Source organism: Streptomyces sp. T028, from assembly GCF_048159505.1.
Classification (GTDB): domain Bacteria; phylum Actinomycetota; class Actinomycetes; order Streptomycetales; family Streptomycetaceae; genus Streptomyces.
Map to the genome: position 1 here is coordinate 57,672 of NZ_JBLRVZ010000028.1, position 54,120 is coordinate 111,791.

General features: G+C 71.9%; 48 protein-coding genes (1 of these 48 cut by a window edge). 34 read left to right on the top strand and 14 right to left on the bottom strand.

Going from position 1 to position 54,120, the window contains the following annotated elements; genetic code table 11:
- From ACLZN2_RS26485 to ACLZN2_RS26560, 16 genes are all read left to right on the top strand, one after another.
- On the top strand, positions 1 to 1,933 hold the final stretch of the coding sequence (locus ACLZN2_RS26485; protein ID WP_416981583.1) for a type I polyketide synthase. It extends 2,009 nt beyond the left edge of the window; only the last 1,933 of its 3,942 coding nucleotides appear in the window; the start codon falls outside the window, past its left edge; it ends in the stop codon at positions 1,931 to 1,933.
- The gene (locus tag ACLZN2_RS26490; RefSeq protein WP_416981584.1) at positions 1,926 to 3,230 is read left to right on the top strand and encodes an MFS transporter; all 1,305 of its coding nucleotides are present in this window, start codon (positions 1,926 to 1,928) and stop codon (positions 3,228 to 3,230) included. The genes ACLZN2_RS26485 and ACLZN2_RS26490 overlap by 8 nt, the downstream gene beginning before the upstream one ends.
- The gene (locus ACLZN2_RS26495) at positions 3,230 to 4,639 is read left to right on the top strand and encodes a cytochrome P450 family protein (protein WP_416981585.1); all 1,410 of its coding nucleotides are present in this window, start codon (positions 3,230 to 3,232) and stop codon (positions 4,637 to 4,639) included. Before ACLZN2_RS26490 ends, ACLZN2_RS26495 begins: the two co-directional genes overlap by 1 nt.
- Positions 4,636 to 5,352, top strand: coding sequence for a thioesterase II family protein (locus ACLZN2_RS26500; protein ID WP_416981586.1), 717 nt, complete (start codon positions 4,636 to 4,638; stop codon positions 5,350 to 5,352). The genes ACLZN2_RS26495 and ACLZN2_RS26500 overlap by 4 nt, the downstream gene beginning before the upstream one ends.
- A 118-nt stretch (positions 5,353 to 5,470) precedes the next feature.
- The gene (locus ACLZN2_RS26505; RefSeq protein ID WP_416981587.1) at positions 5,471 to 6,295 is read left to right on the top strand and encodes an SDR family oxidoreductase; all 825 of its coding nucleotides are present in this window, start codon (positions 5,471 to 5,473) and stop codon (positions 6,293 to 6,295) included.
- A 60-nt stretch (positions 6,296 to 6,355) separates the two neighbouring features.
- Positions 6,356 to 9,484, top strand: coding sequence for an amino acid adenylation domain-containing protein (locus ACLZN2_RS26510; protein ID WP_416981588.1), 3,129 nt, complete (start codon positions 6,356 to 6,358; stop codon positions 9,482 to 9,484).
- Positions 9,485 to 9,596: 112 nt separating this feature from the next.
- Positions 9,597 to 10,562, top strand: a complete 966-nt coding sequence (locus ACLZN2_RS26515) for a Rossmann-like and DUF2520 domain-containing protein (protein ID WP_416981589.1) — start codon at positions 9,597 to 9,599, stop codon at positions 10,560 to 10,562.
- On the top strand, positions 10,559 to 11,569 hold the full coding sequence (gene panC / locus ACLZN2_RS26520) for a pantoate--beta-alanine ligase (RefSeq protein ID WP_416981591.1): 1,011 nt from the start codon (positions 10,559 to 10,561) through the stop codon (positions 11,567 to 11,569). Before ACLZN2_RS26515 ends, panC begins: the two co-directional genes overlap by 4 nt.
- Positions 11,566 to 13,278 (top strand): L-aspartate oxidase, encoded by a 1,713-nt coding sequence (locus ACLZN2_RS26525; protein WP_416981592.1) that lies wholly within the window; start codon positions 11,566 to 11,568, stop codon positions 13,276 to 13,278. The genes panC and ACLZN2_RS26525 overlap by 4 nt, the downstream gene beginning before the upstream one ends.
- Positions 13,279 to 13,283: 5 nt before the next feature.
- Positions 13,284 to 14,270, top strand: coding sequence for a carboxylating nicotinate-nucleotide diphosphorylase (gene nadC / locus ACLZN2_RS26530; protein ID WP_416981594.1), 987 nt, complete (start codon positions 13,284 to 13,286; stop codon positions 14,268 to 14,270).
- A gap of 16 nt (positions 14,271 to 14,286) precedes the next feature.
- Positions 14,287 to 15,084 (top strand): type III pantothenate kinase, encoded by a 798-nt coding sequence (locus ACLZN2_RS26535; RefSeq protein ID WP_416981595.1) that lies wholly within the window; start codon positions 14,287 to 14,289, stop codon positions 15,082 to 15,084.
- A gap of 128 nt (positions 15,085 to 15,212) precedes the next feature.
- Positions 15,213 to 15,944, top strand: a complete 732-nt coding sequence (locus tag ACLZN2_RS26540; RefSeq protein WP_416981642.1) for a hypothetical protein — start codon at positions 15,213 to 15,215, stop codon at positions 15,942 to 15,944.
- Positions 15,945 to 16,038: 94 nt separating this feature from the next.
- Positions 16,039 to 16,218 (top strand): hypothetical protein, encoded by a 180-nt coding sequence (locus tag ACLZN2_RS26545; protein WP_416981596.1) that lies wholly within the window; start codon positions 16,039 to 16,041, stop codon positions 16,216 to 16,218.
- Between the two features lie 149 nt (positions 16,219 to 16,367).
- Complete coding sequence (locus ACLZN2_RS26550; RefSeq protein WP_416981597.1) at positions 16,368 to 16,790, top strand: BlaI/MecI/CopY family transcriptional regulator; 423 nt, start codon at positions 16,368 to 16,370, stop codon at positions 16,788 to 16,790.
- A gap of 9 nt (positions 16,791 to 16,799) precedes the next feature.
- Positions 16,800 to 17,357, top strand: coding sequence for an amino-acid N-acetyltransferase (locus ACLZN2_RS26555; protein ID WP_416981598.1), 558 nt, complete (start codon positions 16,800 to 16,802; stop codon positions 17,355 to 17,357).
- Positions 17,358 to 17,582: 225 nt separating this feature from the next.
- On the top strand, positions 17,583 to 17,918 hold the full coding sequence (locus tag ACLZN2_RS26560; RefSeq protein ID WP_416981599.1) for a histone-like nucleoid-structuring protein Lsr2: 336 nt from the start codon (positions 17,583 to 17,585) through the stop codon (positions 17,916 to 17,918).
- On the opposite strand, the gene ACLZN2_RS26565 is transcribed toward ACLZN2_RS26560, so the two are convergent.
- Positions 17,897 to 18,538 (bottom strand): SCO3374 family protein, encoded by a 642-nt coding sequence (locus tag ACLZN2_RS26565; protein ID WP_416981600.1) that lies wholly within the window; start codon positions 18,536 to 18,538, stop codon positions 17,897 to 17,899. The genes ACLZN2_RS26560 and ACLZN2_RS26565 overlap by 22 nt on opposite strands.
- Before the next feature lie 430 nt (positions 18,539 to 18,968).
- Here ACLZN2_RS26565 and ACLZN2_RS26570 point away from each other — a divergent pair, with 430 nt between their 5' ends.
- Complete coding sequence (locus ACLZN2_RS26570; protein WP_416981601.1) at positions 18,969 to 21,494, top strand: ATP-dependent Clp protease ATP-binding subunit; 2,526 nt, start codon at positions 18,969 to 18,971, stop codon at positions 21,492 to 21,494.
- A 78-nt stretch (positions 21,495 to 21,572) separates the two neighbouring features.
- Here the strand turns inward: ACLZN2_RS26570 and ACLZN2_RS26575 are convergent, their stop codons facing one another.
- Positions 21,573 to 22,205, bottom strand: coding sequence for an HAD family acid phosphatase (locus ACLZN2_RS26575; protein ID WP_416981603.1), 633 nt, complete (start codon positions 22,203 to 22,205; stop codon positions 21,573 to 21,575).
- Between the two features lie 533 nt (positions 22,206 to 22,738).
- On the opposite strand from ACLZN2_RS26575, the gene ACLZN2_RS26580 reads away from it, so the two are divergent.
- The gene (locus ACLZN2_RS26580; RefSeq protein ID WP_416981605.1) at positions 22,739 to 23,335 is read left to right on the top strand and encodes a M23 family metallopeptidase; all 597 of its coding nucleotides are present in this window, start codon (positions 22,739 to 22,741) and stop codon (positions 23,333 to 23,335) included.
- A gap of 13 nt (positions 23,336 to 23,348) precedes the next feature.
- Here ACLZN2_RS26580 and ACLZN2_RS26585 read toward each other — a convergent pair whose 3' ends face one another.
- Positions 23,349 to 23,936 carry a TetR/AcrR family transcriptional regulator gene (locus ACLZN2_RS26585; RefSeq protein WP_416981606.1) on the bottom strand — a complete coding sequence of 196 codons (588 nt, stop codon included), beginning with the start codon at positions 23,934 to 23,936 and terminating at the stop codon, positions 23,349 to 23,351.
- 134 nt (positions 23,937 to 24,070) lie between these two features.
- Here ACLZN2_RS26585 and ACLZN2_RS26590 point away from each other — a divergent pair, with 134 nt between their 5' ends.
- The 4 genes from ACLZN2_RS26590 (at position 24,071) to ACLZN2_RS26605 (ending at position 27,591) form a co-directional block, all read left to right on the top strand.
- Positions 24,071 to 25,645, top strand: a complete 1,575-nt coding sequence (locus ACLZN2_RS26590) for an MDR family MFS transporter (RefSeq protein WP_416981607.1) — start codon at positions 24,071 to 24,073, stop codon at positions 25,643 to 25,645.
- Between the two features lie 94 nt (positions 25,646 to 25,739).
- Complete coding sequence (locus ACLZN2_RS26595; protein ID WP_416981610.1) at positions 25,740 to 26,267, top strand: helix-turn-helix transcriptional regulator; 528 nt, start codon at positions 25,740 to 25,742, stop codon at positions 26,265 to 26,267.
- On the top strand, positions 26,264 to 26,698 hold the full coding sequence (locus ACLZN2_RS26600; RefSeq protein WP_416981611.1) for a VOC family protein: 435 nt from the start codon (positions 26,264 to 26,266) through the stop codon (positions 26,696 to 26,698). The genes ACLZN2_RS26595 and ACLZN2_RS26600 overlap by 4 nt, the downstream gene beginning before the upstream one ends.
- The gene (locus ACLZN2_RS26605; protein WP_416981613.1) at positions 26,695 to 27,591 is read left to right on the top strand and encodes a class I SAM-dependent methyltransferase; all 897 of its coding nucleotides are present in this window, start codon (positions 26,695 to 26,697) and stop codon (positions 27,589 to 27,591) included. The genes ACLZN2_RS26600 and ACLZN2_RS26605 overlap by 4 nt, the downstream gene beginning before the upstream one ends.
- A gap of 10 nt (positions 27,592 to 27,601) precedes the next feature.
- Here ACLZN2_RS26605 and cseC read toward each other — a convergent pair whose 3' ends face one another.
- The 5 genes from cseC to ACLZN2_RS26630 form a co-directional block, all read right to left on the bottom strand.
- Positions 27,602 to 28,936, bottom strand: coding sequence for a two-component system sensor histidine kinase CseC (gene cseC / locus ACLZN2_RS26610; RefSeq protein WP_416981615.1), 1,335 nt, complete (start codon positions 28,934 to 28,936; stop codon positions 27,602 to 27,604).
- Between the two features lie 20 nt (positions 28,937 to 28,956).
- On the bottom strand, positions 28,957 to 29,655 hold the full coding sequence (gene cseB, locus ACLZN2_RS26615) for a two-component system response regulator CseB (protein WP_055631906.1): 699 nt from the start codon (positions 29,653 to 29,655) through the stop codon (positions 28,957 to 28,959).
- Between the two features lie 211 nt (positions 29,656 to 29,866).
- Complete coding sequence (locus ACLZN2_RS26620; protein WP_416981616.1) at positions 29,867 to 30,577, bottom strand: hypothetical protein; 711 nt, start codon at positions 30,575 to 30,577, stop codon at positions 29,867 to 29,869.
- A complete protein-coding gene (locus ACLZN2_RS26625; RefSeq protein WP_067256344.1) occupies positions 30,562 to 31,104 on the bottom strand; it encodes a SigE family RNA polymerase sigma factor in 543 nt (180 codons plus the stop codon). The genes ACLZN2_RS26620 and ACLZN2_RS26625 overlap by 16 nt, the downstream gene beginning before the upstream one ends.
- Before the next feature lie 301 nt (positions 31,105 to 31,405).
- The gene (locus tag ACLZN2_RS26630; RefSeq protein WP_416981617.1) at positions 31,406 to 32,329 is read right to left on the bottom strand and encodes an A/G-specific adenine glycosylase; all 924 of its coding nucleotides are present in this window, start codon (positions 32,327 to 32,329) and stop codon (positions 31,406 to 31,408) included.
- A 264-nt stretch (positions 32,330 to 32,593) separates the two neighbouring features.
- Here ACLZN2_RS26630 and ACLZN2_RS26635 point away from each other — a divergent pair, with 264 nt between their 5' ends.
- Positions 32,594 to 33,412, top strand: coding sequence for a hypothetical protein (locus ACLZN2_RS26635; RefSeq protein ID WP_416981618.1), 819 nt, complete (start codon positions 32,594 to 32,596; stop codon positions 33,410 to 33,412).
- 210 nt (positions 33,413 to 33,622) lie between these two features.
- Here the strand turns inward: ACLZN2_RS26635 and disA are convergent, their stop codons facing one another.
- Together disA and radA are read right to left on the bottom strand one after the other, a co-directional pair.
- The gene (disA, locus tag ACLZN2_RS26640) at positions 33,623 to 34,747 is read right to left on the bottom strand and encodes a DNA integrity scanning diadenylate cyclase DisA (protein WP_416981619.1); all 1,125 of its coding nucleotides are present in this window, start codon (positions 34,745 to 34,747) and stop codon (positions 33,623 to 33,625) included.
- Positions 34,748 to 34,828: 81 nt separating this feature from the next.
- The gene (gene radA / locus ACLZN2_RS26645; RefSeq protein ID WP_416981620.1) at positions 34,829 to 36,238 is read right to left on the bottom strand and encodes a DNA repair protein RadA; all 1,410 of its coding nucleotides are present in this window, start codon (positions 36,236 to 36,238) and stop codon (positions 34,829 to 34,831) included.
- 237 nt (positions 36,239 to 36,475) lie between these two features.
- Between radA and ACLZN2_RS26650 the strand changes: the two genes are divergently transcribed.
- Positions 36,476 to 38,233 (top strand): BACON domain-containing protein, encoded by a 1,758-nt coding sequence (locus ACLZN2_RS26650; RefSeq protein ID WP_416981622.1) that lies wholly within the window; start codon positions 36,476 to 36,478, stop codon positions 38,231 to 38,233.
- 12 nt (positions 38,234 to 38,245) lie between these two features.
- On the opposite strand, the gene ACLZN2_RS26655 is transcribed toward ACLZN2_RS26650, so the two are convergent.
- Positions 38,246 to 39,070: a hypothetical protein gene (locus ACLZN2_RS26655; RefSeq protein WP_416981623.1), complete on the bottom strand. Its 825-nt coding sequence runs from the start codon at positions 39,068 to 39,070 to the stop codon at positions 38,246 to 38,248.
- Between the two features lie 71 nt (positions 39,071 to 39,141).
- Here ACLZN2_RS26655 and ACLZN2_RS26660 point away from each other — a divergent pair, with 71 nt between their 5' ends.
- The 4 genes from ACLZN2_RS26660 (at position 39,142) to ilvD (ending at position 43,716) form a co-directional block, all read left to right on the top strand.
- Positions 39,142 to 40,074, top strand: a complete 933-nt coding sequence (locus ACLZN2_RS26660) for a Ppx/GppA family phosphatase (protein WP_416981624.1) — start codon at positions 39,142 to 39,144, stop codon at positions 40,072 to 40,074.
- A 156-nt stretch (positions 40,075 to 40,230) separates the two neighbouring features.
- Positions 40,231 to 41,055, top strand: coding sequence for a sugar phosphate isomerase/epimerase family protein (locus ACLZN2_RS26665; RefSeq protein ID WP_416981625.1), 825 nt, complete (start codon positions 40,231 to 40,233; stop codon positions 41,053 to 41,055).
- Positions 41,052 to 41,717: a TetR family transcriptional regulator gene (locus ACLZN2_RS26670; protein WP_416981626.1), complete on the top strand. Its 666-nt coding sequence runs from the start codon at positions 41,052 to 41,054 to the stop codon at positions 41,715 to 41,717. Before ACLZN2_RS26665 ends, ACLZN2_RS26670 begins: the two co-directional genes overlap by 4 nt.
- 145 nt (positions 41,718 to 41,862) lie before the next feature.
- A complete protein-coding gene (gene ilvD, locus ACLZN2_RS26675) occupies positions 41,863 to 43,716 on the top strand; it encodes a dihydroxy-acid dehydratase (RefSeq protein ID WP_416981627.1) in 1,854 nt (617 codons plus the stop codon).
- 78 nt (positions 43,717 to 43,794) lie between these two features.
- Here the strand turns inward: ilvD and ACLZN2_RS26680 are convergent, their stop codons facing one another.
- Positions 43,795 to 46,029, bottom strand: coding sequence for a serine/threonine-protein kinase (locus ACLZN2_RS26680; RefSeq protein WP_416981628.1), 2,235 nt, complete (start codon positions 46,027 to 46,029; stop codon positions 43,795 to 43,797).
- A gap of 181 nt (positions 46,030 to 46,210) precedes the next feature.
- On the opposite strand from ACLZN2_RS26680, the gene ACLZN2_RS26685 reads away from it, so the two are divergent.
- From ACLZN2_RS26685 to ACLZN2_RS26695, 3 genes are all read left to right on the top strand, one after another.
- A complete protein-coding gene (locus ACLZN2_RS26685; RefSeq protein ID WP_416981629.1) occupies positions 46,211 to 46,534 on the top strand; it encodes an SH3 domain-containing protein in 324 nt (107 codons plus the stop codon).
- A 152-nt stretch (positions 46,535 to 46,686) separates the two neighbouring features.
- Positions 46,687 to 47,250 carry an EamA/RhaT family transporter gene (locus tag ACLZN2_RS26690; protein WP_416981630.1) on the top strand — a complete coding sequence of 188 codons (564 nt, stop codon included), beginning with the start codon at positions 46,687 to 46,689 and terminating at the stop codon, positions 47,248 to 47,250.
- Positions 47,251 to 47,314: 64 nt separating this feature from the next.
- Positions 47,315 to 48,103 carry a class I SAM-dependent methyltransferase gene (locus tag ACLZN2_RS26695; protein WP_416981631.1) on the top strand — a complete coding sequence of 263 codons (789 nt, stop codon included), beginning with the start codon at positions 47,315 to 47,317 and terminating at the stop codon, positions 48,101 to 48,103.
- 13 nt (positions 48,104 to 48,116) lie between these two features.
- On the opposite strand, the gene ACLZN2_RS26700 is transcribed toward ACLZN2_RS26695, so the two are convergent.
- Positions 48,117 to 49,589, bottom strand: a complete 1,473-nt coding sequence (locus ACLZN2_RS26700; RefSeq protein WP_416981632.1) for a SulP family inorganic anion transporter — start codon at positions 49,587 to 49,589, stop codon at positions 48,117 to 48,119.
- Positions 49,590 to 49,841: 252 nt separating this feature from the next.
- Here ACLZN2_RS26700 and ACLZN2_RS26705 point away from each other — a divergent pair, with 252 nt between their 5' ends.
- From ACLZN2_RS26705 to proC, 3 genes are all read left to right on the top strand, one after another.
- Positions 49,842 to 50,654, top strand: coding sequence for an ABC transporter ATP-binding protein (locus ACLZN2_RS26705; protein ID WP_416981633.1), 813 nt, complete (start codon positions 49,842 to 49,844; stop codon positions 50,652 to 50,654).
- Positions 50,651 to 51,424, top strand: coding sequence for an ABC transporter permease (locus ACLZN2_RS26710; protein ID WP_416981634.1), 774 nt, complete (start codon positions 50,651 to 50,653; stop codon positions 51,422 to 51,424). Before ACLZN2_RS26705 ends, ACLZN2_RS26710 begins: the two co-directional genes overlap by 4 nt.
- A 113-nt stretch (positions 51,425 to 51,537) precedes the next feature.
- A complete protein-coding gene (gene proC, locus ACLZN2_RS26715; RefSeq protein ID WP_416981636.1) occupies positions 51,538 to 52,350 on the top strand; it encodes a pyrroline-5-carboxylate reductase in 813 nt (270 codons plus the stop codon).
- Positions 52,351 to 52,468: 118 nt separating this feature from the next.
- On the opposite strand, the gene trpS is transcribed toward proC, so the two are convergent.
- Positions 52,469 to 53,512 (bottom strand): tryptophan--tRNA ligase, encoded by a 1,044-nt coding sequence (gene trpS, locus ACLZN2_RS26720; RefSeq protein WP_416981637.1) that lies wholly within the window; start codon positions 53,510 to 53,512, stop codon positions 52,469 to 52,471.
- Positions 53,513 to 54,120: the final 608 nt, after the last annotated feature.

Consider the following 54,120-nt stretch of genomic DNA (forward strand, 5'->3'; position numbering starts at 1 on the left):
TGAGATCGCGGCCCGGCTTTCCGCTGATGGAGCCGGCGGAGGGGTCACCGTCGCCGTCGAGGGTCCGGGCGCCGTCGTCCTGTCCGGTCCCGAGGCCGCCGTGACGGACCTTCTGGCGGGCCCCGCGCTGGCGGGCCTGCCGGTCACGCCGGTGCACACCCGGCGCGCCTTCCACTCGAAGGCCATGGAACCGGCAGCCGAGGCGGTGCGGACCCACCTGTCGTCGGTGCCCGCCCGCCCGCCCCGGCTGCCCTTGATCTCCAACACCACCGGCGACCGCGCCGACCCGGACCAGGTGGCCCGGCCCGACTACTGGGCCGCCCAGCTCCGCAGCCCCGTCCTGCTGGCCCGCGCCATGGAGACCCTGCTCGCCTCCGGCTGCACGACGTACGTCGAACTCGGGCCCGGCAGCTCGATGCTCGGCGGGCTGCGCCGCAGCGCCGGCTGGGACGCCGCCGCCTTCACCGCCGTACGCCTGACCGGGCGTCCCGACGAACCCGCCGAGGACGCGCTGCTGTCGGCGCTCGGCACCCTGTGGGAACTGGGCGCCGACCGCGCGCTGGGGGACGTACTGGAGTCGGCCGGGCCGGGGGCGGAGCGGGTGTCGCTGCCCGGGTACCGGTTCCAGGGGGAGGATCCCCGGGGGGAGCGGCACCTGACGGGGGCGCCCGCGCGCACCTCGGCGCCAGGGTCCACCGCAGCGCCCGCAGCGCCCGCAGCGCCCGCACGCACGCCGGGGCCGGCGCCTGCGCACGCACCGGCGCCTGCGCACGCACCGGCGCCAGGGACCGCCTCGGCGCCCGCGCGCATGCCGGCGCTCGCGCCGGCGCACATATCGGCGCCCGGTTCCACCTCGACGCCCGCGCCCGCACCGGCCCTCGTGCCCCCTTCAGCGCCCGCGCTCACACCGGCGCACGCCCCAGCCTCCGCGCCGGTCGCCTCCCACGGCCTCCGCGCCCTCCTCGCGGAGATCTGGTGCCGCACCCTCGGCGTCCCCGAAGCCCGTGACGAGGACGACTTCTTCGCACTCGGCGGTGAGTCCCTCATGGCCGTCGGCCTGATGTCCGCCGTCCGGGAACGCACCGGCCACACCACCGTGTCCGTCACCGACTTCTCCCGCCGGCCCACCTTCGGGCACCTCGTGGCGGCCGTCGCCGGTGGGGCCGCCGCCGAGGTGCCTTCGGTGCCCGGTGTCGCCACCCTCGCCGAGGGGCGGCCCGCAGAACGCCCCCTGTTCCTCGTCAGCGACGCCGTCGGCAACGCCCTCCCGTACCGCGCCCTCGCCACCTCCCTCGCCGCCGCCGGCTGCGCCCGGCCGGTGCTCGGTCTGGAGGACGCCGACGACCCCCGCGGCACCCCGCGCACGGTCGGCGCCCTCGCCGCGGCCCACCTCACGGCACTGCTGCGGGTCCGGCCCGAGGGGCCCTACACGCTCGGCGGCTGGTCGTACGGAGCCGTCGTCGCCCATGAGCTGGCCCGGCTGCTGATCCGGCGCGGCGAGCGCGTCGACGTCCTGCTGTGCCTGGACGGGTTCGTGCCCGACACGGCCGGACTTCCCGTCGCCCTCGCCCCCGACTTCCTGCGCGCCGGCCTGCGGCACCGGGCCGAGGCGGCGCTCGGCGTCGGCCCGCTCGGCCGGCGGCTGCGCGGGGAGCCGGAGCTGCGGCGGCGGTTCACGGCCCGGCAGACGGCCCTGCTGCGCCACCGTCCGCGCCCGCTGCCCTGCCGCGCCGTCCTCTTCAAGGCGGCCGAGGGCCTCGCGCCGGGCGGCCCCGAGCACCTGCGGACCCGGCTGGCCGGGCTGTACGGCGGCGGGCTGCGGGTGGAGCCGGTCCCCGGCGACCACTGGTCGATGCTCGCCGAGCCCCACGCCGGACCCCTGGCGGCCAGGCTCCTCGCGGTGCTGGACGAGAAACGGAGTGACCATGGCTGACGCGATCACCCAGGACGAGGCGCAGGCCCGGCCGCAGGAACCGAAACCCCTGCTGCGCAACGCCGACTTCCAGGCGCTGTGGACCAGTGAGGCGTTCGCCGCGCTGGCCAAGGAGACCGCCGAGGTCGCCTACCCGCTGCTGATCCTCGCCACCGGCGGCTCCGCGTTCTACGCCGGTGCCGTCGGCTCCGCGCAGCTGGTCACCGCGAGCCTGATGTCGATCCCCGGTGGCACCCTCGCCGACCGGGTCGACCGGCGGATGCTGCTGATCGTCTGCAACATGGTGCGGGTCGTGCTGCTCGGGCTGCTGGCGCTGCTCGTCTCCACCGGACACACCCACCCCGCCGTCATCCTTGCCGTGGCCGTCGGCTCGGCGGCCTGTCTCGGCGTCTCCAACCCGACCGGTCTCGCCGTCATCAAGCAACTGGTGCCGCCCTCGCAGCTGACCCAGGCCACCGCGCAGAACCAGGTCCGCTACTTCGCGGCCACCATGGGCGGGCCCCCGGCCGGCGGGTCGCTGTTCGCCGTCGCGCGCGCCTTCCCGTTCCTCACGGCGGCCCTGTCGTTCCTCGTGTCGTCCGCGCTGCTGCTGTTCATCCGCAAGCCGCTGAAGGTGGAGAACCCGGGGCCCGGCGAGAAGCGCAACGCCGCCGAGGGGTTCCGTTTCCTGGCCCGGCAGCCCGTCCTGCGGCTGCTGATCGTCTGGATCATGGGCTCGAACATGGCGTTCACCCACACGGGGGTCTTCCTCGCGCTGATCGCCACCGCCGAGAGCCGGGGCGCGTCCTCCACCTTCACCGGTCTGCTGCTGTCCATCGCCGGCATCGGCGGGGTGGTCGGCTCGCTCCTCGCGAGCCCGGTCATCAAGCGGGTGCCGCCGCCGGTGCTGTTCCTGACGGCCGCCTGGATCGGGCCGGTCGCGGCCGTGCTGCTCGCCAACGTCTCCGGGCTCGTCCCGCTGGGCGTCATCGTCGCCTGCGTCTTCCTGCGCGGGCCCATCACCAGCGCCCTGTTCCTCGCCTACCTGGCGGCCATGGCGCCCGACAGGACCCAGGGCCGGGTGCTGGGCGCCGTGATGTTCATGTCGATGGTGGCCGCGCCGCTCGGCGTGTTCGGCGTCGGCGCCCTCTTCGACCTGGCCGGACCCACCGCGGTCTTCACGGCCATGGGCATCGTCTCGGGCCTGGCCGCCCTGCCCACGCTCAGCCCCCGCATCCGCAAGCTCGCCCCGCCGGAGGAGTACGCCGTCGCCGACACGGCGGACGCGTCCGGTGCCCCGACCTCCAAGGAGACGTGATGCCCGCCGACACCACCCCGGCTCCCACAACCTCCCCGGCTCCCACAGCCTCCCCGGCTCCCACAGCCTCCCCGGCTCCCACAGCCTCCCCAGCTCCCGCGCCCCCTGTCTCCGGCCCCGCCCTCGCCGCGCTCGTCGGCGTCGTGGCCGGCGGCGGCGACCGCCTCCCCCCGGAGTTCTTCACCGACCCCGACCCCGCTCCCGGCGCCACCCACGCCGCCAACGCCCGCCTGCGCGCGACCGGTTGCCCGGTCCACGCCATCAACTACCCGCCCGGCGGGGACGCCTACGTGGTCTCCGAGTACGAGACCGCCCTCAAGGCCTTCGGCGACCCCCGGCTGTCCAAGTCCGTCGACAACGCGCCCGGCTGGTTCCGTGACCTTCTCAAGGACAGCAGCCCGGTCCTCATCCGCAACATGATCACCGCGGACGCGCCCGAGCACACCCGGCTGCGCCGCCTGGTCAGCCGTGCTTTCGTACCGCGCCGGATGGCCCTGCTGCGCCCCCGCATCCAGGAGATCACCGACGAGCTCATCGACGCGTTCCCCGAGTCGGGCGAGATCGACCTGATGGAGTTCGCGTTCACCCTGCCGATGCGGGTCATCTGCGAATTCCTCGGCGTCCCCATCGAGGACCGCCCCGATCTGCACGCCTGGGGCCACTGGCTGAGCGGCGCGCCCTTCGCGGACGAGGAGTCGAACCGGCAGCTGAAGGTCGCGAGCGACAGCATCGAGCGGTACCTGGTCGGGCTGCTCGACCGGCGCCGCGCCGAGGGCCTCGGCGACGACCTGGTCTCCATCCTGCTGCGCGCCGCCGACGAGGAGGACGTCTTCACCAACGACGAGCTCGTCTCCACCCTCGTCCTGCTGATCATCGCCGGCCACAAGACCACCGCCAACCTCATCGGCAACGGCTTCCAGGCCCTGTTCCGCTTCCCCGACCAGCTCGAACTCCTGCGCGCCGAGCCCGAGCTGGTCGAGTCGGCGGTCGAGGAGTTCCTCCGCTTCGAGCCGCCCGTCTACCGCGGCACCCTGCGCGTGGCCACCGAGGACATGGAACTCGGCGGCTGCCCCGTACCCCGCGAGGGCTTCGTCCACATCCTCATGGACTCCGCCAACCGCGACCCCGAGGCCTTCGAGGACCCCGACCGCCTCGACATCACCCGCGCCAACAACCGCCACTTCGCCTTCGGCCACGGCGCCCACTTCTGTGTCGGCGCCCCCCTCTCCCGCGTCGAGGGCTCGGTCGCCTTCCCGACCCTGCTGCGCCGCCTGCCCGGCCTCGAACTCGCCGTCCCGCACGACGAGCTGGAGTGGGTCTTCGACAACTCCACCAGCCGGGGCCTGAAGAAACTGCCGGTGCGCTACACGGCCCGGCTGGCCGCCGACACGGAGGAGACGAACCGATGACCCTTCGTACGACCCTGGTCTGCCTGCCCTTCGCGGGCGCGGGCGCCTCCTTCTTCCGCCCCTGGCAGCGCGTCGCGGGCGACCGCCTGACGATCCTGCCGCTCCAGCTCCCCGGCCGTGAACGCCGTATCGACGAGGACCCGTACACCGACACCCGTACGGCGACCGAGGGGCTCCACGGCGAACTGCGCGCCGCCCTCGACGCCGACCCGGAGCTGCCGCGCCGGATCGCCCTGTTCGGGCACAGCCTGGGCGCCGTCCTCGCCTACGAACTCGCCCACCGCCTCGTGGCGGAACCCGGTGGCCCCGAACTCGTCCGCCTCTTCGTCAGCGGCTCCCCGCAACCCGCCGAACAACGCGTCCGCCGGGCCACCGGCCTGCCCGACGACGCATTCCTCGCCCAGGTCAACGAGTTCGCCGGGTACACCCACGAGGCCCTCGACGACCCGGAGATGCGCGAGCTGATCCTGCCGACGCTCCGCGCCGACGTCGAGATGCACGAGACCTACACGCCGTCCACCGACCTGGCGCTGCCCGCCGCGCTCACCGTGCTGCGCGGCAGCCACGACGAACTCGTCAGCCGCGAGGAGGCGGCTGCCTGGGCGAAGGTCGCGGGCGCCGACTTCCGGTCCGTGGAGCTGTCCGGCGGCCACATGTACCTGACCGAGTCGGCGGCGGAACTGCTGGACGTCGTCACCGCCGACGTGCGCTGAGCCGAGAAGCCCACCGCGAAATCCACCGCGAATCCACCGCGAAATCCACTGAGCAATCCACTGAGAAGTCCACTGAGAAGTCCACTGAGAAGTCCACTGAGCCGAGGGGGAGCGGGTCATGCGTCTGACCGGGAAGACCGTCGTCGTCACCGGGGCGTCCCGGGGACTGGGGCGGGCCACGGCCGTGGCGTGCGCCGCCGAGGGCGCCGACCTGGCGCTCCTCGACCTGTGCGCCGACCTGCCCGGAGTGCCGTATCCGCTGGGCACCGAGGGCCAGTTGGAGCACACCGCCACGCTGTGCCGTGAGGCCGGCGCGGCGGTGCTCACCGCTCGCTGCGACGTCCGCGACCTGCGGTCCGTCGAGGAGGCGGTGGCGCTCGCCGAGGACCGGTTCGGCGCGCTCGACGGGGTCGTCAACAACGCGGGCATCGCGGCGCCCTCGGGCCGGCCCGCGCACGAGATCGGCGAGGAGGAGTGGGCGCTGATGATCGACGTCGACCTCTCCGGCGCCTGGCGGATGATCCGTACCGTCGGCAAGGCCATGAGCGCCCGCCGCTCGGGCAGCATCGTCAACATCGCCTCCACGGCGGGCCTGGTCGGCTACCGGCACTTCGCCGGGTACGTCGCCGCCAAGCACGGCCTGGTCGGACTCACCAAGGCGGCGGCGCTCGACTACGCGCCCCGCAAGGTGCGGGTCAACGCCGTCTGCCCCGGCTCGGTCCGTGACGACCCGGCCGCCGAGGGCCGGATGCTCGCCGAGATCGCCCGCGCCCTCGACGTACCGGTGAGCGAGCACGAGGAGGAGTTCGTCGCCGCGCAGCCGATGAACGCGCTGATCGAGCCGGGGGACGTGGCGGCGGCGGTCGTCTACCTCCTCTCGGACGACGCCCGGCAGGTCACCGGGACGACCCTGACGGTCGACGGCGGCTTCTCGGCCCGCTGATTCCCGGCCGGCCGAACCGCACTCGTACACCTCGTACACGAAGAAAGAGGGAGGACACCCGTGCCGGGTGCACAGTGCCATGCGGTCCGCGTCCCGGTGACCGGGGCGGACGTACGACTCCTGCGGGACCGGCTGGCCGCGGCGGGCCCTTGGCGGCTGTGGACGGACGACGTCCCGGCCGCCCCGGCCGAGCCGCTCGCCGTACGCCGCCGCGAGGCCGAACTGCGGCGCCCGGTCGAGCGGGAGGTGCGCTGCGTCCTGCTCCGGTACGGCGACGGCACGGCGGACCTGGTCCTCGTCGCCCATCGCGACCGCCTGGACGGGGCGGGCCTGCGCCATCTGGCGGAGGTGCTGACGGGGGAGCGCCCGCCGTCGCCCTGCCCCGAACCCGCGGCCTCCCGCACCGGGTTCCCGCCCCCGGCCGACGCCCCGGACTGGGGCGACGGCGATCCCACCGCCACCACCCACGGCACCTGCGCCCTGGACCTGCCCTTCCCGCACGGCTCACCGAGCCTGCCCGCCCTGGCCCTGACCCTCGCCCGCTACGACGGGCACGGGGGGACCGGCTCGGCGACGGTCGCGTCCGACCGGACGGGGACCCTCCGGTACGAGCTGCCGGAGCCGGCCACCCTCGACCAACTGGCGGCCGGCGGCGGGGAACGCGTGACGGGGACCGTGCTGGCAGGGGTACTCGACGATCCCGACGCGCCCCCGGCCGACCGCCTTCCCTGCCTCGCCCCACCCTTCCCCCTCACCTTCGTCTTCTCGCCTCTCCCCTCCGGCGGCACCCGCCTCACCTGCTACTTCCGGCTCAGCCATGTCTCGGCGGCTGTCGCCGAGGGCTTCACGCGGCACTACGGCGAGGTCTGCCGGCAGTGGGCCCTCGCCCCCAAGACGGCGGTCGCGGACGTCGAGCTGCTCGACGCGGACGAGCGCGCCCGTGTCGCCCGGCTCGGCCGTCCCGCCGTGGCACTCGCCTCCGAACCGGACACGCTTCCCTGGGCGTTCGCGAGGATCGCCGCCGCCAGGCCCGACGCGGTCGCCCTCTGCGACGGCGCCACCGAGCTCACCTACCGGGAGCTGGACGAGCGTTCCGCCCGGGTCGCCGCCGGGCTGCTGGCCCACGGCGTCCGCCCCGGCGACCGTGTCGGCGTCTGCCTGGAGCGGACCGCGGAACTCGTGGTCACCCTGCTCGGTGTGGTCCGCGCCGGTGCCGCCTACGTCCCGACCGACCCCGCCTACCCCGCCGACCGGCTCGCCCACACGGTCGCGGACGCGGGTCTGCGCGTGGTCGTGACCCGGCTGCCCGAGTTCCCGAGCGGGGACGGCATCACGCTCGCGACCCCCGACGACCTCGCCGCCACTGCCGTGGCAGCCGCAGCACCCGAACTCCCCGAACCGGCCCCCGGCGACCCGGCGTACGTGATCTACACCTCCGGTTCCACAGGCCGCCCCAAGGGCGTCCTCGTCCCGCACCGCAACGTGACCGCCCTGATCGACGCCACCCGGGACGAGTACCGGCTCGGCCCCGACGACACCTGGACCCTCTTCCACTCGGCCGCCTTCGACTTCTCGGTGTGGGAGATCTGGGGCTGTCTGCTGACGGGCGGACGGCTGGTCGTCGTGCCGTACTTCGTCAGCCGCGAGCCGGAGGACTTCCGCGACCTGCTCCTCGAACGCCGGGTCACCGTGCTCAGCCAGACCCCGTCCGCGTTCTCCCAGCTCCTGCGGACCGACCACGCCGCGCTGCCGGTCCGGCTGGTGGTGTTCGGCGGCGAACCGCTGGACAGCCGCATGCTGCTGCCCTGGTTCGACCGGCACCCCGAACACAGCTGCCGCATGGTCAACATGTTCGGGATCACGGAGACGACCGTGCACGTCACCGCCCAGACCGTCACCCGCGCCCTCGCCCTCGCCGGCTCCCGCTCCGTGGGCCCCGCCCTGCCGGGCTGGCACCTGTACGTCACCGACGAGCGCGGCCGGCTCGTGCCGCCGGGCGTCACCGGCGAGATCCGAGTAGGCGGCGCGGGCGTCGCCACCGGCTACCTCAACCGCCCCGAACTAACAGCGGAACGCTTCCATCCGGACCCACACGCCCCGGACCCACACGCCCCGGACCCGCTCGCCCCGGACCCGCATCCCCTGGGCCCGGCGGCTCCGGGCCCGGCTGCCCTGGGCCCGGCTGCTCTGGGCCCGGCTGCCTTGGATCCGGCCGTCCTGGGTCTGGCTGCTCTGGGCCTGGCCGTCCCGGACCCGGCCGTCCCGGATCTGGCCGTAACGGATCCGGCCGTCCCGGGCCCGGCTGCCTTGGACCCGGCCGTCCCTGACCCGGCCGTCTCGGGTGCGGCTGCCTTGGATCCGGCCGTCCTGGGTCCGGCTGCCTTGGATCCGGCCGTCCTGGGTCCGGCTGCCCTGGGCCTGGCCGTCCCGCGTCCGGCCGTCCCGCGTCCGGCCGTCTCGGGTCCGGCTGACGCGGACCCGGCCGCCCCCGACCCGCACTCCTCCGGCACGCGCGCGTACCGCTCTGACGCGCGCGTGTACCGCTCTGACGCGCGCGTGTACCGCAGTGGCGACCTCGGTCGTCTTCGTCCCGACGGTCGGCTGGAACACCTCGGCCGGATCGACAGCCAGGTCAAGATCCGCGGCTTCCGCATCGAGCTCGACGAGATCCGCTCGGTGCTCCTGGAGGACCCGGCCGTCGCCGCCGCGGCCGTCGTCGTACGGCGCGACGACCCCGCCGACCCGGCCACGGCCCGCCTGGACGCGTACGTCGTTCCCACCGGCGGCGCCGCGGCCGCCGACCCGCAGGGCGTCCGCAAGCGCGCCGCCGGCATCCTGCCCGAGCACATGGTCCCGGCGACCGTCACTCCCCTCGACGCCCTCCCCCTCACGACCAACGGCAAGCTGGACGCGGACCGCCTCCCGGCCCCCCTCCGCTCGACGCCCACGGCCGCGGCAGCCCCGCGGACCCCCGGTCCCCTACGTGACGCTGGTCTCGCCGAGGCCCTCGAGGAGATCTGGGAATCCGTCCTCGGCACCCCCGTCGGTCTCGACGACGATTTCTTCGAGCTCGGCGGAAACTCCCTGTTCGCCGTCCGTATCAACGCCGCTCTGCGCGCCCGGGGACTGGCCTCCGTGCCCCTGCGCGACCTCTACCGGACACCCACGATCCGGGCCCTCACCGGCTGACCCCGAAGCACTCGCCGCGAGACGACCAGGCCGTCCCGAACTCCAATCGCGTTAACATGACGAGAAATCGTCCGGTACCCCGCGCGGACTGGAACGGGAAGGCCGCCCTCGCGTGAGTGCATTTCAACAACCAGACCCCAGGGACCGCCCCGCGCGGCTCACCGTCGGCGTCGTCGGCGCCGGCCGTGTGGGACCCGCCCTCGCCGCGTCCCTCCAGCTCGCCGGACACCGCCCGGTGGCCGTCTCCGGAGTCTCCGACGCCTCCCGGCGGCGGGCCGCGCAGATGCTGCCCGACGTGCCTCTGATGACGCCCGCAGAGGTCCTCCGCCACGCCGACCTGGTGCTGCTCACCGTCCCCGACGACACCCTGCCCGGCCTGGTGCAGGGCCTCGCCGAGACCGGCGCCGTACGGCCCGGGCAGCTCCTCGTGCACACCTCGGGCCGCTACGGCGCGAAAGTCCTCGACCCCGCCACGCGCGCGGGCGCGCTGCCGCTGGCCCTGCACCCGGCGATGACGTTCACCGGCACGCCCGTGGACGTGCAGCGTCTCGCCGGCTGCTCCTTCGGCGTCACCGCCCCCGACCAGCTGCGGCTGGCCGCCGAGGCCCTCGTCATCGAGATGGGCGGCGAACCGGAGTGGATCGCCGAGGAGAACCGCCCGCTCTACCACGCGGCCCTCGCCCTGGGCGCCAACCACCTGGTCACGCTCGTCGCCCAGTCCATGGAGCTGCTGCGCGCGGCGGGCGTCGAGGCCCCCGACCGGATGCTCGGCCCGCTGCTGGGCGCCGCCCTCGACAACGCGCTGCGCTCCGGCGACGCCGCGCTCACCGGCCCCGTCGCCCGCGGCGACGCCGGCACGGTCGCCGCGCACGTCGCCGAGTTGCGCCGGCACGCCCCGCAGACCGTCGCCGGGTATCTGGCGATGGCCCGGGCGACCGCCGACCGCGCGCTCGCCCACGGGCTGCTCAAGCCGGAACTGGCCGAGGACCTCCTCGGCGTCCTCGCGGGCCGGGCCGACGGCGCCCCCGGAACCTCCGGCACCCACGGCACCCACGGCACCGAAGGAGACGCCGGATGACCCCCACCCTCCTGCGCACCGCCGCCGAACTGCACGCACGCCCGCGCAGCGGCCGCCGGGCCGTCGTGATGACGATGGGCGCCCTGCACGAGGGCCACGCCACCCTGATCCGCACCGCCCGTGACCTCGCCGGGCCGGACGGAGAGGTCGTCGTCACCGTCTTCGTCAACCCGCTGCAGTTCGGCCGGGGCGAGGATCTCGACCGCTATCCGCGCACCCTGGACGCCGACCTGAAGATCGCCGAGGAGGCGGGCGCGGACGCCGTGTTCGCCCCGGCCGTGGACGAGGTCTACCCGGGCGGCGAGCCCCAGGTCCGGGTCAGCGCGGGCCCGATGGGGGAGCGCCTGGAGGGCGCCTCGCGCCCCGGCCACTTCGACGGTGTGCTCACGGTCGTCGCCAAGCTGCTGCACCTCACCCGGCCCGACGTGGCGCTGTACGGGCAGAAGGACGCCCAGCAACTCGCGCTGATCCGCCGTATGGTCCGCGACCTGAACTTCGGCATCGAGATCGTCGGCGTGCCCACCGTCCGTGAGGACGACGGGCTCGCCCTGTCCAGCCGCAACCGCTATCTCTCCGCGAAGGAGCGGCGCACCGCGCTCGCCCTGTCGGCGGCCCTGTTCGCCGGCCGCGACCGGCACGCCGCCCAGGAGGCACTGCGGGCACGCGCGCGTGAGGTACCCGCCACGCACGCGCGTGCCGAGGCGCTCAGCGCGCTCGGGGAGTCCCGGGCGGCGGCCGACGCGCACGCCGTCGCCCAGGCCGTGCCCGGCGCCGCGGCCGCCGTCCGCGAGGCCGCCCGGCTGGTCCTCGACGACGCCGCCCGGCTCGACCCGCCGCTGGAGCTGGACTACCTCGCCCTCGTCGACCCGTCCGACTTCACGGAGATCGGCGACCGCGGGGACGACTTCACCGGCGAGGCCGTGCTCGCCGTCGCCGCCCGGGTCGGGACGACCCGGCTGATCGACAACCTCCCCCTCACCTTCGGAACCCTCGGAGCCGCCTTGTGACCAGCACAGGCATACGACTGCACGCGCCCGCCCCAGGCTGGTCGATCGCCGCGGACGTGGTGGTCGTCGGCTCCGGCGTGGCGGGGCTGACCGCGGCCCTGCGCTGCGAGGCAGCCGGCCTGGACACCGTCGTCGTCACCAAGGCCCGGCTCGACGACGGCTCCACCCGCTGGGCGCAGGGCGGCATCGCCGCGGCCCTCGGCGAGGGCGACACCCCCGAACAGCACCTGGACGACACGCTGGTGGCGGGCGCGGGCCTGTGCGACGAGGACGCCGTCCGGATCCTCGTCACCGAGGGCCCGGACGCCGTACGGCGGCTGATCGAGACCGGCGCGCACTTCGACGAGTCCGCCGAGGGCGACCTGGAACTCACCCGTGAGGGCGGTCACCACCGGCGCCGGATCGCCCACGCGGGCGGCGACGCGACCGGCGCGGAGATCTCCCGCGCACTCGTCGAGGCGGCCCGCGCGCGGGGCGTACGCACCATCGAGAACGCTCTCGTCCTGGACCTGCTCACCGACGCCGACGGCCGCACGGCGGGCGTCAGCCTGCACGTGATGGGCGAGGGCCAGCACGACGGCGTGGGCGCCGTGCACGCCCCGGCGGTCGTCCTCGCCACCGGCGGCATGGGGCAGGTCTTCTCCGCAACCACCAACCCGTCCGTGTCGACGGGCGACGGCGTGGCGCTCGCGCTGCGCGCCGGCGCGCAGGTCAGCGACCTGGAGTTCGTGCAGTTCCACCCGACGGTGCTGTTCCTCGGCCCGGACGCGGAGGGCCAGCAGCCGCTGGTCTCCGAGGCGGTACGCGGCGAGGGCGCCCACCTGGTGGACGCGGACGGCGTGCGCTTCATGGTCGGGCAGCACGAACTCGCCGAACTGGCCCCCCGGGACATCGTCGCCAAGGGCATCATGCGCCGGATGCAGGAGCGGGACGCCGAGCACATGTTCCTCGACGCCCGCCACTTCGGCGCCGAGATGTGGGAGCACCGCTTCCCGACGATCCTCGCCGCCTGCCGCGCCCACGGCATCGACCCCGTCCACGACCCCATCCCGATAGCCCCGGCCGCCCACTACGCCTCCGGCGGCGTGCGCACCGACTCCCGGGGCCGGACGACCGTCCCGGGCCTGTACGCGTGCGGTGAGGTCGCCTGCACCGGCGTGCACGGCGCGAACCGGCTCGCGTCCAACTCCCTCCTGGAGGGGCTGGTCTACGCCGAGCGGATCGCCGCCGACATCGCCGACAGCCACGCCGGCGACGGCCTGCACGCGCGCGTGCCCGCCCAGGTGGAGCATCCGGAGAAGCCCGCCCACCCGCTGCTCGGCGCCGAGGCCCGGTTCACGATCCAGCGGATCATGACGGACGGCGCCGGTGTGCTGCGCTCCGCCGAGTCCCTCGCCAAGGCCGCCGACCAGCTGCACCGCCTGCACAGCGAGGCCCGCGACGCGCTCGACGAGAACGGCAAGACCGCCGAGCCCGGCGTCGACACCTGGGAGGCCACCAACCTCCTGTGCGTGGCCCGCGTCCTGGTCGCCGCCGCCGCGCTGCGCGAGGAGACCCGCGGCTGCCACTGGCGCGAGGACCACGCCGAGCGCGACGACACATGGCGCCGTCACATCGTCGTACGGCTGAATCCGGACCGGTCGCTCGCCGTACACACCACCGATACCGCAGACTTCCCCCCGACCCGGCAGCACCAGCAGGAGCAGTGACAGACGTGAGTACCGACGACCTCCCCCTCGCCCCGACCGGCGGCTGCGGCGACGGCTGCGCCTGCGGCGCAGAGGGCGACCTGGGCGACGAGGAATACCTGGAGTGCGGTCTCGACCCCGCGCTCGCCCAGCTCCTGGCCGAGGCCGGGCTCGACCCGGTCGAGGTCGAGGACATCGCCAACGTCGCCATCCAGGAGGACCTGGCCCACGGCGTGGACGTGACGACCGTCGCGACCATCCCCGAGGAGGCCGTGGCCACCGCCGACTTCACCGCGCGCGAGGCGGGCGTGGTCGCGGGCCTGCGGGTCGCCGAGGCGGTCGTCTCGGTCGTGTGCACCGACGAGTTCGAGGTCGAGCGGCACGTCGAGGACGGCGACCGGGTGGAGGCGGGCCAGAAGCTGCTGTCGGTGACCACACGCACGCGTGACCTGCTGACCGCCGAGCGCAGCGCCCTGAACCTGCTGTGCCGCCTCTCCGGCATCGCGACCGCCACGCGCGCGTGGGCGGACACCCTGGAAGGCACGAAGGCGCGCGTGCGGGACACCCGCAAGACCACCCCCGGCCTGCGCTCGCTGGAGAAGTTCGCGGTCCGCGCGGGCGGTGGCGTCAACCACCGCATGTCGCTGTCGGACGCGGCCCTGGTCAAGGACAACCACGTCGTGGCGGCGGGCGGCGTCGCCCAGGCCTTCAAGGCCGTACGGGAGGCCTTCCCGGACGTGCCGATCGAGGTCGAGGTCGACACCCTGCACCAGCTGCGCGAGGTCGTCGACGCGGGCGCCGACCTGATCCTGCTGGACAACTTCACCCCGGGCGAGTGCGCGGAGGCGGTGGGCATCGTCGGCGGACGCGCCCTGCTGGAGGCCTCCGGCCGGCTGACCCTGGAGAACGCCGGCGCCTACGCGGGCACCGGCGTCGACTTCCTGGCAGTGGGGGCCCTGACCCACTCCTCGCCGATCCTGGACATCGGTCTGGATCTGCGGGACGCGGAGTAGGGAGCGGGTACCGGCCATGCTGCTGACGATCGACGTGGGGAACACGCACACGGTGCTCGGCCTGTTCGACGGTGAGGAGATCGTCGAGCACTGGCGGATCTCGACCGACGCCCGCCGTACGGCCGACGAGCTCGCGGTCCTGCTGCACGGCCTGATGGGCATGCACCCGCTGCTCGGCGTGGAGCTGGGCGACGGCATCGACGGCATCGCGATCTGCGCGACCGTCCCCTCGGTGCTGCACGAACTGCGCGAGGTCACCCGCCGCTACTACGGCGACGTCCCCGCGGTCCTCGTCGAGCCGGGCGTCAAGACCGGGGTGCCGATCCTCTTCGACAACCCCAAGGAGGTCGGCGCCGACCGCATCATCAACGCGGTCGCCGCGAACGAGCTCTACGGCGGCCCGGCGATCGTCGTCGACTTCGGCACCGCGACGACGTTCGACGCGGTGAGCGCGCGGGGCGAGTACGTGGGCGGGGTGATCGCCCCCGGCATCGAGATCTCGGTGGAGGCGCTGGGCGTCAGGGCGGCCATGCTCCGCAAGATCGAGGTGGCCCGCCCGCGCAGCGTGATCGGCAAGAACACGGTCGAGGCCATGCAGTCCGGCATCGTCTACGGCTTCGCGGGCCAGGTCGACGGCGTGGTCACCCGCATGGCCCGAGAGCTGGCCGAGGACCCCGACGACGTCACCGTCATCGCGACGGGCGGCCTCGCCCCCATGGTCCTCGGCGAGTCCTCGGTGATCGACGAGCACGAGCCGTGGCTGACGCTGATCGGGCTGCGGCTGGTGTACGAGCGGAACGTCTCGCGCATGTGAGCCGCGTTTCCCGCCGGTAACCGGCCAGGGGACGGATTCGTGCGCGCCACACCCGTCCCCTATGTCGAATTTGTCCGATTAGCGCGTATCGTCGCCGCATGCCCACGCCATACGGATCCCGCGGCGGCATGGCGTTCGGCGCGGAGGAGCTGCGTGTGCTCCGCCGCGCCCTCGCCCTCGCCCTCCACCCCGGTCCCGCCAGCGCCGAGGACGTCCAGGACTGTCATCGCCTAGCCGAGTCGCTCGACGAGGCGCTGTGCGAGGCCGCCCGGCTGCGGGCCTTCCTGGTGGCCGACCTCGGCCGCTACCGCGCCGCCCTCCCCGGCGCCGCCGCCGGCTACCTCACGCTCCTGGAGGAGGTCCTGGCCACGGGCCACCGGCCCGGCGTCGAGGATCTCGCCGCCCTGCGCGCCCTGCGGCGCGATCCGGCCGCCGCGGCCCTCCTCGACCGCTGCCAGGTCCTCGCCGAACAGGACGTACGGGCCCGCCTGGCCCGCCGTACGCCCCGTCAGGCCTCCGCGGCCGACGCGCCGGTCTCCGCGTCCACCCCGGCGGTCCCGGCGTCCCGTACCCGCCTTCTCGCCCTTCCCGGGGGCCGTTCCGCCGAGGGCGACGACATCCGTACAGTCCTCGCCGAGGACCCGCGCGAGGAACCCCGCAAGAAACCCGCCGAGAAGCCCGCCGCGCCCGCACCCGCCCCCGGTCCCGGCCCCGTCCCCGCGAAGCCCGGCCCCGGCCCCGCGCCCGTACGCCGCCCCGTCCCGACCCCGGGCGAGGTCTTCCCGCGCCGCAAGCCGACCCCTCCGCCGCCACCCGCCGAGCCGGAGCAGCGGCAACCGAGGAGACTGGCGGTCGGCTGAGGCACGCGCGCGTGAGGCGACTGCACGCCCGCGTGAGGCGACCTCGATCCGACCCCGGCCCGATGCCCCATTCCTCCGTGGCTACCCTGGATCCATGGACTATGTCTCCGCGCTGGTGCCCCCCGTCGTCATGGCGGCCTTCTTCATCGGTCTGATCAGGGTGATCGTGAAGACCCAGGGAGGCGCCAACAAGGCCAAGGAGGACGCGGCCGTCGACGCCGCCCTCGCGCGCGCGGAGGGCGCCCGGCAGTCCTCCGCCGGTACCGACGCCTGACCCCCGCCCCGCAGCCGGCAGCGGCACCCCCCGGGCGTACGGCTCCCTCAGGGCCGTACGCCCTTTTTGTGCATGTTTGACAGCTAAAGTGCACGTTCGACACGCGATTGTCGAGATCTCCCACTATTGTGCTGAGAGTGCCTCGCCCATTGGGAGAACTCGAAGACGCGGTCATGACGCGGGTGTGGAAGTGGAACCGCCCGGTGACCGTTCGAGAAGTCCTGGAAGACCTTCAACAGGAACGGTCCATCGCGTACACCACGGTGATGACCGTTTTGGACAATCTCCATCAGAAGGGCTGGGTGCGCCGCGAGGCCGAAGGCCGGGCCTATCGATATGAGGCCGTCTCCACCCGCGCCGCCTACGCCGCGGCCCTCATGAACGACGCCTGGGCGCAGAGCGACAACCCCGCCGCCGCCCTCGTCGCCTTCTTCGGGATGATGAGCGACGAACAGCGACAGGCGCTGCGCGATGCCGTACGCATCGTCCAAGGTCCGGAAACAGCCGCAGACGCATCTGCCGGCAGTGCCGGGGAGAACCCCGCCTCGGCGTCCGAGGACGGCGGGCGATAGCGTCCGCACATGCCCGCAGAGATCCCCGCCGCCGAGAACCCCGGGAACCCCGAAGTCAACGCTAAAGCCATCACCGTCCGGCGGGCCCGGACCGCCGATGTGCCCGCGGTACGCCGACTCCTTGACGCCTACGTCCGGGGCGGCATCCTGCTCGACAAAGCGACGGTGACCCTTTACGAGGACATCCAGGAGTTCTGGGTCGCCGAACGCGACGACAACGCCGAGGTCGTCGGCTGCGGCGCGCTGCACGTGATGTGGGAAGACCTCGCTGAAGTGCGCACTCTCGCGGTCAAGCCCGGCCTGAAGGGCGCCGGGGTGGGCCACCAGTTGTTGGAGAAGTTGCTGCACACCGCTCGGTGGCTCGGCGTTCGCCGGGTTTTCTGCCTGACCTTCGAAGTGGACTTCTTCGGCAAGCACGGCTTCGTGGAGATCGGTGAGACGCCGGTCGACACCGATGTCTACGCGGAGCTGATGCGTTCCTATGACGAGGGCGTGGCGGAGTTCCTCGGACTCGAACGAGTGAAACCGAACACCTTGGGCAACAGCCGGATGCTTCTGCATCTGTGATCGTGGCCGTCCATTCCGACGGACCGGCCTTGCCCGGTGCCCTATGTCCGAAACGCGCACGTTTCCGGGCGGGGGGCGGGCTGTCGGGCTCTCCCAGGGGTTTGTGTTTTTCCAGCAAAAGCGGTTTGCTTTCCGACGTACTGCAGTACTGCATATAACAGGGCGCGGCTAAACGGCGGACGCCGCGGACCCCCGTCCCTCACGTTATCGATGAAAGGAAATCCGGTGGCACAGAAGGTTCAGGTCCTTCTTGTCGACGACCTCGACGGTGGCGAGGCGGACGAGACCGTGACGTTCGCGCTGGACGGCAAGACCTACGAGATCGATCTCACCACTGCCAATGCGGACAACCTCCGCGGGCTTCTCGAGCCCTATGTGAAGGGTGGCCGTCGTACCGGAGGCCGCGCCTCGGGCGGGCGTGGAAAGGCGCGTGCCGCTTCCGGCAGCAGCCAGGACACCGCTCAGATCCGTGCGTGGGCGAAGGAGAACGGTTTCGAGGTCAACGACCGTGGCCGCGTTCCGGCGACCATTCGCGAGGCTTACGAGAAGGCCAACGGCTGAGCGGCGAGCCGCCGCAGCCGGACACGGTGGCAGTGCGCTGCCAGCGTGTCCACCAACCGCACCAGATCGGGGGCGTCCCGCACGCCCCCCAACGCCGACACCGTCGGCAGCGAGGCCTCGGCCCCGCACCCCGCCACGGGGGGCCGCACCCAGACGGCGGCCCCCTGCACCGGCCCGTGACGCCGGCAGCCGGGGACGAGCCCCGAAGGCACCGGCGCCTCCATGAGGCAGCCCTCGCCGAGCGCCGTCAGATCCAGCGGCAGAGTGCCCCACTCCAGCCACCGAAGGATCCCCGGCAGCTCCTCCGCGCTCCCCGCGGCCACCAGGAGCCGCATCCGTCCGCCGGACCCGCCCGTCCCGCCCTGCACGGCCACCGGGAACCCCGGCGCCAGGCGCCCGAGCGCCGCGTGGCCGGCCTCCGCGGGAACCTCCAGGACGTCGAAGCGCTCGCCCACCAAAAGTCGTACCGGTTCCCCGGGCACCGTCGCCCACCCCAGTTCGTTCTCGTACCAGCCGCGCACCCGGGCGTCCCGGGCGTGCCGGGCGGCGCCCTCGGGGCCGTTGCCGTCCGGGCCGGCGGCGTCCAGCGGTCGACGGGGGAGGGGGACAGGGCGAACCATGACGAGTAGAACCATTCGAAGAGCCCCGGAGTTACGCTGGGTGCCGTCGAGGTCGCACAGAGTGGTGGCCGAGAGGGCGCGCAAGGGGCTCGGGAGGCGCAAGGTTGTTCGCCCGTAGCGGAGGGAAAGGGTGCCCACGGCATGGACTGTCCGTGCCGGCGGGTAAGACTTCCCTAGTGGGAGGGGGCGACACGCAGGAAAGGACGTCTCACGTTCGCCATCGGCGTACTGATGGTGAGGGTAACCACCTGGCCTGCGGGAACATCGTCTCGCACCATCGGGTTGGAGCAGATGTCGGCGTTCGGGGTCAGGAGGCCATCGACGGTGTCGGCAGTTGGAATGAGCGGTCCCCGCTTGCGGGACTAAGCTGCGGAAGGACAGGGAGGGGAAGTTCCCCCCACTGCCTGACCGCTCTGAGGAGCGATTAACGATGTTCGAGAGGTTCACCGACCGCGCGCGGCGGGTTGTCGTCCTGGCTCAGGAAGAAGCCCGGATGCTCAACCACAACTACATCGGCACCGAGCACATCCTCCTGGGCCTGATCCACGAGGGTGAGGGTGTCGCCGCCAAGGCCCTTGAGAGCCTCGGGATTTCGCTCGAGGCGGTCCGCCAGCAGGTGGAGGAGATCATCGGCCAGGGCCAGCAGGCCCCGTCCGGGCACATCCCCTTCACCCCCCGTGCCAAGAAGGTCCTGGAGCTGTCGCTCCGCGAGGCCCTTCAGCTGGGCCACAACTACATCGGCACGGAGCACATCCTGCTCGGCCTGATCCGTGAGGGCGAGGGCGTCGCCGCCCAGGTCCTCGTCAAGCTGGGCGCAGATCTCAACCGGGTGCGGCAGCAGGTCATCCAGCTGCTCTCCGGCTACCAGGGCAAGGAGACCGCCACCGCCGGCGGGCCTGCCGAGGGCACCCCCTCGACGTCCCTGGTCCTCGACCAGTTCGGCCGGAACCTCACCCAGGCCGCTCGCGAGTCCAAGCTCGACCCGGTCATCGGGCGCGAGAAGGAGATCGAGCGGGTCATGCAGGTGCTGTCCCGCCGTACCAAGAACAACCCGGTCCTGATCGGTGAGCCCGGCGTCGGCAAGACCGCCGTCGTCGAGGGCCTCGCCCAGGCCATCGTCAAGGGCGAGGTGCCCGAGACTCTCAAGGACAAGCACCTCTACACCCTGGACCTCGGCGCGCTGGTCGCGGGCTCCCGCTACCGCGGTGACTTCGAGGAGCGCCTGAAGAAGGTGCTCAAGGAGATCCGCACCCGCGGCGACATCATCCTGTTCATCGACGAGCTCCACACGCTGGTCGGTGCGGGTGCCGCCGAGGGCGCCATCGACGCGGCTTCCATCCTGAAGCCGATGCTGGCCCGCGGTGAGCTGCAGACCATCGGCGCCACCACGCTCGACGAGTACCGCAAGCACCTGGAGAAGGACGCGGCACTGGAGCGCCGCTTCCAGCCCATCCAGGTCGCTGAGCCGTCCCTGCCGCACACCATCGAGATCCTCAAGGGTCTCCGTGACCGGTACGAGGCCCACCACCGCGTCTCCATCACCGACGAGGCGCTGGTCCAGGCCGCCACTCTGGCCGACCGGTACATCTCGGACCGCTTCCTGCCGGACAAGGCGATCGACCTGATCGACGAGGCCGGTTCCCGGATGCGCATCCGCCGGATGACCGCTCCGCCGGACCTGCGCGAGTTCGACGAGAAGATCGCCGGCGTCCGCCGCGACAAGGAGTCCGCGATCGACTCGCAGGACTTCGAGAAGGCCGCCTCCCTGCGCGACAAGGAGAAGCAGCTCCTCGCCGCCAAGGCGAAGCGGGAGAAGGAGTGGAAGGCCGGCGACATGGACGTCGTCGCCGAGGTCGACGGCGAGCTGATCGCCGAGGTCCTCGCCACGGCCACCGGCATCCCGGTCTTCAAGCTGACCGAGGAGGAGTCCAGCCGCCTGCTCCGCATGGAGGAGGAGCTGCACAAGCGGGTCATCGGCCAGAACGACGCCGTCAAGGCGCTGTCGAAGGCGATCCGCCGTACGCGCGCGGGTCTGAAGGACCCGAAGCGTCCGGGTGGTTCGTTCATCTTCGCCGGCCCCTCCGGTGTCGGTAAGACCGAGCTGTCCAAGGCGCTCGCCGAGTTCCTCTTCGGCGACGAGGACGCGCTGATCTCCCTCGACATGTCGGAGTTCAGCGAGAAGCACACGGTCTCGCGTCTCTTCGGTTCCCCGCCCGGATACGTGGGCTACGAAGAGGGCGGTCAGCTGACCGAGAAGGTCCGCCGCAAGCCGTTCTCCGTCGTCCTCTTCGACGAGGTCGAGAAGGCCCACCCGGACATCTTCAACTCGCTGCTGCAGATCCTGGAAGACGGTCGTCTGACCGACTCCCAGGGCCGGGTCGTGGACTTCAAGAACACGGTCATCATCATGACGACCAACCTCGGCACCCGGGACATCTCCAAGGGCTTCAACCTGGGCTTCGCCGCCTCCGGCGACACGAAGTCCAACTACGAGCGCATGAAGAACAAGGTGTCGGACGAGCTCAAGCAGCACTTCCGCCCCGAGTTCCTCAACCGCGTCGACGACGTGGTCGTCTTCCCGCAGCTCACGCAGGAGGACATCCTGCGGATCGTCGACCTGATGATCGGCAAGGTGGACGAGCGCCTGAAGGACCGGGACATGGGCATCGAGCTCTCCCAGTCCGCCAAGGAGCTGCTGTCCAAGAAGGGCTACGACCCCGTCCTGGGCGCGCGTCCGCTGCGTCGCACGATCCAGCGCGAGATCGAGGACACGCTCTCCGAGAAGATCCTCTTCGGCGAGCTGCGCCCCGGTCACATCGTGGTCGTGGACACCGAGGGCGAGGGTGAGACCAAGACCTTCACCTTCCGCGGCGAGGAGAAGTCGGCCCTGCCCGACGTCCCGCCGATCGAGCAGGCGGCCGGCGGCGCCGGACCGAACCTGAGCAAGGACGCGTAAGCGTCTGCGCTCGGCCTGAACAAAAGGGGCTGCCCCGGGACATGAGTCCCGGGGCAGCCCCTTTTGCCGTGTCGTGTGTCAGGAGAGCTGGCCGTCGTAGTCCGGCAGCTTGTACGTCTTCTCGGCGTGGCCGCCCGACAGGTCGGTGGCGCTGTTGCCGATGTTGGCGATGATCGTGTAGCCCTTGTTCTCGATGTCGACGCGCTGGGCGGTCTTGTAGGCGGCGACGTCCTTGAACAGGTCGATCAGGCCGCGGACGTAGAGCCCGGAGACCTTGTAGCCGACGTACTTGAGGTTGTAGTCGGTGAACGAGTAGATGATGTCCGGGCGGGCGGTGACGAAGAACAGCGAGACGCCGTGCTCCTGGGCGTACTTGGCGACCTCGAGGACCGGCTTGTTGGCCGGCTGCGGGTAGCTGAAGCCGAAGTCGGTCTCCAGCGTGGTGTTGTCGATGTCGAAGACGATCGCCTGCTTCTCGCCCGTCTTGGCGGCGGCGATGCGCTGCTTCAGATAGGGCAGGGCGTCGTTCATCACGGTCTGGCAGTCGGCCTGCCAGGTGGCGTAGTCGACGTCCTCCGCGGCGGCGGTGGCGACGGTGGAGCTGCTCGTGGCCGTAGCGGCCTGGGCGCCGACCGGGACGGCCATGGCGGTGACGGCGGCCGTCGCCACGGCCGTCATGGCTATGCGGCGCTTCCAGGTGCCTGTGGTCATGTGGGGTCCTCTCGCGTCCTGGCCTGCCTATGTCGTGGGCATGCTGTTCTGTGGGGATGGCCTGAGGGGAACCAGCGGGTTACCGGGGGGAACCTGCTGGTTACTGGACGGTAAGGGGCGATGAGACCTCGCTCACAGACCCGTGCACAGTTCGTGACCGGGGTCACAAGTCGCCCCTGGGGCACGCGAGTAGCCCGCGTCACATCCCGAAGTCCCGCGCGACGGGCGGCCGGTGACAAGCCGCACAGGTCATCGGCCGGGTACTAGGGCGGGTAGTGGCAGGCCAAAATTGGGCAAAAGGGACATTGGCCCTGGAGGCTGCCGGGGCTTCCGGGTCTCCGGTACGGAAGTCCACCAAATGGGGTGTCTCGGCTCATCTGTCAAGAAGCGCAAAAATTTGGGATGAATTACTAGCTTCCGTCGTACGTCACACGTTTGGGGGTCTATCGACCTCGGGGTTACCAAGGGATGGCCCACCCGGCAGGCGTTCTCGCACCGGGCGGTCTCTCTGTCCCCGAACCCACGAGGTCTTCATGTTCCAGCGCGTCACGTCCCGTTCTTCCCGTACGTCCCTGCTCCGCACCCGCGTGGCCGTCGGGGCCGCCGCCCTGGGTGCCGCGGCCGTGCTGGGAACCGGAGTGGCGTCCGCCGCCGCACCCGCCGCACCCGCCGCACCCGCCGCACCCGTCGCGAAGGCGGCCGTCTCGGCCAACGCCTGGGTCAAGCCGGTGGCGCACTACACCAAGTCCGCCTCCTTCCACCAGGCCGGCGCCATGTGGCAGTCCACCCACAGCGGCCAGGACTTCGCGGTGCCGAGCGGCACCAAGGTCGTCGCCACGCACGGCGGCACCGTGGTCAAGGCCGGCGGCAACGGCGCCGGTGACGGCCCCGCCTACGGCAACGCCATCGTCATCAAGCACGGCAACGGGACCTACTCGCAGTACGCCCACCTGTCGCACATCGACGTGAAGGTCGGTCAGATGGTCAAGACCGGTCAGCGCATCGCCCTGTCCGGCAGCACCGGCAACTCCAGCGGCCCGCACCTGCACTTCGAGATCCGTACGACCGCGAACTACGGCTCCGCGATCAACCCGGTGACGTTCCTGAAGGCCAAGGGCCTGGCGATCTGACGACGGTGAGTGGTCAGGCGCCCTGATGCGCCTGGGTCACGAGATCGACGGCGACCTCGAGGACGGCTGCGCGCTTGTCCTCCGGGTCGCCTTCGAGGTCCTGCAGGAAGAACATGCCTGCGTGCAGCGTGAAGATGGCGCTCACGCAGCGGACCTGGTCGGTGAGCGGGGCGTCCGGGTCGATGATGATGTCCCGCAGCCCGCGCATCCGGTCCTTGAACGAGTCGCCGATCTGCAACTCCCGTACCGTCGCCTGGTTCTCCTGCATGAAGCGGAAGAGCGGGGCCGCCTCGGCCAGGGCCCGGCTGTAGCGCCGTACGAGTTCCTGCTTCGTCTCCAGCGTGTGCGGCTGGGCCGCACCCCACTCGATCAGGTCTTCGATCGGTTTCGTCAGATCCGTGAAGATGCTGACGACGATGTCTTCCTTCGTCTTGAAGTGGTAGTACAGGGCAGCCTTCGTGACCTCCAGACGCTCCGCGATCTCGCGGAGGGAGGTCTTCTCGTAACCCTGCTCGGCGAAGAGTTCGAGCGCGACGTCCTGGATGCGCTGGCGGGTGTTGCCGCGGCGCTGCTGCTTGGTGCCGTCCATGGTGCCGCCCATCTTGGTACTCCTCGCGCTCCCATGAAACTTACTTGACGACCGGCTAGTGACAGGTCTACGTTCCTCAGTGTAGCCAACTAGCCGGGCGGCAAGTAAGTGGGCGGCCCGAAGCAGTGCCCAGGGGAGTGGAACCAATGGCGGACACCCAGACGGTCGAGACCGAACCGGAGAAACAACCCAGGAGCGTGCGGGTCGTCCTGCTCGCCCTGATGATCACGATGATGCTCGCGATGCTCGACAACATGATCGTCGGCACCGCGATGCCGACGATCGTCGGCGACCTCGGGGGCCTGGAGCACCTGTCCTGGGTCGTGACCGCCTACACCCTCGCGACCGCCGCGGCCACCCCGATCTGGGGCAAGCTCGGTGACATGTACGGGCGCAAGGGCGCCTTCATGGCCTCGATCGTGATCTTCCTGATCGGCTCCGCGCTCAGCGGCATGGCCCAGGACATGGGCCAGCTCATCGGCTTCCGCGCCGTCCAGGGCCTCGGCGCCGGCGGTCTGATGGTCGGCGTCATGGCGATCATCGGCGACCTGATCCCGCCCCGCGAGCGCGGCAAGTACCAGGGCATGATGGCCGGCGTCATGGCGCTCGCGATGATCGGCGGCCCGCTCGTCGGCGGCACCATCACCGACAACTGGGGCTGGCGCTGGTCCTTCTACATCAACCTGCCGCTCGGTGTGATCGCCCTCGCCGCGATCAGCGCCGTCCTGCACCTGCCGAAGAAGCGGGCCAAGGCGGGCATCGACTACCTCGGCGTGGTCCTGCTGACCGTCGGCATCACCTCGATCGTCCTCGTCACCACCTGGGGCGGCACGGAGTACGCCTGGACGTCCGCGCGGATCACGGAGCTGATCGGGATCGGCGTCACCGCCCTCATCGGGTTCGTGTTCTGGCAGACCAAGGCCGCCGAGCCGATCGTGCCGCTGCACATCTTCCGCAGCCGCAACTTCACCCTGATGTCCGTCATCGGCTTCATCACCGGCTTCGTGATGTTCGGCGCGACCCTGTTCCTGCCGCTCTACCAGCAGTCCGTGCAGGGCGCCTCCGCGACCAACTCCGGACTGCTGCTCCTGCCCATGCTCGGCGCGATGCTGGTGACCTCCATGGTCGCGGGCCGCATCACCACCAGCACCGGCAAGTACAAGGTCTTCCCGGTCGTCGGCAGCGTCCTGATGGCCGTCGGCCTGTACCTGCTGTCCACGATGGACACCGGTACCTCCCGCTTCACCTCCGGCGTCTTCATGGCCGTCGTCGGTCTCGGCATGGGCTGCCTGATGCAGATCACCATGCTGGTCGCGCAGAACAGCGTGGACATGAAGGACATGGGCGTCGCCTCCTCCTCCACCACCCTGTTCCGCACGCTCGGCTCCTCCTTCGGCGTCGCGATCATGGGTGCGCTGTTCAACCACCGCGTCCAGGACGTCATGGCCGAGCGGGCCGGCGCGCTGGGCTCGAAGATCACCGAGCAGTCCGCGCAGCTGGACGCCGCCAGCCTGGCCAAGCTGCCGGCCGCGGCCCGCGAGGCCTACCAGCACGCGGTGTCCGCCGGTACCCACTCGGCGTTCCTGCTGGGTGCGGTGATCGCGGTGACCGCGCTGATCGCCGCCGTGTTCGTCAAGGAGGTTCCGCTCAAGGGGGCGGGGCCGCAGAAGGCGGGCGAGGAGCCCGTGACGGCGGCTCCGCAGGTCGTCGAGGCCGTCTGAGCCGGCAGTGAGAGGAAGGCCCCCCGGGTGTCCGCCCCGGGGGCCTTCGTCGTGTGCGGCGCCGAACGCCCGACGGGCTGTTGTACTGAGCCCCATGGACAAGACGCGGCAGCTACGGCTCGCCAAGGACGCCATGGACCGCGACTGGGCCGATCCCGAGCTCGACCTGGACACCGTGGCCGCGCACGCCGGGTACTCCCGCTACCACTTCGTACGGGCCTTCAAGGCGGCGTACGGCGAGACACCCGGCCAGTACCTCACCCACCGCCGGATCGAGCGCGCCGAGGAGATGCTCCGCGGCGCCGATCTGAGCGTCACCGAGATCTGCCATCTCGTCGGCTTCAGCAGCCTCGGCACCTTCTCCGCCCGCTTCAAGACCCGCACCGGCCTGACCCCCAGCGAGTACCGGACCAAGCACGTGGGCCGAGGGGCCGCGCTCATTCCCGGCTGCTACGCGCTGCTGTGGGCCGGCGGCTTCCCCACACGCCAGGACCCCCGCGAAGACCGCAGCGACAACCGCGACCTTGAAGAGAAGACCGCAACTTTGAAGAAGCGCCCCGCCCCCCGCCCTGCCTACCGTGACGTACAGAACACCTCACCGGACAGGAGAACAGAGCCATGATCAAGGGCCTGGGCATCACCACCGTGTGGACCTTCGACCAGCAGCGCACCAAGGCCTTCTTCACCGAGAAACTCGACTTCGAGGTCCGCGACGACATCTCCATGGGAGACATGCGCTGGATCACCGTCGGAGCCAAGGACCAGCCCGGCGTCGAGCTGGCCCTGATGAGCCTCGACGGGCCCGGCCTCGACCCGGAGTCCTCCGAGGCACTGAAGAAACTCGTCGGCAAGGGCGCGATCGGCGCCGGCGCCTTCCGCACGGACGACTGCCGCGGCGACTACGAGACCTTCAGCGCACGGGGCGTCGAGTTCATCCAGGAACCGAAGGAACGGCCCTACGGCATCGAGGCGATCTTCCGCGACGACAACGGCAACTGGTACTCGCTGACCCAGCGCAGCGAGGAACTCGACTTCTCCAAGGACTTCGGGTGACCGGCGGGGAGGCCGGTGGGGAGGTCGGCACCGCCCCCGGCGGGAACCAGGAGGCCGCCGCGGCCGACCACACGGCCGTCAGAGTGGCCCTGTGGCGCGCCCTGCACGCCCTCGCCGACCCGCCGCCGCACATCATCGAGGACGAGGCCGGGCTGCGGCTGGCCGACCCGGGCGACGGCTGGCGCGACCGTCCCGACATGGACGAGCACGCCACGCGCCGCACCCGGGCCTCCATCGTGGCCCGGGCCCGCTTCGTCGACGACCTGGTCGTGGAGCAGGCCGGGCAGGGTGTGCAGCAGTACGTCGTCCTCGGTGCCGGCCTCGACACCTTCGCCCAGCGCCGGCCCGAGGTCGCCGCCCGAGGGCTGAGGGTGTTCGAGGTCGACCGGCCCGGCCCCCAGGCCTGGAAGCGGCAGCGCCTCCTGAACCTCGGCCTCGGCGTCCCCGACTGGCTGCGGCTCGTCCCGGTCGACTTCGAGGGGGACTGGTGGGAGCAGCTGCTCGCGGCCGGACTCGACGCGGCGCGGCCCGCCGTGGTGGCCTCCACCGGCGTCACCATGTACCTCACCCGCGACGCGATCGAGGCGACCTTCCGTCTCGTCGCCACCCTCGCCCCGGGGTCGACCTTCGTCACGACCTTCATGCGCCCCCTGGAAGACGTCGAACCCGAGCAACAGGAGCAGCTCCGGATCGCGATGAACGGCGCCCGAGCGGCCGGTACCCCCTTCCTCAGCTTCTTCACACCACCCCAGATCCTCACCCTGGCCCGCGCGGCCGGCTTCCGGGAAGCACGCCATGTGTCGGCGGCCCACCTGGAGCAGCGGTACTTCACGGGCCGGACGGACGGGCTGCGACCGTCGAGGGGCGAGGAGCTGCTGGTGGCCTTGACCTGAGGCTCGGCCCCTACGGCATCATCGGGTAGCTCCCCGTGCTCGTTGGCGCGTGCTCCGGCAGCCACAGCACCGCCACCGCTCCCTCGGCCGGTATGTGCTCCGGGGCTCCGGCGGGGCGGACGTTGCGGAAGGTGAGACGGGCGCCGAGGACGCGGGCCTGGCCGGCCGCGATGGTCAGGCCGAGGCCGTGGCCGTGGCCGGCCCGGTCGGCGCTGCCGGTGCGGAACCGGCGCGGGCCCTCCGCCAGCAGGTCCTCGGGGAACCCACCGCCGTGGTCGCGGACCCGGATCACCCGGCCCTCGACGGTGACCTGGATGGGGGACTTGCCGTGCTTGGCGGCGTTGGCGAGGAGGTTGAACAGGACCCGCTCCAGGCGGCGCGGGTCGGTCGTGACCATCGACTCGTGGACGACCCGCACCTCGACCGCCGGGTCCTTGGCGGCCACCCGCCGGGTGACGAACTCACCCAGCAGGAGGTCCTGCAGTTCCGCCCGCTCCGAGGCGCTGTCGAGGCGGGCCACCTCCAGGACGTCCTCCACCAGCGTGCGCATGGCCTTCGCCCGGTCCAGGACCAGCTCGGTGGGCCGGCCGGGCGGCAGGAGCTCGGCCGCCGTCAGCAGACCGGTGACCGGGGTGCGCAGTTCGTGCGCGATGTCGGCGGTGACCCGTCGCTCGGCCTCCAGCCGCTGCTGCAGCGCGTCCGCCATGGCGTCCACCGCGCTGGCGAGGTCGTCGGTCTCGTCCCGTACGACTCCGCCGATCGCGTCCCGGACCCGTACGTCCGACTCGCCCCCGGCGACCTGGTTGGCCGCGGCCGCCGCCTTGCGCAGCCGGCGCGAGAGCTGCCCGCCGATGAGCACCCCGAGCGCGCTGCCGCCGAGCACGACGGCGATCGAGCCGATCACCAGGGCCTGGTCGAGGTCGTTGAGGATGTCCGTGCTCCGGTCGGTGAAACCGGTGTGCAGGGACATCACCCGCCCGTCCTTCAGCGGCACGGCCGCCCAGATGTCCGGCGTGCCCCCCGCACGGTCGGACACATAGGTCACCCGGCGCCCCTGTGTCACCTTCTCCCGCACCTCCGGCGGCAGCCGGGAATCGTCGATCTTGACCTGGGGGAAGTTCGGCCGCCCGGTCATCTCGAAGTTGCGCTGGGCGATCTGGATGCGCTCGTCGGCGAGGTCGCGCGCGTTGTCCAGCATCGACACCCGGGCCGCGTTGTGCACGACGAGACTGAGCGCGATCGCCACCAGCGCGCCGACCAGCGCGATGGCCGCGCTCAGCTTCCACCGCAGGCCCGTACGGATGCCCGCGCCCTGCGAGCGGGCCGGAACCAGGTGCCGGATCATCCCCCTCACCCCCCGCCCGCTCAGGCCTTCAACTTGTAGCCGAAGCCACGGACCGTCTCGATGCGGTCCTGGCCGATCTTCGTCCGCAGCCGCTGCACATGGACGTCCACCACCCGGGTGTCGCCGCCCCAGCCGTAGTCCCAGACGCGCTCCAGGAGCTTGTCCCGCGACAGAACCGTCCCCGGGGCCGAGGAGAACTCCAGCAGCAGCCGCATCTCGGTCGGTGTCAGGGCCACCGGCCGGCCGGCCCTGCGGACCTCCATGCCCTCGGTGTCGACCTCCAGGTCGCCGAAGGTCAGCACACCGCCCGCGGGCGCGGCGTCCTCGGCCCGGTCCCCGCCGCCCGCGTGCCCGAAGCGACGCAGCACCGCGCGGATCCGGGCGACCAGGACGGCGCCGTCGAACGGCTTGGTCACATAGTCGTCGGCGCCGGCCTCCAGGCCCAGGACGACGTCGATGGAGTCGGCGCGCGCCGACAGCATGATCACGGGCACGGTGGACTCGTCCCGGATGCGCCGGCACAGGCTCACCCCGTCCAGGCCGGGCACCATGACGTCCAGCAGGGCGATGTCGGGGCGGTCGGCCCGGAACGCGTCCAGGCCGGACAGGCCGTCGGGCATCGCGGTGACCACGAAGCCGTCCCGCTCCAGGGCGAGCTGGGTGGCCTCGCGGATGACGTCGTCGTCCTCGACGAACAGGACGTGGGTCTGGTCTGCCATCCCGGTGCTCTCAGTCCTCGTGTTCGGTGGTGCGTGTGTCTGGCTGCCGTGCGTATGCCCGGGCGCCGTACGTCTGCCTGGGCGCCCCTGTAGGGGACGCAGGGAGCTTCCGTCGCGTTCACTCCCGGTGCGCCCACTCATTGATCGGATCGGGCGGCCCGATCGGTTCACGGGTTCCGGAGAATTTTTCCAGCCCGCCCAAAATCCCGGGTCAGCCGCTCTCGGGCATCGGCACCGGCACCGGCACCGGCGTCGCGTCCTCGTCCTCGTCCTCGGTGCCGCCGTACTCGTTGTGGATGCTGGACTCCTTGACGAAGCGCTCCGCGGTGGTCCAGCGGTAGGTGATCACAGTCTCGCCGGACGGGCTGGAGAAGGCGTCGCCCTTCGCGTACACCTGCTTGGTCACCACCAGGTCGCCGCGGTCTATCTCCGCGTAGACCGGGGGCTCCTCGGCCTTGAAGACGTTCTCGTACCGGCCGTCCTTCTCCCGGTACACGTACGAGCCGACACCGACAGCGTCGCCGCAGGTCAGCACGTTCACGACGATGTCCGTGACGGGGCCGCCGGTCAGGTCGCCGTAGGAGACGTCGACCGGGTACTCGTCGCCGACGCACGGCGTCAGCTCGCCCTTGACCTCCGCCGACACCTCGGGGTCGGCCTTGACGAGCTGGACCGCGTCCACCCGGGAGGCGCTGTCCGTGGGTACGGCTGACGGCGTCATCGTCGCACCGCCGGACACCGCGTCCGCGTGCGCGGGGCCCTCGTCACGGGCGCCGGTGCCGCCGGTGCCGCACGCGGACACGGAAAGGGCGAGGGCGGCGAGCACGGTCACCGCCGTGATCGCCGCCTGGAAGGTGCCTCGGGCCGCTGTGGGCCCTGCCTGGGCCGGTGCCGGCCCGGCCTCGGTCAGGCCGCCACGCAACGCTCCCGCTCCTCACGCTCCAGCGCGCGTGCGTCCAGATCGCGGGCTTCCAGCTCCTCGCGGAGCCGGGCGAGCGCCCGGTGCAGCGTGCTCTTGACCGTTCCCGCGGACATACCGAGGGCGGCGGCCGTCTCCTCCGTGGACATCTGCTCCCAGTGTCGCAGCACGACGACGCTTCGCTGCTTCGGAGCGAGCACCTTCATCGCGTCCATCAGCAGGGCGCGGTCCGCGTGCTGCTCGGTGGAGTCGTCGATGCAGGCGTCCGGGAGCTGCTCGGTGGGGACTTCCTCCAGCTTGCGCGCCCGCCACCACTCGGTCCGGGTGTTGATCATGACGCGGCGGAGATAGGCGTCCGCGAGCCGCTTGTCCGCGATGCCCTCCCAGCGGCCGTACGTCCGGGCCAGGGCCGTCTGCAGCAGGTCCTGTGCGTCGACCGGGTCCGGGACCAGTCGGCGGGCACTGCGCAGCAGCGCGTCCTGCCGGGTGCGGACGTACTCCTCGAACTCGAGCACCTCGCCCTGCGCCATGGTCAACCCCTCCGTCTGCCCCGTTGCGGCCCGCGGTCGTCCGCCGGATTTCCGCGTGTGGTCTGTCGCCGTCGTGCCCTCGGTGGGCACGCAAACGAAGCTACGGAGCTGTTGTCACGGGGCTGTGCGGAGCAGCCTGCGGCTAGCGCGCGGCTGTCCGTCGGTTGTGTAACGGAAAGCGGTTCTGGGTAAAACAGCGGGCCGAATAATGCGTGTATGTACTGATTTACCCGGCCGCCGGATGTGACACAGGCTCTGCTTGGGCTGTGATGAAACCCGTTGTCTGTGAAATGACCGTGCGTCAGGTGAGCGGCAGGCGGTAAAGACCGTCCGGCAGCGGCTCCACCAGACCGTCCGCCACGAGCCCGTCCAGGGCCCGCGCACGCTGCACCGGCTCGTGCCACACCCGGTCCAGCGCCGCCTGCGGCACGGGCGCGTGCGCCTCCCGCAGTACGGCGAGCAGCTTGCCGCGCACCTGCCGGTCCGTACCGGCGTACGTCTGCCCGCGGCGTGGCGGGCCCTCGTGCTCCGGCTTGCCCGCGAGCCGCCAGGCGCACTGCGCGTTGATCGGGCAGCGCACGCAGGTCTCGTTCTTCGCCGTGCACACCAGCGCGCCCAGCTCCATGGACGCGGCGGCCCAGCGGGCCGCGGTCCGCTCGTCCTCGGGCAGCAGCGCACGGGCCAGCTTGCGCTCGGCGGCCGTGGTGGCGTTCGGCGGGCACTGCACGCCCGTCACAGCGCGTGCGAAGACCCGGCGGACGTTGGTGTCCAGTACGGCGTGCCGCTGCCCGTACGCGAAGGAGGCGACGGCGGCCGCCGTGTACTCGCCGATGCCGGGCAGCGCGAGCAGCTGCGCGTGGTCCGACGGTACGTCGCCCCCGTGCCGTTCCGTTATGGCCACCGCCGCTCCGTGCAGCCGCAGGGCGCGGCGCGGGTAGCCGAGCCGTCCCCACGCGCGTACCGCCTCGCCGGGGGCCTCCGCGGACAGGTCGGCGGGGCGCGGCCAGCGGGCGAGCCACTGCTCGTAGACCGGCAGGACACGGCTGACCGGCGTCTGCTGGAGCATGAACTCGCTGACCATCACACCCCACGCGCCGGCCTCGGGGTGCCGCCAGGGCAGGTCGCGGGCGTTGTCCTCGAACCAGTCGATGACGGGGAAGTGCAGGTCCGCGCCGGGGGCGGGGGCGGCGGGGCTGCTGTGCGGGGGCTTCGTGGGCGCAGTCATGGCCCTTCCGATCCTGCCATGCGCGATGGGGCACACGTGCGTACCGCCACTCGTCCGGGTGGCCGACGGGGGAGCGCGGTCGTACGGCGTGCGCCCCGGCCGTGGCCAGAGGTGCAAGGCGCGCCCCTGCAAAGGGGTAAGGGTCTGCGCGGTGAGTGAAGTCGGGGGCAAGGGTGCCGAGTCCGGGATGATGATCCGGAAAAGTTGTACTCCGGGCGGCGGGTGGGACCTGTTGGCGGGGCGATCTCTCGTACAGTTTGGGCCGTGGGATCTCTGCGCAATCCGATCGGGCCGCTTCCCTCCTCCATCTACTGGCGCCGGAGGGTCGTACTGCTGTCTGTGATCGCCCTGTTGGCGCTGCTCATCACGTGGATCGTCACCTCGGGCGGAGGTGGTGGCGACAACGGCGCCAAGGGGTCGAGCGGCAAGAATCCCGCGTCCTCGATCACGCCGGGGCCGTCCGGCTCGGGGCCCGCGATCAGTCAGGCGCCGGGCGGGCGTGACGAGTCGAGCGAGGGCGCCACCGACGGCTCGGACTCCGGCTCCGGCTCGGACGCGGGTTCGGGCGGTGACGGTTCCGGGTCCGCCGACTCCGGTACCGACGGCTCCGGGACCGGCGGCACGGACGACGGGGCCAACGGCAGTGGTTCGAGTACGACGCTCCCGGCGGGCATCACCCTGCCCAACTGCACGGCCAGCGTGGTCAAGTTGAGCCTGCGCAGCGTGCGGAACTCCTACTCGCCCGATGAGACGCCCACGTTCCGGCTCATCGCGACGAACTCCTCCGGCAGTGACTGCAAGGTCGACCTCGGGCCGAAGACGGCGGTGCTGACGATCACGCAGGCGGGGGGCGATGACGACTACTGGTCGTCGGCCGACTGCCCGAAGGTGTCGGGGAGCCTGCTGTACCGGGTGCCGGCCGGGGAGAGCTTCACCTACACCTTGACGTGGGATCGGAAGCCCAGTGCTGCCGAGTGTGCGACGCCTCCGGCCGGGGTGGCGGGGACGGGGACCTACCTTGTGGAGGCCAGGGCTCCGGGGTTCGCCACGGCACAGACTTCGTTCGTGCTGGCAGCTGACTAGGCGCTGTTCGCTGGTGCTGGGCGGGGGTGGGGTTTGCTCGCCCGCGCCTGCGGGGTGCCGCTGCGCCACCCGTGCCGCCTGGGGGCACCTCCCAGGCCCTTGAGGCACTGGGGGAGGCACGACTGCCCGCAGCTATGCGGCTGGGTGGGAACAACAACCGCTGCGGGGTGGGCGCCGTACCAGCGGCGCGACTGCCCGCAGTTTCGCCCCTTATACGTAGCGTTCCAGGATTGACGACTCGGCCAGCCTCGACAGGCCCTCGCGGACGCTTCGGGCTCGGGCCTCGCCGACGCCGTCGACCGTCTGGAGGTCGTCGACGCTGGCGGCGAGGAGTTTCTGGAGCCCGCCGAAGTGTTCCACCAGGCGGTCGATGATGGCGCCGGGGAGGCGGGGGACCTTGGCGAGGAGACGGAAGCCGCGCGGGGAGACCGCCGAGTCGAGGGCTTCGGGGGAGCCGGTGTAGCCCAACGCGCGGGCCACCGTGGACAGTTCGAGCAGCTCGGCATGGGTGAGGGCGTCCAGCTCGGACAGCGCCTCGTCGACCGTGCGGGAACGCTTGGCGGTGGGCTCGGGGACGTAGTCCCGGACGACCAGCTCGCGTTCCGGCTCCACGCCCGCGATCAGCTCGTCGAGCTGGAGGGCCAGCAGACGGCCGTCGGTGCCCAGTTCGACCACGTACTCGGCGATCTCGGTGGCGATCCGGCGCACCATCTCCAGGCGCTGGGCCACCGCGGAGACGTCCCGGACCGTCACCAGGTCCTCGATCTCCAGCGCCGACAACGTTCCCGCGACCTCGTCCAGACGGAGCTTGTAGCGCTCCAGGGTGGCGAGGGCCTGGTTGGCGCGGGACAGGATCGCGGCCGAGTCCTCCAGGACGCGGCGCTGGCCGTCGACGTACAGGGCGATCAGACGCATCGACTGGGAGACCGAGACGACCGGGAAGCCGACCTGCTTGGAGACACGGTCCGCCGTGCGGTGCCGGGTACCGGTCTCCTCCGTGGGGATCGTGGGGTCCGGGACGAGCTGGACACCGGCCCGCAGGATCTTCGACAGGTCGGAGGAGACCACGATGCCGCCGTCCAGCTTGCACAGCTCCCGCAGGCGCGTGGCGGTGAACTCCACGTCCAGGACGAACCCGCCCGTGCACATCGTCTCGACGGTCTTGTCGGAGCCGAGCACGATGAGCCCGCCGGTGTTGCCGCGGAGGACCCGCTCGAGGCCGTCGCGCAGGGCCGTGCCCGGGGCCACCGCGCTCAGCGCGGCACGCATGAGGCCCTCGGCGCCGGAACTCCCACCGGACTTTCCGGGAGCTGCCGCCCGGTCGTTGGCTGCCACTGCACTCCTCCGGTCGCAGGTTCTTCAGGCGCTCCCGTTCGCGCACTCGGTTCGTACGGACGGGCGAGACCAGGGCAAAGTCTACCGGCGGTCCTCCGCCTCCCGTGGGGCCTCTCGGCGACGCGACCTCGGCAGGACCCGCAGCGCGTCCCCCATGTCCGCGACTTCGAGGACCTTCATACCGGGCGGGATCTTGCCGGGATCACCCGGTACGAGCGCGTGCGTGAAGCCCAGCCGGTGGGCCTCGGAGAGTCTGCGCTGGACGCCCGTGACCCGTCTGACCTCGCCCGCGAGGCCCACCTCGCCGATCGCGACGAGGTTCTTCGGCAGGGGGGTGTCGCTCGCCGCGGAGGCGAGCGCGAGGGCGATGGCCAGGTCGGCGGCCGGCTCGGAGAGCTTCACACCGCCCACCGTCGCGGAGTAGATGTCCCGCTTGCCGAGCGCGCTGATGCGGCCGCGCTGCTCCAGGACCGCCAGCATCATCGAGACCCGGGACGTCTCCAGACCGGAGGTGGTGCGCCGGGGCGAGGGGATCTGCGAGTCGACGGTGAGCGCCTGGACCTCGGCGACCAGCGGGCGGCGGCCCTCCAGGGTGACGGTCAGACAGGTACCGGGGACCGGTTCGGCACGTCTGGTCAGGAAAAGTCCACTTGGGTCGGCGAGGCCCGTGATGCCCTCGTCGTGCAGTTCGAAGCAACCGACCTCGTCGGTTGCGCCGTAGCGGTTCTTCACGCCGCGTACCAGGCGCAGGCGCGCGTGCCTGTCGCCCTCGAAGTGCAGGACGACGTCCACCAGGTGCTCCAGGAGGCGCGGGCCGGCGATCGCGCCGTCCTTCGTGACATGGCCTACCAGCAGCGTCGACATGCCGCGTTCCTTGGAGGCGCGGATCAGGGCGCCGGCGACCTCGCGCACCTGGGCCATGCCGCCCGGCGCCCCGTCGATCTCGGGGGAGGCGACCGTCTGCACCGAGTCGAGGATGAGCAGCGACGGCTTCACCGCGTCCAAGTGGCCGAGGACGGCGGCCAGATCGGTCTCGGCCGCCAGATAGAGGTGGTCGTCGATGGCGCCGATCCGGTCGGCGCGCAGCCTGACCTGGCTCGCCGACTCCTCGCCCGTCACGTAGAGGGTGCGGTGTTCGTCACTCGCCGACTTGGCCGCCACGTCCAGCAGCAGGGTCGACTTGCCGACGCCGGGCTCGCCCGCGAGCAGCACCACCGCGCCGGGGACCAGACCGCCGCCGAGGACGCGGTCCAGTTCGGGCACGCCTGTCGTGCGGGCGGTGGCCTGGCGGCCGTCGACCTGGCCGATGGGCACGGCGGAGGTGGTGACGCGCCCCGGTGTCGTCGTACGGACCGCGGGCGCGCCGTACTCCTCGACCGTGCCCCAGGCCTGACACTCGGGGCAGCGGCCGAGCCACTTGGCCGTCTGCCAGCCGCATTCCGTGCAGCGGTAGGACGGGCGGTCCTTGGTGGTCTTGGTACGGGCAGCCATGGGGAAACCGTAACCGCCGCCACCGACAGCCGGGCCGGCCTGTGGACAACCGGCCCGCCCCGGGCCCGGTACACCTGTGGTGAATCCGGACACCCCCTGTGATCCGGCCACCTCCCGTCACGAACGAGCCACGGAACCTCTCATTCCTGTCCCCTTATGAGGGATCGTTTCACCCGTACGGATTAAAAGGACTCAAGGGACAAGAAGAGCCCGTTCCGTGCCGCCTACGGTCCACGGGTGATGAGCAGCAGCCCCGAAATCTCGACCCGCACGACCGGCGCACACCGGGCGCACCGGGAGGCGCGTGATCGCGCCGCGGGGCGCACGCTCGCGCAGCGCCCGCCCGCGCGCTACGAGCCGTATCTGGACGGACTGTTCACCTACTGCCTGTCCGCGCTGTGCGACCACGAAGCGGCCACCGCCGCCCTCGGGGACGTCCTCGCGCTCGCCGAGCGGCGCGGGCAGCGCATCCCGGAGGCCGCGGAGCGCCGGGCCTGGCTCTACGCGCTGGCCCGCTGGGCGTGCCTGCGCAAGCTGGCCGAGGCCAAGCAGAAACGTCAGGGCACCCATGCGGCCGGGCGCACCGGAGCCCACCGCCCCTCCGGCGCGCACCCCGGCGCGCGGTCCGGCGCCCACACCGCGGAAAGCCCCGACGCCCCCGACGAGCTCCAGGAGGAGCGGCGCCGCGAACTCGCCCTGCTCGCCTGGCCGGAGGCGGCCGGCACGACCCCGGAGCAGCGCGAGGCGCTCGAACTCGCCGTACGCCACCACCTCGCCGCCCACGAGGTCGCCGCCGTCCTCGGCATGGACCACGCCGCCGCCCGCGAGCTGCTCGCCTCGGCCGCCTGCGAGGTCGAGCGCACCCGCGCGGCCCTCGCCGTCGTGGAGACCGGCGGCTGCCCCGGAGTGGCCCGCCTCACCGGCGAGCACCAGCTGGTCCTCAGCGCGGCCCTGCGCCGCGAGCTCGTCCGGCACGTCGACGACTGCCCCCGTTGCCGCCGGGCCGCCGAGCGCGCGGTGCCCGGCCGCTGGCCCGGCGCCGGGGTCACCCCCGCCGAGCTGCCCGTCCTGGAGGCACCCCGCGCGGCCGTGCACGTCGCCATGACACACCTCGCGCGCGTGCGGGGCGCCGCCGCGCCCCGGTTCGACCGGCGCGGCTTCCCGATGGACCCCAAGGACCGCGCGGCCCGCCGCGACCGCATCCGCGCGCGTGCCGTCACGACCACCGTCGTCGCCACCGTCGTCGCGGCCCCCGTGCTCGCCCTGTGGGCGGCCTACCGGGGCACCCCCACCGCCGAGGGTGCCGACGGCCGCCCGGCCGGCGTCGGCGAGGCGCACGGCCCCGGCAGCCTGGACGACGAGGCGGCGAGCGGCTACGAGAACGCGGGGAACGCCAGCACCCGGCCCGCCACCGGCTTCGGCAAGGGCAGACCGGACGTGTCCGTGGAGGTCGTCAGCGTCTCCGGGCTCGGCACGAAGGACGCGAGCCGGCTGAACGTGAGCGCTCTCACCAGCGGCGACACCACCCTGATCACGCTCACCGCCGCCAGGGACGCCGACGGCCCCGTCCGCTGGTCCGCCGCCACGGGAGCCTCCTGGATCCACCTCAGCCGCTCCACCGGCACCCTGCACCCCAGCGAGTCCGTGACGATCAAGGCGTACGTCGACCCCCTGCGTGAGCCCTCCGGACACTGGCACGCACGCGTGGCGATCGCTCCCGCGGGCGCCGTGGTCACCATCGAGGGCCACGGCACCGCATCCGGCCCCGCTCCCGGCACGGGCGAGGGCACCGGCCCGGGCACCCCCGCCGACCCGCCCCCGCCGACCACCCGCCCGGACCCGGGTCCCCCGGCCCCGCCCTCACCGGACCCCTCGCCGAGCAACCCCCCGCCCTCCACCGACCCCCAGCCCACGCCCAGCGGCTCCCCGACCGCCCCGGAGGGCTCCACCCCGCCCCCCGACGGCGGCGGCACCACGAGCCCCTCCACCCCCTAGCCCCAGCGAGCCTCAGTCGACGGGATCCGCCGGATGCGGTGCCAGCAACGGGAGCCGCGAGGCCAGACGCTCCTCGCACAGCTCGACGAGACGGTCGTAGCCAGCCTTGCCCATCAGCTCGGTCAGCTCCGCCCGGTAGGACACGTACACCGGCTCGCCCGCGCCGTGCGCCGAGGTCGCCGACGTGCACCACCAGTGCAGGTCGTGGCCGCCGGGACCCCAGCCGCGGCGGTCGTACTCGCCGATCGACACCTGCAGCACGCGCGTGTCGTCCGGCCGGTCGATCCAGTCGTACGTCCGCCGCACCGGAAGCTGCCAGCAGACGTCCGGCTTGGTCTCCAGGGGCTCGCGGCCCTCCCTGAGCGCCAGGATGTGCAGCGAGCAGCCCGCGCCGCCGGAGAAGCCGGGACGGTTCTGGAAGATGCAGGAGCCCTGGTAGGGGCGGGTCTGACGGTCGCCGTCCTCGTCCTTTGCCACCCAGCCGTTCAGCAGGCCCTCGGCGTGGTGCTGCCAGATGTCAGGGGTGAGACGCGCCACATGCTCGGCGACCCGCTTCTCGTCGTCCTCGTCGGAGAAGTGGGCACCCAGCGTGCAGCACCCGTCGTCCGCGCGGCCCGCCTGGATGCCCTGGCAGCCGCTGCCGAAGACGCAGTTCCAGCGAGAGGTCAGCCATGTCAGATCGCACCGGAAGACCTGCTCTTCGTCCGCCGGATCCGGGAACTCCACCCACGCGCGCGCGAAATCGAGGCCTTTCTCGTCCGCCGCTGCCGTCACCGGCTTCGCCCGCGAAGAACCGCCGGTTGTTTTGTCCGTCTTCGCCTTTTTCGTCTTTGGCACCCGTCCAGGGTAAGACGCCGAAGCCCGCTTCGGGGACGGCCCATGGCCTCACTGGCAGTAGCGTTCCCTACATGAGACTCGGTGTCCTCGACGTGGGATCGAACACGGTGCATCTGCTGGTGGTGGATGCACACCCCGGCGCGCGCCCGCTGCCCGCGCACTCGCACAAGGCCGAACTGCGCCTGGCCCAACTGCTCGACGGGGACGGGGCCATCGGCCCCGAAGGCGTCGACAAACTGATCACGGTCGTCCACGAGTCGCTCCAGGCGGCCGAGGACAAGGGCGTCGAGGACCTCCTGCCGTTCGCGACCTCCGCCGTGCGCGAGGCCAGCAACGCCGACGACGTCCTCGCGCGCGTGCAGGCCGAGACCGGCGTCGAGCTCCAGGTCCTCACCGGCTCCGAGGAGGCCCGCCTCACCTTCCTCGCCGCCCGCCGCTGGTTCGGCTGGTCGGCCGGGAAGCTCCTGGTCCTGGACATCGGCGGCGGCTCCCTGGAGATCGCCTACGGCATCGACGAGGAGCCCGACGCGGCCGCCTCCCTGCCGCTCGGCGCCGGCCGCCTCACCGCCGCCTGGCTGCCCGGCGACCCGCCCGACCCCGACGACATAAGGACCCTGCGCCGGCACGTCCGCGCACAGATCGCCCGGACGGTCGGCGAGTTCAGCCGCTTCGGCGCCCCCGACCACGTCGTCGCCACCTCCAAGACGTTCCGCCAGCTCGCCCGCATCGCCGGAGCCGCCCGCTCCACCGAGGGCCTCTACGTCCAGCGCGACCTCAAGCGCGAGTCCCTGGAGGCCTGGGTGCCCCGCCTGGCCGGCATGACCTACGCCCAGCGCGCGGAACTCCCCGGAGTCTCCGAGGGCCGGGCCAACCAGCTCCTGGCCGGCGCCCTGGTCGCCGAGGGCGCGATGGACCTCTTCGGCGTGGAAACCCTGGAGATCTGCCCCTGGGCCCTGAGGGAGGGAGTGATCCTCCGGCGCCTGGACCACATGGGTTCCGCATAGCGGCGCCCCGAAAGGGGCGCGGGGCTGTTGTCCGATATGCGGCTCCGCCGCGGGGGCGTGAGCAACCACATACGGCCCGCACCCGCCCGTGGCGAACACCACAACGGCGATTAGGCGCCCGGCACTCAGCCAACCGCACCCCGTAACCTGTCCCCCATGGCAGAGCCAGTCGTACGGATCCCGGACACGAAGGTCGCCCTGTCGACGGCGTCCGTGTACCCGGAGTCGACGGCGACGGCCTTCGAGATCGCCGCGCGCCTCGGATACGACGGCGTCGAGGTCATGGTCTGGAACGACCCCGTCAGCCAGGACATCGAGGCGCTGCGCAGGCTCAGCGACTACCACGGCGTCCCCATCCTCGCCGTGCACGCCCCCTGCCTGCTCATCACCCAGCGGGTCTGGTCGACGGACCCCTGGGTGAAACTGCAGCGGGCCCGCGCCGCCGCCGAGAAGCTCGGCGCGACCACCGTCGTCGTCCACCCGCCCTTCCGCTGGCAGCGCCAGTACGCGCGGGACTTCGTCCAGGGCATCTGGCGGATGGCCAACGAGACGGACGTGCGGTTCGCCGTCGAGAACATGTACCCCTGGCGCTACCGCGACCGCGAGATGCTCGCGTACGCCCCCGACTGGGACGTCACCAAGGACGACTACCGGCACTTCACGATCGATCTCAGCCACGCCTCCACAGCCCGCACGGACGCGCTTCAGATGGTCGACCGCATGGGCGACCGCCTCGGCCACGTCCATCTCGCCGACGGAAACGGCTCGGCCAAGGACGAGCACCTGGTCCCCGGCCGCGGCGGGCAGCCCTGCGCCGAGCTGCTGGAGCGGCTCGCGCTGAGCGGCTTCGACGGCCATGTCGTCATCGAGGTCAACACCCGGCGGGCCATGTCCGGTGCCGAACGGGAGGCCGACCTCGCGGAGGCCCTGGCCTTCACCCGGCTGCACCTGGCGTCGGCGGCGAAGGTGCCACGGCGGTGAGCGAGGCCGACGGGACCTCCCGGCGCCGCGGCCGGCCCTCTCGTACGGCGGCGTCCGACACCGGCGAGACCGCCCGCAGACGCGGTCGGCCTCCTCGTACCGAAGCGGCCGACACGCGCGACCGCATCCTGGCCGCCGCGCGGGAGGAGTTCTCCGAACGGGGGTACGACAAGACGTCCGTGCGCGGGATCGCCAAGGCGGCCGGCGTGGACTCCGCCCTCGTGCACCACTACTTCGGCACCAAGGAGCAGATCTTCGAGGCGGCGATCGAGGTCGCCTTCGCGCCCGCGTTCGAGGCGCCCATCGCGATCGCCGACGGGCCGCTGGAGGGCGTGGGGGAGCGGATGGCCCGGTTCGTCTTCGGCGTCTGGGAGAACCCCGCCACGCGCGCGCCCCTCCTCGCGATCGTGCGCTCCGCCGTCAACAACGACACCGCGGCGGCCGTCTTCCGCCGTCTGATCGCCTCCCAGGTGCTGCGCCGGGTCGCCGCCCAGGTCGACCTGCCGGACGCCGAGCTGCGCGCCGAGCTGGCGGCCGCGCAGCTGGTCGGGTGCGCCATGCTGCGGTACGTGATCAAGGTGGAGCCGCTGGCCTCGGCGGACATCGAACTGATCATCGCGCGGGTCGCACCCGTCGTCCAGGGACACCTCACCGCACCCTGACACCGACCCACGACCGCGCCCTGACACCGAGACGCGCATCCCGCATTCCGGACACCTCGTCCCGCCACCTGGATGAGCGGCGTACGCTCAATAACAGCCCTGTCTGTCTGATAGCAGCCCTAGCCGTCCCAAGGAGCGAGCGACGATGCCCGAGCTGAGGTCCCGCACAGTCACCCACGGCCGCAACATGGCGGGCGCCCGCGCCCTTATGCGCGCCTCCGGTGTACCCGGTGCGGACATCGGCCGGAAGCCGATCATCGCGGTGGCCAACAGCTTCACCGAGTTCGTGCCCGGTCACACCCACCTCCAGCCGGTCGGCCGGATCGTCAGCGAGGCGATCACCGAGGCCGGCGGCATCCCGCGCGAGTTCAACACGATCGCGGTCGACGACGGCATCGCCATGGGCCACGGCGGCATGCTCTACAGCCTGCCCTCCCGCGACCTGATCGCGGACAGCGTCGAATACATGGTCGAGGCCCACTGCGCCGACGCCCTGGTCTGCGTCTCCAACTGCGACAAGATCACCCCGGGCATGCTGATGGCCGCCCTGCGGCTGAACATCCCGACGGTCTTCGTCTCCGGCGGCCCGATGGAGTCCGGCCGCGCCACGCTCGTCGACGGCACGGTCCGCACCCTCGACCTGGTCGACGCGATCTCCGACGCCGTCAACGACAAGATCTCGGACGAGGACATCCTCCGCATCGAGGAGAACGCCTGTCCGACCTGCGGCTCCTGTTCCGGCATGTTCACCGCCAACTCGATGAACTGCCTGACCGAGGCCATCGGCCTCTCCCTCCCCGGCAACGGCTCGGTCCTCGCCACCCACACCGCGCGCAAGCAGCTCTACGTCGACGCCGCGCGCACGGTCATGGACATCACCCGCCGCTACTACGAGCAGGACGACGAGACGGTCCTGCCGCTCAACGTCGCGACCTTCGCCGCGTTCGAGAACGCCATGGCGCTGGACATCGCGATGGGCGGCTCCACCAACACGATCCTGCACCTGCTGGCCGCCGCCCAGGAGGCGGGCGTCCCCTTCGGCCTGGAGCAGATCGACGCCGTCTCGCGCCGCGTGCCGTGCCTGGCGAAGGTCGCGCCCAACGTCGCCAAGAACCGCACGTACTACATGGAGGACGTGCACCGCGCCGGCGGCATCCCCGCCCTCCTCGGCGAACTGCACCGCGCGGGCCTGCTCAACGAGGACGTGCACGCCGTCCACAGCCCCTCCCTGGCCGACTGGCTGAAGACCTGGGACGTCCGCGGCGGCTCCCCTTCGGCGGAGGCCGTGGAACTGTGGCACGCGGCGCCGGGGTGTGCGAGGTCCGCCGAGGCCTTCTCCCAGTCCGAGCGCTGGGCGGCCCTCGACGGCGACGCCGAGGGCGGCTGCATCCGCTCCGCCGAGCACGCCTACTCCAAGGACGGCGGCCTCGCGGTGCTGCGCGGCAACCTCGCCGTCGACGGCTGTGTCGTCAAGACGGCCGGCGTCGACGAGTCGATCTGGACCTTCGAGGGCCCGGCGGTCGTCTGCGAGTCGCAGGAGGAGGCCGTCGAGAAGATCCTCAACAAGCAGGTCACCGACGGCGACGTCGTCGTCATCCGCTACGAGGGCCCCAAGGGCGGCCCCGGCATGCAGGAGATGCTGTACCCGACGTCCTTCCTGAAGGGCCGCGGCCTCGGCAAGACCTGCGCCCTGATCACCGACGGCCGTTTCTCCGGCGGCACCTCGGGTCTGTCGATCGGCCACGCCTCCCCCGAGGCGGCCTCCGGCGGCACCATCGCCCTCGTCCGGGACGGCGACCGCATCCGCATCGACATCCCGGGTCGCTCGATCGAGTTGCTCGTCGACGACGCGGAACTCGCGCGCCGTGACCAGGCGTTGAACGGGGCGTACGCCCCGTCGAACCGCGACCGCAAGGTCTCCGCCGCCCTGCGCGCCTACGCGGCGATGGCCACGAGCGCCGACAAGGGCGCGGTGCGGGACGTGTCGAAGCTGGGCTGATCCACAGCCTGTGGACGCTGTGGACGAAGGGGCCGCCTCTCAGGAGGCGGCCCCTTCGCGCCGTACCGGCGGTGTGACCTACCAGCTCGCGGGATCCCGCCCGTCCACGGCGAAGACGCTGCCGTCGGGGGCGGTGGCGTAGACCCGGCCGTCGACCGTGAGCGGCTCCGGCAGCGAGCTCGCCACCCGGTCGGAGTTCTTGCCGAGCCGCGCCCGCGTCTGCCCGAGCAGCTTGCCGGTACGCGTGTCCACGCCGAGGAGCCGCCCGTCCACCCCGGTGACGTACACATGCCCGTCGCCGACCGCCGGTTCCGAGCCGCGGAACAGGCCCGTCTCCAGGCTCCACAGCCGCTTGCCCGCCGCCGTGTCGACCGCCTCCAGCGAGCCCGCGGTGGACATCAAGTAGACGACGTCGCCGTGCACGGTGGCCGCCGGGGACTGTCGCGGCACGGGCAGCGCCACGCGGCGCGTCGCCCGGGACACCGGGTCGTAGCGCACCACGGCGTCGGAGTCCGGGGTCGTCCGGTCGGCCGAGAGGAAGAAGACCGCCCCGTCATGGCTGCCGACCGCCTCCAGCGAGCCCCGCAGCCGCGCGCTCCACCGCACCTCTCCCGAGTCCGGGGCCACCGCGGTGACCTCGGTCGTCCCCGTGTCCGAGACGTTCGTCGCGTAGGCCAGCGGGTCCCCCGGGAAGGAGGAGAAGTACGGCACACCCCGGTCGGTGACCGCGTGCCGCCACTTCGTCTCGCCCGACGCCCCGTCCACGGCGGTGACCGTCCCGTCGGCCGCGCTGAACAGGAGCATGCCGCCCACCACCTTCAACCCGGTGTGCTCGGGCATGTCCTGCCGCCAGCTCACCTTCCCCGTCCGCGGTGCGAGCGCCTCCAGGTGCCGGTCCGGGTCCGTCAGCGGCTGCACCAACTCCCCGGCCAGCACCGGCGGGCCGCTGCGCAGGGCGTCGCCGACGGAGTGTTTCCACAACACGGTGCCGTCGGTCGGGTCCAGGGCGAACACCACACCGGGCTGCCCGCACAGCAGTTCGTCGGCTCCGTACGAGCAGTGGGGTGTGCTCTGCGTCTGGGACACCGACTCGGTGTCCCACGCGTCGAACGCGGCCGGCGTGGTCCGGGGGCTCGACTCGCCCGCCGCCGGCTTGTCGCCCAGGACCTGCACCGCGCCGAACGCCCCGCCGGCGAGCAGGCTGAGCGCGCCGGCCACGACCGCCGCCCGCCGCAGCCTCCGCCGGGGACCGGTGGACCGCCGGGGGGACTTCCCGCTTGACCCGCTCGACCTGCTTGACCCGTCCGGGTCGGCCGGGCCGGCCGCGTCGGTGAGATCGGCAGGGTCGGCAGGGTCGGTGAGATCGGCAGGGTCGGCAGGGTCGGCGGGCTCAGCCGATGCGAACCACTCCTCGGCGGACGCGGACCCCTGCGGACCCACGCCCTCCACCCGCTGCTCCGGTATGAACGCCTGCGTGTCGTACGACGCCGCCACCGACCGCAGTGCCCGCATCAGCTCGTCCGGCGTCGGCCGGTCCTCGGGCTCCTTGGCGAGACAGCGCACCACCAGCGGCGCGAGATTCCCCGGTACGCCGGTCAGGTCCGGTTCGTCGTGCACGACCTGGTAGGCGACGACGTAGGGGCTGTCGGAGTCGAACGGCCCGCGGCCCGTCGCCGCGTGCACCATCACCGAGCCCAGCGCGAAGACGTCGGCGGCCGGCCCGACCTCCCTCGGCCGCCGGAACTGCTCCGGCGCCATGAACGGCGGAGTCCCGATCAACTTGCCGGTCTCGGTCCGCAGTTCGCTGTCTTTCGGCCGGGAGATCCCGAAGTCGATGACCTTCGGACCGTCCTCGGCGAGCAGGACGTTGCTCGGTTTGAGGTCCCGGTGCACGACGCCGACCCGGTGGATGTCGCGCAGCGCCTCCGCGAGCCCGGCCATCAGCCGCCGCAACTCGCCCGAACTCATCGGCCCGTTCCGCTTCACCTGCTCGGCGAGCGTCGAACCGGGGATGAACAGCGTGGCCATCCAGGGCCGTTCGGCGTCCGGGTCGGCATCCACGACAGGCGCGGTGAACGCACCGCTCACCCTCCGCGCGGCCGCGACCTCCTGCCGGAAACGCCCCCTGAACTCGGGATCGCGCGCGTAGTCGGCATGGACGACCTTCACCGCGACCTTCATCCCGGAAGTGCTCCGGGCCAGGTGGACCACACCCATGCCGCCCGAGCCCAGCCGCGACTCCAGGCGGTAGTGACCGGCGTACTCCGGAAGTTCCGCTTCCGCGCCCTGCCCGGTGTTGCGCTGTGGCGACATGGACCACCCCCGTGCTGTTCTCCGCGCGCGCGACGCACGGAGCCTAGTCGATGACTCGTACGGGACAGAGGCGGCTTGCTAGCCTCCACGTACGAATCACGCACATGTGTTTCATGGCGTGTTTTAGGGGAATGAAGGTGACCCCATGGCATTCATGGGGTCCAACGGGGGAGGTTTTTCCATGTCTGTCGACCGCGTCGAAGAGGCAGAAAGCGCCGGCACGTCGGAGGCCGTCGCCGCGGCCGCGGCAACTGCCGTCACCTACTATCCGATCGCCCCGGGCGTCCGGCTGAACGTCCGCAGCGGCCCCGGCACCGGCTACAGCATCGTGCGTGTCCTGGCCGAGGGCTCCAAGGTCCCGATCTACTGCCAGACGCCCGGCACGACGGTCACCGGTCCGTACGGCACCTCGAACATCTGGGACAACATCGCCAGCGGCGAGTACGTCGCCGACGCCTACGTCCGCACCGGCAGCGACGGCTACGTGGCCTCGCGCTGCTCCTGAACCCGCACCGTCCGACCGCGGTCATTGACGTCTGCACCTGACGTCTGCCCCTGACTGCTGACGCTGCCCCTGACTGCTGACGCCGTCCCTGATGGCAGCACTGGCAACACCCACCCGGGAGCCCCGCCGCCGACCGGAGCCATAATCGTCCCGTGAGCGACGAGAACGGCACCCCGGACACCCCGGCGGGCTCCCGGGACACCCAGGACGCCCACGGCACGCAGGCCACACCCGCCGACAGGCCGACCGGTTCCACCGGCCCCCGCCCCGAGCCCCTGCGCTTCTTCGGCACCACCTGGGTGGAGCACGACCAGGGCTACACCGCCCGCCGCCTCGCCGTGGCCGCCGGAGCGCTCGCCGCCACCGTCGGCTCCTGTCTCGTCCTGCGCTTCGCCTACGAGGGCCTGGCGATCGCCGAGACCGGCAGCTTCGTGACCCTGCTGGTCGTCGTCATGTTCACGATCTGCAGCGCGCTCGCCTTCCGCACCACCTGGGACAGCTTCTCCAAGCGCCCCGACCCCGACCGCCAGGCCTCCCTCCGAGGCCTCCTGGCCATCGGTTTCGCCGGCTCCCTCGCCGCCTACTTCTTCCGTGCCCTCATCGAGGCCCCCGGCGAGAAACTCCACCGCGAGGAGTACGAGACCGCTCTGAAGCAGCACGAGAAGCGCGCCTCCCGCCGCACCGGCAACCCCTCGAAGAAGCGCCGCCGCGACTGAACACCGCCCGCCCGGGCGCTCACCCCCTTCACCCCCGGGCGCTCACCCCCTTCACCATGGACGCATGACGGCCTCACCCGAATCCCGGACCCAGGCTCGCGCCCACTCCTTCAACCCCGCCGCGGCCCAGTACGCCGCGAACCGCCCCTCCTACCCACCCGCCCTCCTCGACGCGATCGAGACGCTCGCCGGCCGCCCCCTCTCCGGCGCCCGGGTCGCGGACATCGGCGCCGGCACCGGTATAGCCACCACCCTGCTGCACGCCCGCGGCGCCCAGGTCGTCGCCGTCGAACCGGGGGAGGGCATGGCGGCACAGTTCCGCCGCACCCTCCCCGACGTCCCCCTCGTCCGCGGCGACGGCAACCACCTCCCCCTCGCCACCGCCTGTCTGGACCTCCTCACCTACGCCCAGTCCTGGCACTGGACCGACCCGGCCCTGTCCGTCCCGGAGGCGCTGCGCGTGCTGCGGCCGGGCGGTGCGCTGGCCCTGTGGTGGAACACCAGCGCGGTCGACGTGCCCTGGATCGAGGCCCAGGCCCGCCGCATGCAGCGCCTCTTCGGCATGGACCACGTGGTGCAGATCAACGGAGACGGCAGCCCCGCCGCCCTGGCCGGTCCCACCGGCGGCCTCGACTTCACCCACCGCACGGTCCGCTGGAGCCGCCGCGTCCCCCTCGACCTCCACCTGGCCAACATCAGCAGCCACTCGCTCTTCCTGATCCACGACGAGGAGAGTGCGGCGGCCTTCCTCGCCGAGGAACGCCACCACCTCCTCGCCGCGTTCCCCGACGGCACGATCGAGGAGACCTACGACGTGCAACTCCTCCTCGCCACCACGCCCCCGCAGAGCTGAGGCCCCGTTCCCCCTACGCGGCCGGACTCCCCGCCGCCACCTCCCCCTGACGCCCCTCCCGTCGCTCCCGCGCCGCGGCCCACCCCTCCAGGGCCGCCGCGCAGGCGTGGTCCACATGCCGCAGCCCGCCCAGCTCAAGACGCACCTCCCGGTCGGCCGGCAGCGCGTCCAACGCGTCCAGCAGCTTCGGCAGCCGCAGGAACGTCGCATGGCCCATCACCCGCACCACGATCCCGGCCTCCCCCCGGTCCTCGGTCTCCACATGCACATGGCTGATCTCCCACGCCGTCTTCGCGACGGCCAGCGCCAGCCCGACCAGCACCCCCTCGAACAGATTCCCCACGACGATCGCCACCGCCGTCACCCCGAGCACCAGCAGTTCCCCCCGATGCCCGCACCACAGCTTGCGCACCTCCCGAACCGGCACGAGCTTGCAGCCGGCGTGCACCAGCAGCCCGGCCAGCGCCGCCACCGGGATGACCCCCAGCACACCGGGCACCACGGCCGTGAACAGCAGCAGCCACACCCCGTGCAGCACCCGCGACGCCTTGGTCCTCGCCCCGGCCTGAACGTTCGCCGCGCTCCGCACGATCACCGCCGTCATCGGCAGCGCGCCCAGCACCCCGCACACGGCGTTGCCCGCGCCCTGCGCCATCAACTCCCGGTCGTAGTCCGTCCTCCTCCCGTCATGCAGCCGGTCCACCGCGGCCGCGCTGAACAGCGACTCCGCCGACGCGATCAACGCGAACGCCACGACGGTCCCGACCACCCCCACTTCCGTCAGCCGCCCGAGATCCGCCGCCTGCGGAACCCGTACGACCTCCCACAGCCCCCGCACCTCGACCCGCCGCACCTCCAGGTCGAACGCCCAGGTCACCCCGGACGCCAGCGCCACCGCCAGCAACGGCGCCGGAACCAGCCGCGCCCCGCGCCGCCACCGCCCCCACAGCAGCAACACGACCATGGTGGCACCCCCCACTGACAACGCCACCGGATCCACCTTCCCCGGCAGCGCCACCAACCCGGCGAGCTTCCCGAGCCCGCCCGGCGGAGCGGCGGCGTCCCCGAGGGCGTACACCTGCCCGGCGACCAGCACCAACCCGATCCCGGCGAGCATCCCCTGCACGACGGCCACGGACACCGCGCGGAACCACCTCCCGAGCCGCAGCGCCCCCAGCCCGAGCTGCACCAGCCCCGCCGCGAGCACGATCACCCCGAGCGCCGCGAGCCCGTACGCGTGTACGGCCTCGAAGACGAGCACGGTCAGCCCCGCCGCAGGCCCGCTCACCTGCAGACTGCTGCCGGGCAGCACCCCGGCGACCAGCCCGCCGACGATCCCGGTGACCAGCCCGAGTTCGGCGGGCACACCCGAAGCCATGGCCACCCCCACGCACAGCGGCAGGGCGACGAGGAAGACGACAAGAGAAGCGCACAGATCGGCCTGAGCGACCTTGCGCAGACGACGGCTCAACAGACGGGTCAACACGGAAAGCACCTCCGGCAGGGAACGGGAGATGCGTGGGCGCGCCGCACCGGGGGAGGGCGCGGCGACATGAATTCCATTCTCAGGTAAAACGATCGACCGTGGCGCTGGTTCGCGTATCGGACACCTGAACGTCGAGGCGCGGGAACAGGACCCTCCCCTTCCAATCCCACCCCTGCGCGCCTGCGCCGCCGTACGCACCCCGCCCGTCCTCACCGCTTGACGCCCCACCGCCCCGCGAGGATTATTCATCGCATGATGAATTACTTGCCCGAACCACCCGACCGGCCCGGCCCACCCGCCACCGCCCCCGCCGTCACCGCCCGCGACCTCACCGTCGTCCGAGGCCCCCGCACCGTCCTGCGCTCCCTCGACTTCACCGTCCCGCGCGGCCAGATCACCGGCCTGCTCGGCCCCTCCGGATGCGGCAAGTCCACCCTGATGCGCGCCGTCGTCGGCACCCAGGCCAAGGTCACCGGCACCCTCGACGTCCTGGACAGCCCCGCAGGCCACCCCACCCTGCGCACCCGCATCGGCTACGTCACCCAGGCCCCCTCCGTCTACGACGACCTGACAGTCCGCCAGAACCTCGACTACTTCGCCGCGATCCTCGACCCCGGCCGCAACGCCGCAGACCGCCGCCACGACAACGTCACCCGCGCGATCGCCGACGTCGACCTCACCACCCACACCGACGCCCTCGCCGGCAACCTCTCGGGCGGTCAGCGAAGCCGCGTCTCCCTCGCCGTCGCCCTCCTCGGCACCCCCGAACTCCTCGTCCTCGACGAACCCACCGTCGGACTCGACCCCGTCCTGCGCCGCGACCTGTGGACCCTCTTCCACCACATCGCGGAAACCCGCGGCGCCACCCTCCTCATCTCCTCCCACGTCATGGACGAGGCCGAGCGCTGCCACCGCCTGCTCCTCATGCGCACGGGCGAGATCCTCGCCGACGGCACCCCCGACTCCCTGCGCACCCGCACCGGCGCCGACACGGTCGAGGCCGCCTTCCTCCACCTGGTCGACCAGGCCGCCGAGACCGCCCGCGCGAAGGAGACCACCCGATGAACGCCCCCGCCGCACCCGCCCCCGCCAAGGGCCTCAACGCCTCCCGCACCACCGCCACCGCCGCCCGCGTCCTGCGCCAGCTCCGCCACGACCCCCGCACGATCGCGCTGCTCCTCCTCATCCCCTGCCTGATGCTGTTCCTTCTGCGCTACGTCTTCGACGGCAGCCCCCGCACCTTCGACAGCATCGGCGCCTCCCTCCTCGGCATCTTCCCGCTGATCACGATGTTCCTGGTGACCTCCATCGCCACCCTGCGGGAACGCACCTCGGGCACCCTCGAACGCCTCCTCGCCATGCCCCTCGGCAAAGGCGACCTCATCGCCGGCTACGCCCTCGCCTTCGGCACCCTCGCGATCATCCAGTCCGCCCTCGCCACCGCCCTGGCAGTCTGGTTCCTTGACCTCGACGTCACCGGCTCCCCCTGGCTGCTCCTCCTCGTCGCCCTCCTGGACGCCCTCCTCGGCACCGCCCTCGGCCTCTTCGTCTCCGCCTTCGCCGCCTCCGAGTTCCAAGCCGTCCAGTTCATGCCGGCGGTGATCTTCCCCCAACTCCTCCTCTGCGGCCTCTTCGCCCCCCGCGACACCATGCACCCGGCCCTGGAAGCCCTCTCCGACGTCCTCCCCATGTCCTACGCGGTCGACGGCATGAACGAGGTCCTCACCCACACCGACATGACAGCGACCTTCGTCCGGGACACCCTGATCGTCGGGGGCTGCGCCCTACTGGTCCTGCTCCTGGGCGCGGCAACGCTACGCCGCCGCACCCAGTAGGCCCGCACCACACCGCACCGCCAACATCCCGCCACCCGGACAGCACCCCCCACATCCCCCCACCGGTGCGACGATGGACCCCGGACGACGCACCCCCGGAGGGCACCCGCACCATGACCCAGAAAGTCGCAGTCCTAGGCACCGGCAAAATCGGCGAAGCCCTGCTCAGCGGAATGATCCGAGGCGGCTGGCCCCCGGCCGACCTCCTCGTCACCGCCCGCCGCCCCGAACGCGCAGAGGAACTCCGCACCCGCTACGGCGTCACCCCGGTCACCAACGCGGAAGCCGCCAAGACCGCCGACACCCTCATCCTCACGGTCAAACCGCAGGACATGGGCACCCTCCTCGACGAACTCGCCGGTCAGGTCCCCGCCGACCGCCTGGTGATCAGCGGAGCCGCGGGCATCCCGACCTCCTTCTTCGAGGAGCGCCTCGCCCCCGGCACCCCGGTCGTCCGTGTCATGACGAACACTCCGGCCCTCGTCGACGAGGCCATGTCCGTCATCTCCGCCGGCAGCCACGCCACCGCCGACCACCTCGCCCACGCCGAGGAGATCTTCGGCGCCGTCGGCAAGACGCTCCGCGTCCCCGAGAACCAGCAGGACGCCTGCACCGCCCTCTCCGGCTCGGGCCCGGCCTACTTCTTCTACCTCGTCGAGGCCATGACCGACGCCGGCATCCTCCTCGGTCTGCCCCGCGACAAGGCCCACGACCTCATCGTGCAGTCCGCGATCGGCGCCGCGACCATGCTCCGCGACAGCGGCGAACACCCCGTCAAGCTCCGCGAGAACGTCACCTCCCCCGCCGGCACCACCATCAACGCCATCCGCGAACTGGAGAACCACGGCGTACGGGCCGCCCTCATCGCCGCCCTGGAGGCCGCCCGCGACCGCAGCCGCGAACTGGCCTCCGGCAAGAAGGACTGACCCCTCGGGGGAGCGAGGGGCGGCCACGCACCGGCCGCCACCCTCGCCGCCGTACGCGAACACGCCCTGCGCCACCCGCACGAGCCACTCACCGTCGCAGACCTGGCGGCTCACGCGCCTACCGGGCCGCGTTCACCACCGCACCCGAAACGGGCACCGCCCCACTCACCGGCGGCAGCAACCCGATCGCGCGATAAGCCGCGTCCACTACCGGACGCGCCATCTCCCGTGCCTTATTCGCCCCATCCCGCAGCACCCCCTCGACATACGCGGGATCCGCACACAACTCCTTGTGCCGGGCCCGCACCGGCCTCAGCACCTCCACCACAGCCTCCGCCGCGGCCTTCTTCAAAGCGCCGTACGACTGGTGAACGGCAGCCAGCTCCCCAGGGTTCCCGCCCGTACACGCCGCGAGGATCTCCAGCAGATTCGCGACCCCCGGCCGTCCCTCCCGGTCGTAGACGACCTCCCGCCCGCTGTCCGTGACGGCCCGCATGATCTTCTTCCGCACCACATCGGGCTCGTCGAGCAGATAGACGATCCCCGGCCCGGAGTCATCGCTCTTCCCCATCTTCGACCCCGGCTCCTGCAGGTTCATCACCCGAGCCGCCACCGCCGGCAGCGTCGCCCTCGGCACCACGAACGTGTGCCCGTACCGCTGGTTGAACCGCGCCGCCAGATCCCGCGCCAGCTCCACATGCTGCGCCTGGTCGTCCCCCACCGGCACCTCGTCGGTCCCGTACGCCAGGATGTCCGCCGCCATCAGCACCGGATACGTCAGCAGCGACAGCCGTACGCTTCCCCCGCGCTCCCGCTCCCGCGCGGCCTTCACCTTGTACTGGATCATCCGCCGCATCTCGCCGTCGGTGGCCACGCACTCCAGCAGATACGACAGCCGCGCATGCTCGTCGACATGGCTCTGTACGAAGAGGGTGCACAACCGCGGATCCAGTCCCGCCGCCAGCAGCAGTGTCGCCGCCTGCCGGCTCAGCCGGCGCACCCGCGCCGGCTCGTGGTCCACGGTCAGCGCGTGCAGATCGACCACGCAGAACAACGCGTCCGAGCGGTGCTGGTCGACCTGGACCCACTGCCGCATGGCCCCGAGGTAGTTCCCCAACGTCAGATGCCCAGTCGGCTTGATCCCGCTGAAGACCCGCGTCATCTCCACTCCTTCTCCTGGGTTTCCCCTGGTCGGGACCGCCGTCCCGGCGGGCCGACCCTCGGGAGTCCCGGAGGGAGATACGAGAACGGCCGCCGAGGCGGCGGCCGTTGAACGCATACGTGAGTCCGGCCGCCCGTCAGGCGGCCCACCAGAGCTGGGTGCACGTACGCGTAGTCATGCCGTCCACCCTACGCCGCCAGGGGGCCGGTGGGACGTGGGTTGACACACCCCGCCCCGATACGTAGTGTTCTCCGAGTTGTCCGACGTGAGCGCCGACTTCGGTCGGTCCCCGGACAGCCATTCCGCAAGTACCAACCACTTCTCGGTGAGCAGTCGTTTCGTCTGCCGTCGTGTCATTGGCGTGCGTATTCGCGAAATGAGGAATCCGCGTTCGAAAGGACGCAGCTCCCGATTGGCTTCGGGAGCAGGGAATCCGCTAAAGTCTCACTCGTCGGAACGGCCGAAGGGCCGGGAAGGCAAAACCCGCTGACTGGGAATCAGACGCCGAAAGGATCTGATAGAGTCGGAAACGCAAGACCGAAGGGAAGCCCGGAGGAAAGCCTGAGAGAGTCTCTCGGGTGAGTACAAAGGAAGCTTTCGTTCCTTGA

Coding starts and splice junctions, on each gene's coding strand:
- ACLZN2_RS26535 (WP_416981595.1), top strand. CDS start 14,287: ATGCTGCTGACGATCGACGTGGGGAACACGCACACGGTGCTCGGCCTG.
- ACLZN2_RS26705 (WP_416981633.1), top strand. CDS start 49,842: ATGATGAATTACTTGCCCGAACCACCCGACCGGCCCGGCCCACCCGCC.
- proC (WP_416981636.1), top strand. CDS start 51,538: ATGACCCAGAAAGTCGCAGTCCTAGGCACCGGCAAAATCGGCGAAGCC.
- ACLZN2_RS26595 (WP_416981610.1), top strand. CDS start 25,740: ATGGACAAGACGCGGCAGCTACGGCTCGCCAAGGACGCCATGGACCGC.
- ACLZN2_RS26585 (WP_416981606.1), bottom strand. CDS start 23,936: ATGGGCGGCACCATGGACGGCACCAAGCAGCAGCGCCGCGGCAACACC.
- trpS (WP_416981637.1), bottom strand. CDS start 53,512: ATGACGCGGGTCTTCAGCGGGATCAAGCCGACTGGGCATCTGACGTTG.
- ACLZN2_RS26685 (WP_416981629.1), top strand. CDS start 46,211: ATGTCTGTCGACCGCGTCGAAGAGGCAGAAAGCGCCGGCACGTCGGAG.
- ACLZN2_RS26710 (WP_416981634.1), top strand. CDS start 50,651: ATGAACGCCCCCGCCGCACCCGCCCCCGCCAAGGGCCTCAACGCCTCC.
- ACLZN2_RS26580 (WP_416981605.1), top strand. CDS start 22,739: ATGTTCCAGCGCGTCACGTCCCGTTCTTCCCGTACGTCCCTGCTCCGC.
- ACLZN2_RS26695 (WP_416981631.1), top strand. CDS start 47,315: ATGACGGCCTCACCCGAATCCCGGACCCAGGCTCGCGCCCACTCCTTC.
- ACLZN2_RS26570 (WP_416981601.1), top strand. CDS start 18,969: ATGTTCGAGAGGTTCACCGACCGCGCGCGGCGGGTTGTCGTCCTGGCT.
- ACLZN2_RS26555 (WP_416981598.1), top strand. CDS start 16,800: ATGCCCGCAGAGATCCCCGCCGCCGAGAACCCCGGGAACCCCGAAGTC.
- ACLZN2_RS26490 (WP_416981584.1), top strand. CDS start 1,926: ATGGCTGACGCGATCACCCAGGACGAGGCGCAGGCCCGGCCGCAGGAA.
- cseB (WP_055631906.1), bottom strand. CDS start 29,655: ATGGCAGACCAGACCCACGTCCTGTTCGTCGAGGACGACGACGTCATC.
- ACLZN2_RS26495 (WP_416981585.1), top strand. CDS start 3,230: ATGCCCGCCGACACCACCCCGGCTCCCACAACCTCCCCGGCTCCCACA.
- ACLZN2_RS26575 (WP_416981603.1), bottom strand. CDS start 22,205: ATGACCACAGGCACCTGGAAGCGCCGCATAGCCATGACGGCCGTGGCG.
- ACLZN2_RS26500 (WP_416981586.1), top strand. CDS start 4,636: ATGACCCTTCGTACGACCCTGGTCTGCCTGCCCTTCGCGGGCGCGGGC.
- ACLZN2_RS26625 (WP_067256344.1), bottom strand. CDS start 31,104: ATGGCGCAGGGCGAGGTGCTCGAGTTCGAGGAGTACGTCCGCACCCGG.
- ACLZN2_RS26680 (WP_416981628.1), bottom strand. CDS start 46,029: ATGTCGCCACAGCGCAACACCGGGCAGGGCGCGGAAGCGGAACTTCCG.
- ACLZN2_RS26545 (WP_416981596.1), top strand. CDS start 16,039: ATGGACTATGTCTCCGCGCTGGTGCCCCCCGTCGTCATGGCGGCCTTC.
- cseC (WP_416981615.1), bottom strand. CDS start 28,936: ATGATCCGGCACCTGGTTCCGGCCCGCTCGCAGGGCGCGGGCATCCGT.
- panC (WP_416981591.1), top strand. CDS start 10,559: ATGACCCCCACCCTCCTGCGCACCGCCGCCGAACTGCACGCACGCCCG.
- radA (WP_416981620.1), bottom strand. CDS start 36,238: ATGGCTGCCCGTACCAAGACCACCAAGGACCGCCCGTCCTACCGCTGC.
- ACLZN2_RS26590 (WP_416981607.1), top strand. CDS start 24,071: ATGGCGGACACCCAGACGGTCGAGACCGAACCGGAGAAACAACCCAGG.
- ACLZN2_RS26600 (WP_416981611.1), top strand. CDS start 26,264: ATGATCAAGGGCCTGGGCATCACCACCGTGTGGACCTTCGACCAGCAG.
- ACLZN2_RS26660 (WP_416981624.1), top strand. CDS start 39,142: ATGAGACTCGGTGTCCTCGACGTGGGATCGAACACGGTGCATCTGCTG.
- ilvD (WP_416981627.1), top strand. CDS start 41,863: ATGCCCGAGCTGAGGTCCCGCACAGTCACCCACGGCCGCAACATGGCG.
- ACLZN2_RS26630 (WP_416981617.1), bottom strand. CDS start 32,329: ATGACTGCGCCCACGAAGCCCCCGCACAGCAGCCCCGCCGCCCCCGCC.
- ACLZN2_RS26540 (WP_416981642.1), top strand. CDS start 15,213: ATGGCGTTCGGCGCGGAGGAGCTGCGTGTGCTCCGCCGCGCCCTCGCC.
- ACLZN2_RS26665 (WP_416981625.1), top strand. CDS start 40,231: ATGGCAGAGCCAGTCGTACGGATCCCGGACACGAAGGTCGCCCTGTCG.
- ACLZN2_RS26565 (WP_416981600.1), bottom strand. CDS start 18,538: ATGGTTCGCCCTGTCCCCCTCCCCCGTCGACCGCTGGACGCCGCCGGC.
- ACLZN2_RS26505 (WP_416981587.1), top strand. CDS start 5,471: ATGCGTCTGACCGGGAAGACCGTCGTCGTCACCGGGGCGTCCCGGGGA.